Genomic DNA, 57,183 nt, shown 5'->3' on the forward strand with positions numbered 1-57,183 from the left:
CGCGCATGAAAACAAGCGCCGCGAGCGGTTGCTTGGCCGGCAACTGCCCAAACCGGAAAAGACCCGGGTCTTCACCGTCTCCAACCAGAAGGGCGGCGTCGGCAAGACGACGACAACCGTCAACATCGCCGCCGCGCTGGCAGCCGCAGGCCTGAACGTGCTCGTGATCGACATCGATCCGCAGGGCAACGCCTCCACAGCCCTGGGAATCGAGCACCACGCCGACGTCGACAGCATCTACGATGTCCTGATCAACGATGTCCCGCTGAAGGACGTTGTGGCCCCGTGCCCCGACATCGACAACCTGATCTGTGCGCCCGCCACCATCCACCTCGCCGGTGCCGAAATCGAACTCGTTAGCCTGGTGGCCCGCGAGCAGCGGCTGCGCCGCGCAATCGATGTGTACTCCAAGGAGCGCGCCAAGAATGGCGAAGAGCGGCTGGACTACATCTTCATTGACTGCCCGCCGAGCCTCGGACTGCTGACGGTCAATGCTTTCTGCGCGGCCGGCGAAGTCCTCATCCCGATCCAGTGTGAGTACTATGCCCTCGAGGGCCTGAGCCAGCTCCTGAAGAACATCGAGATGATTCAGAAGCACCTGAACGCCGATCTGGTTGTCTCCACGATTTTGCTGACCATGTATGACGGCCGCACCAACCTCGCCGCCCAGGTGGCAGCCGAGGTCCGGGAGCACTTCCCCAAGCAGGTGCTCGGCGCGGTGGTACCGAGGTCGGTACGCATTTCCGAAGCACCGAGCTACCAGCAAACTGTCATGACGTATGATCCTTCTTCCAGCGGCGCCCTGTCTTATCTGGAAGCCGCAGCGGAAATCGCGGAACGTTAGAATCTTTTCGAGAATTGCACTAACCAGAGCCAGGTGAATCCCGGCTCTTCCACTGGAGGGATTTATCCATGAGCGATAAGCGACGCGGCCTCGGCCGTGGACTTGGCGCACTCATTCCAAGTTCCGCCGCGGCCAGCGCCTCCGGAAACGGCGCTGCCCCATCCCGGCCCGTGGACCTCTTCTTTCCCGAAGCCCGAAAAAAGACTTCCGACGCCGAGGCGCTCCCCGACGTCAACACCGCGCAGGCCACGGCGCCGGAGTCCGATGCCAAGGCTGGCGATCCATCTGACGTCACTGCTGACGTAGCTGCCGCCAGCAGCGCTGCTGCCGAAGCCGACTCGGCTGCCGGCGCTGCCGGTGCGGGGTCCAAGAAGGCTCTCACCCGGAAGACGGCTGCGCCGAAATCGTCGACTGCTGCTGCCAAGCCGTCCGCGGCCGACTCCGGCGAGCAGTTGCCGGTCGAGTCCACTTCGGTGCAAGGCGACGAGCGGACTGTTGAACTCGTCGAGGTGCCCGGTGTCAGATTTGCCGAAATCCCGGTCACTGATATCCATCCAAACCGCAAACAGCCCCGCTCGGTCTTCGATGAGGACGACATGGCGGAGCTGGTGCACTCCGTGCGGGAAATCGGCGTCCTCCAGCCAATTGTGGTCCGTACCTCAACCGAAGAGGGTGGCGAACCCTACGAGCTCGTCATGGGTGAACGGCGGTGGCGTGCAGTACAGGCCGCTGGCCTGGAAACCATCCCCGCGATTGTCCGTGATACCACCGATGACGACCTCCTTCGCGATGCGCTGCTGGAGAACCTGCACCGCAGCCAGCTGAATCCGCTCGAAGAGGCTGCGGCTTACCAGCAGCTCCTCGAAGACTTTGGGACTACCCACGAGCAGCTGGCGGACCGGATCGGCCGTTCGAGGCCCCAGGTGTCCAACACGCTGCGGCTGCTGAAGCTTCCCCCGCTGGTCCAGCGACGGGTTGCCGCAAACGTTATCTCGGCAGGTCACGCCCGCGCGTTGCTGGCACTTCCGGACGCCGCGGCCATGGAACGGCTGGCGCAGAAAATTGTGTCGGAGGGTATGTCGGTGCGGGCAACCGAAGAAGCCGTCACCCTGTATCAGAGCCCCGCCTCGCCGGCCAAGAACAACATCCCGCGCCCGGGAGCCCGCCACGAACGGTTGGACTACTTGGCGTCGTCGCTGTCTGATCGTCTTGATACGAACGTCAAGATCTCTCTCGGTGCCCGTAAGGGTCGGGTCAGCATTGAGTTCGCCAGCGTCGAGGACCTGAACCGCATCATGGACGTTCTCACGCCTGGAGCGCCCAGCTAGGCCGCGGACGGCTGAGTTTCCGGGAGGGTCTGTTTCACGTGAAACAGACCCTCCTTTCTCGTTAATGCCAGCGCTCCAAATACTGGCGATGCGTGGGGCGGGCCCCGACTGTCCTTCATTCTCGCCGTAACCCTTCGCGTACGGAGGCTTCGGGCGTGGGACAGGTGCGTCGCCGTGCTTGGTGCCGGAGCTTTGTGCGCATACTCATCTCAGATGGCCCCGCGTTCGTCCCTATTGTGGGAAAAGTGAACTGAAATTTTCAGCGTAGGTGTAATCGGGACGCCTGTGTACGTCCTCCCCTTCCTGCCCGCGCGTGCGAGGCCGGTGGCAGAGCGCGGTGCTGAAGCAGCCGTCGACGCTCCAGGCAAGAACTCTTCGAACACCTGCTCCGGAGCCGTCGATCCATGTTTCACGTGAAACAGGACCGGCGAGTCGACGTCACGGCGCCCAGTCCCCTCGAAGGCCCGAGGCGGTCTAAGGGCGAGAGCTGAGGAAGGTGGAACTATCCGTTTAGTTGCTGAACGTCCGTGGTCCGCCGGTCGTCAGCGTCCGTGCGGAAGTCGGTATTCCGACTGAGCGACGGCATTGGGGGTGCCTGATTGCCAAGCGGCTGGGAACCGGCAGGATGGTTGAGCGGATGGCTCGACCGATTGCAGATGATCGATCAGATACCCACGCCTGCGTCGTGATGATTGAGCCTCCAATGAGAAAATGCTCGGCCGGCGGTTTTGCCCACGTCTGGCTCCGCGTTCCACCTAGTTCCGAGGGCCCTATTCAACGACCGCAGCAGGCAGGAACAGCACACGAAAAACTGCCAGCTCTCGGGATCGTCGGAGATCCGCGGCCGGAGCTGACCTCTTTCCAGAGCGGCTGCAATGTCCGCAGGACCAGGTCCGTGGCAGCCACAGCCTCTTGTGGGGCCCTGAAAATGCCGTCCGGCGCCGTTGCAGAGCTGCATGGGAAGCCCGATAGCCGAATGAACGCCGAGCAGGCTGGAGGGCCGCAGAAGTCCGGATCTGTCGAAATTTGCCGTGTGACGGAGTCTTTCATTCTTCGCCGGAGTGTTGCAAGAATGCCGGCAGCCCTACTTTCCCTTGTGTAGTCGTTGAGGCGCCCCTGGAAGGCAACCCCGGAGATTCTACGGCCACGGTTTTGACCAGGCTCGCCGCGCCCGGTCCGCCGCCAACGGTCCACGGCCCCAAGTCTGAGCGACGGTGCCCGTTGTGGCGGGGGCGAGATTGGCCATTGGTCTGGGTCGTCGTTGCTGGCCTGCGGGCCGAAAGGTGGACCTCGATATGGATGTTGATGTGGCGCCGACGCCGCAGAAGTACCTAGTGTCGTAGCGATGCGGCGGAGTGCCCCTCATGGGAAGCCGACTGGGCTGCTTGGTATCAGGGCGTTACGTCCCCTACAGCTCCCCCGGCCAGCTCGCTGGCCGTATCGGATTCGCCAGCTTGGTCGATACTCCTGAACGCCGGCGCGCTTCAGTTGCCGTTCGCGTCGTCCATGTCCGAGCGTGCAGGTCGGCTTGCCCCGGCCCGGGCACCCCGCTACATCCGAAGGCGTGGCTTCCCAGGACACCCTGCACGGTGGCTTCCCGACGCACCCGGCACCGCTGCTCCCCCACACAGTTTGGCCGACGGCCCCGTATGCGTCCGCTGCCACTAGAGGCTTTGCGAGAGTCCAGCAATGATCCGCCAATGGACGTCACCAGCACTCACCGCAGGGAAGCCCTGGCAGTCCGGTCCACCAGGAGCCGTGGCGAGCGGGACTCCGGATACGCAATACCGGCAAGTCGCAAGCGGAGGACGTGCCAGTGCCATGTCGATTTAGATTGGGGGTCGGTCACGCCTGCAGCAGCGTCGGCCTGGCTGGGACGGTTTTTGTGCGATGGGAACGCCAGCCGCCATCGTTGGGGATGCAGCAAGCCTCTTCACGTCCAGATGGACGAGTTGCCCTGTACGTTCGCGTTCGTACCGGTTAGCCGTGGTCCGGGTGGAACGGATCGGAACTCCAGTCAGCGAATCACAATCCGCGGACCGTGGGACCCTGTGCCGCTCCACAGTCCGGCGCTGCCTCGGCTCGGAATCTTCCGGACCCATCGGCATGCGGTCTGCCGGAATATGCTCCGCTCCGTCGCAATGCGAGCACGCGGCAGGCCGCCACGCGTTGGCCCAGCAGTCGACTTTCATGAACCGTCTTGTAGGCACCACGTGGTGCACGGGGACTTTCGATCGACGAGGGCGTGACATAGACAGCTCCACTGAGCCCGGCGGTCGGCCTCTCTTTCAAGCGCCATGTGTCAGCAACGGGCCGGCGCAGTACACCACGTCCTCTACAGGCGAACCGTGCAGCATGACACGGCGACGTGACCCCATGGCGAATGACGGAGGCTGAGAGCTTAGACGGGGACGGGCCACGCTCCCCTGCCAGCTACGGTGCTCGGCGTTTGTGAGGCTGAGGTATGGCTGCTGAACGCCGTCACTGACCGAGGTTCTCAGAGCCGTCCAGAGTTCCTGCTCCTGCCAATGCCCGGTGGACAGGGCGGTGGATAGAGCGGTGGATATTGCTGTGGATAACTTTGTGGATTAGTTTCGGACCGAAGCTCAGTACGGCAGGCGCTCTGGGACACGAACCGCGGTGATGCCGCCTGCCTCAATGCTCCGTTGAATGCTCGTACTCCGTTTCACGTGAAACATGATCGTGACCTGAAGGGTCGATGCCAGAGGCTTTCATGAGAATGTATTAAATCGCCGCTCTAGGGTTAATTTTTCGGCGTATATGACTTCCTTTCTTAGTCGAGTCATCAGGGCTCTATATGGGGCGTGGCGGCATACCACCAGCACCGCGGGCAGCCGGTCAATCGGTCGGCGCCGGAGGTCCCATCGACGCGTCCTCGGTCGGAGGACGGGGGTGTGAATAATCTCTCGGGGCCTGTGGATAACTATGTGAATAACTTCTGTGGAGAACATGGTGGATATCTTCGGCGCGACGGATCCGACCGTCGTCTGGACGTGCTGGGCGGGCATGAATGCAGGCCCTCTCTGACGTCACCCTGGCTATCCGGACGGCTGCAGCGATGAAACAAATATTGATCGGTGGGCCCTTAGGAAGGTGCCATCAAGACAGCGGTGATTTGATCAGGGACAGGGACTGCGGCAGGGACAGGGACGGATTGAGGATCTCGTTCCTAGGACGGCGGCAGTGGCTTCAATCGGTAGGTCCGCGCGAAACCGGGCGTCGATGGAGATGTTGCCGAGGTGCCGAACCTCACTGGGGTTCGACTAGTAACGCCACGGACACGAGCGTGGGGGTGAGGAGAGAGCGCACCCCTTCTCTCCCAGGCCTTCTGTCCCAGGAACGAAGACCCCTGGGTGTTCGACGGGCTCTGAACCATCGCATACCCGGTTCTCTCCTTAGGGCCAGGAGGGCCTGAGCTGCCGATGGCACGCGTAATTGGAGGGCCGCCGTGGGGTTTGAGGGGTGCTTGAGAGTGGACATGGCCGGAGACTAGCGGCCCGGCACCGCAGGCCAGATCAGCAGTGGATAGAGGAGGTGGGACCAACAAGCTCGGTTCTGAATCTGGCCACTGCTGTACGGGCACAGGACTTACGGACCAACGGCTGGGGCAGCGGGGCCTGAAGAATTGGCGGCGTGATTCGGCTGGCTCCCGGAGTCCGCCAGGCGCGGGAGCCGGATGGTGGACCTAGCGCGACGAGAAATGTTGTCGAAGGGTTCGGGTGTGGCCGGCCATAGCGCGATGGAATGGGAACTCCGTCCCCCTGCTGATCTGTCGTAGACGGCCCGCCATGCGTCATCCATTGACTGAACGAGGAGAGCTTCTTTCCATTGCCTGCTGCCGGTCGAACCGGAGTTCTCTCGCCGGTGTTCGGATTAGCCTCAAATCAGACAACATGGGCCGCCGAGATACTAGCGCGCACTCGAGCTCCTCTCGGGGTTCCCCCCAAGGACCGGGACCGCAGCCACTAGAACCACGTTAGAGGGTGCGGGGCCGGGGGTCCAGCAGCACTCCGTTTCCTTGACTGCACAGGCACGTACGCACTCGAATTGTTTGCCACCGGGCTGCGATTAAGGGAAGAGGTTCTGGTCGCCCGCTGACGGGAAGTCCGCCCGGCCAAGCCTTCTATTCAAGCCTGCCTATAGATCGCACGGCTGACGCGACCTGGAATCGCGGCGTGGAATGGGGCGCCAGTCCCCCATCAGGAGCCATGCGGTCTTTGGTGACTGCGACCCTGCAGGATGATGCCGAAGCTGCCGGCATGTTTCACGTGAAACCTGCCAGACGCTGCAGCTGGCCAAATCCCGTGCTGAGGCTGCGTGGAATCCAAGTTAGAGAGCAAATTGCGAACAGAGGGACCCACTTGATTACGCCTCCCTGGTCAAGGGAAAAGAACTGTAGTGAATGATGATCGGTGCATATCTAAGAGTCAACTTTCACTTCGCCTCGTTTGGGCGGTTGTCGATTCACGGCAGAGGTTCTGTTTCACGTGAAACATCGAGACACTGGCCTTGCCCGGCGGATCCACGAATGAGCGTCGGGTTCTGTTTCACGTGAAACATTACGACGATCGTATTGCGCGACAGGTCCATACTGGAGCAGTGGGCGTGTTTCACGTGAAACATCAGGGCGCATCAGTCACCGGCAGCGGAACGCGTGGGTGGTGGCGGCCGGCGCTGGGAACAGGCCTCGTAAGTGGGTCAGTTGATCATGTGCTCTCTGGATTTTCGTCTGAATTTGCTATCCGGTGAGTGAATACCTCGTGAATCAGGTCCCTCCAGCCTTTGCCTGGATTTGCTGGACGACGTCCGCGGAATATTGAGCGTCTCTGTCATGACGGAACGCCTCGTGCGCCGCCTGGATTTGGGGCGTTGGTCCGCAGGACGCGATTCAGATCATGTAGCTGGCCTACTTCAGTGGTAACCCATTGCTTGCGTCATCACCGGCCATCCACTATGTCGACGGTCGGCGCATTGACCATCAAGGCATCGAGTCCTACGACCGCGATTTCTTGATCCACCTCCTGGGCCTTGATTTCCGCATCGGGGTCCAATGTTTCACGTGAAACGATTCCGGGCGCGGCATGCTCAAGTCGCTACTGGGGCGAGTTCTGCACCCACGGCTACGGCCAAGGCCATGGCCCGATGACGACCGTATTTGGCACGCGGGCTAGATAGTGCCTGCAGAATGTCATGAAATGCAGAAACGTCCATGAGGCCTTGATTCCCATGTTTCACGTGAATGCGTGTTTCACGTGAAACACGGTAACACGCCAGACGGCCGACGAGCATCCCTTGAGCACTACAGCGCTCACGATGACGGACGACAGCATCCCTCAGGGGCAGGGTTTCGAGGATTCAGCGAGAATGGCCAGCGGACAGAAAATTACATCAGCAGACAACCCCCAAAGCTTGCTCTATCAGTCGGAAAAGGTGCTCGCTTCAATCCGGGCAGTCCCGCTCCCCTCTGTGGACCGTGGATCCAACAAAAAAATGGCCCCCGCCAGAAGCGGGGACCATTTTTCAATCAGCCTAGGACAGGACGTCCGCGAATTCCTTCTCAAAGAACTGCTTGGGCCGGGCGCCGATAACGGTGCTCTTGACCTCGCCGCCCTGGAACAGGTAAACGGCCGGGATGGATGTGATGCCGTACTCGGCTGCAATGGCCGGGTTGTCGTCAACATTCACTTTGACCACATCAACCTTCTCGCTGTACTCGACCGAAATCTCGTCAAGAATCGGTCCCAGCTTGCGGCAGGGGCCGCACCATTCAGCCCAGAAATCGACGATGACGGGCTTCTCGGAGGCCAGCACATCAGTGCTGAAGCTGGCGTCAGTTACGTCTTTTGCGTTGCTCATAACCTTTGTCTCTCTTCCGTTGGTTGCTGCGCGCCGTTTAGGCGTGGAAATCTGCGAGGTAGTGCTCGACGTCGAGGGCGGCCACACAACCGGAACCGGACGCGGTGATCGCCTGGCGGTAGGTCGGATCGATCACGTCGCCGGCGGCGAAAACACCCTGGACGCTGGTCTTCGACGTGCGGCCGTCGACCGCGATGGTTCCCTCTGCGGTCAGTTCGAGCTTGCCCTTGACCAGATCGGTGCGAGGATCATTGCCGATTGCAACGAACACTCCGGTCACGGCCAATTCGGTTTCCGCGCCGTCCACCAGGTTCTTCAACCGCAACCCGGTGACTTTGTCCTGTCCCAAAACGTCTTCGACGCCGGTGTTCCAGACGAAGTTGATCTTCTCGTGGGCCAAGGCGCGGTCCGCCATGATCTTTGAAGCGCGGAGGGTGTCGCGGCGGTGCACAACGGTGACGGACTTGGCGAACTTGGTGAGGAACAGCGCCTCTTCCATCGCGGAGTCGCCGCCGCCGATTACCGCGATGTCCTGATCCTTGAAGAAGAAACCGTCGCAGGTTGCACACCAGCTGACACCGTGGCCTGAAAGCCGCTTCTCGTTCGGCAGTCCGAGCTCGCGGTAGGCCGAGCCGGTGGAAAGAATGATGGAGCGGGCCTTGAAGGTCTCCCCCGTGCCGATGGTGACGGTCTTGACGTCGCCGTCGAGGTCCAGTTCGGTGACGTCCTCGAACTGGATCTCCGTGCCGAAGCGCGCGGCCTGCTTTTCGAAGTTCTCCATCAGGTCCGGGCCCATGATGCCGTCCGGGAAACCCGGGTAGTTCTCCACGTCCGTGGTGTTCATCAGTTCGCCGCCGGCCGTGACCGAGCCTGCCAGGAGCAGCGGCTTCAGGTTCGCGCGCGCCGTGTACACCGCTGCGGTGTAGCCCGCCGGGCCGGAGCCGACGATGATCACATCACGTACTTCGGAGGCAGTGTTTTCTGCGTTGCTCACTGAACGGTGAACCTCTTCCTTTGTCGATGCGCCCGCCTCGATAGGCCGGCCACATGGCACAACTAATGCCGGGCATTGAATATTCCGGCCGAAATGGGCGTCACGGAGCAACACCACTACTCAGGGTACCGGTTTGCCGCGGATGGAGCCGGTGTCGGCCCCGGATTGCAAGGCCGCGACGGATTACAGGGCCGCGACCGGATAGAGCCGCTACGGCCCAGGGTCCGCTACTGTACTGGGCCGCTACTGTACTGGGCCGCTACTGCACCTTGATCTCGGCCAGGCGCAGGCCGTACCCGTAGCGGGTCTTGGGAGCGGCCAGCTTGGGAAGCGTCTTGATGGACACGATCAAATATTGCGCTGTGACCGGTTCAGGGAGCGGCATCGTGAGGTCCGGGGACGTAAAGCTGTTGCTGCCAATGGGCTTCGCACCGTCCAGGGAGGGGCTGTTATTGGTGAACACGCTGATGCTGCCGCCGGAGGCGCCGAGCTGGCTCAGGGTGACGGAGGAGACCTTGGAAGGGCCCTTCAGCTTGACGACGAGCGGAACCTCGGAGGCAAGTCCGCCCCAGTCCTCCGTGGCGAATTCCATGTCGGACCAGAAACTCGCCCCGTTCCCGTCAAACGTCTTGACGAGGTCGGAGTCGTAATTCCCGGCGAAATCGAAGTTGCCGAGTCGTGTCACGCCCTCGATGACGGGCGGCCCGGCGGCCGGTGCCTTGCTGGCGGTCGGCGACGGTTGCCCGGTGGACTGTTGCGGCGCGCTGGACGCCGCGGGGGACGGGGCGGCGGTCTGCGGGTTGCTCTTGAAGAGGCTGCCAAGGTTGGTAACCGCGAAGATGAGCCCCACCACCAGCACGGCAGCCAGGAGGCCGCCCACCAGCCAGCGCATGGAACGCGGTTCCCGGCTGGGCTCGTCTCCGTCCTCGTACTCGTACTCGTCCTCATCGACGGCGGCACGGGCCGAGGCGGGGAAGTTGCCCGGAGCCCGATCCGCGGTGTCGAAACCGGCACCGGCCAGTCCGGCGGCCGCAGCTGCGCCGCCGTGGTGCTCTCCGGCACCGGGCTGGTCGTCGCCGGTGTAGTCGTCGTCGGACCACAAGGAAACTTTAGGTGCCGCGGCGGTGGCCGGCTGCTGCGCTGCCGAGTCGGCCTGGCGGGATGCTGTGCCGCCCTGGACGGGCTGCGGCGCCGACGAATGTGCCGCGGTCTCCTGCGGTGCGGTTGTGGGGGCTTTGGGGGCCCTAGCGGCCGCTGCCCCCGCTGCTGCTGCCGCGCCAGTCGCGGCGGCGGGCGCCGACGTGGGCCGGGACGGTACGTCTGCTGGGGATGCCGACGGGGAAACCGGGGGTTGTCCGGCTGCGGCCTGGGTCTGCCCGTAGTTGATGTACCCGGCGTCGACTTCCTCGTCGTCGTAGAGTCCGTCGTAGGTTTCGGGTTCGTGGGACCGGGCCTGCCCGAAGATTTCGCTGCCCAAGGTGTCTGTGAAGAAAGGTTCGACGTACGGCGGGCTGGACGACACCACAAGATCAAGGAGGTCCGCCGCCGAGGTGTGGTTGGTGATCAGATAAGTGGTGGACTCGCTGACGCCAAGGTCGAGGATCTGCACGCTGCCGGGACGTTCGCCCGTGGCCACTTCACGGGCGCTCTGGGCCACCTGGTCGGCGTTGCCCGGGCCGGCGACGAGGATGCTCACGGGCCGGTTGAGCACCTGGTCCACACCGTCCAGCACCAGATCCTGGTCATGTGAGGTCAGTACGGTGGCAGTGACCTTGTAGCGGCCACCGAGTACTGATCCGACATCGATCGGGTGGGACACGGGCTCCTCCTAGACTGTCCGGGACCTGCCGACGTGGCCACTCTGAGAGTGACCGTGCGCCCTCCGGTAAGCCGGTTGACCGCTGGTCCGCAACTTCCCTTGTTAGTCTTCGATCCTAGCCGATGCTCTGTCCGGGCCGCGTGAGCATGGCGTTTTGAAACGGAGCCGGGCTTATTTTTTCTTTTTCCGGCCAAACGGGAAATAGGGGTTGTGACCGGCCGGGCCCTGGTAGGTCCGGCGGCCCGGCAAGGGAACATCGCCCCGGCCCAAACCGCCCTGCGCAGTGCTGGGGAGGTCCTCGGCCGGCAGATAGCCGCCCTCCGGACCGGACGGACGCCCGTAAGGGAACGAGTCCTCTTCCCGGATGTCGGGGCCGGCGCGGAAGGACTCGGCGTCGAACCCGCCGGAAATTCGCGGAATCAGGCCTGTATCCACCGAGGTGGTGGCCCGCTCGGGCGCCCTTCGCACCTCCGGTGCGCCGCCTGCCTGCGGCTCGGTGCCCGGCTCGGCGGTGCGGCGCCGGAGTCGCCCAAGCAGCGGCTGCAGGAGGTCCTGCAGTTCGGTCACCCGGAAGAGCTTCAATAGCAGGAGGTAGGCGGCCAGCATGACGGGACCGACGACGACGATCGTCACCAGAGCGGCGATCCGGTTGCTCCAGGCGTAGCCGTCCGGGTTGTAGCTGCCCAGCAGCCACAGGGCCACGGCTCCGGCCAGGGCAGAACCCAGGGCCGCGTAGCCCATGCGGATGTAGGAACTGGCAATGCGGGGTCCGTCGAGGTGGCCCAGGAGCCGGCGCAGGAAGGTTGCGCTGACGATCACGGAGAGGATGTTGCCGGCGGTGTAGAGGATGGCTATGGCGAAGATGATCTGATCGAACGGCAGGAACTGGATTGCGAACGCGGCCACTACGTTGACCAGTGCCAGGACCAGCTGGATGAAGAACGGCGTCCGGGCGTCCTCGTTGGCGTAGAACACGCGCGACATCATGAAGTTGGCGCTCATGAAGGGGGTGCTGAGGGCCAGGATGGTGAGGGTCTGGGCCAGCATGACGCCGTCCAGGCGCACGTCGCCGGAGAAGAACATGCCCAGCGGCCCGGCCAGCGCGAAGAGCGCCAGCGCGCCGAAGACGGTGGCCACGGCCATGGTCCGCAGCCCGTGGGAGAGCGCGCTGCGCAGCGCGGCCCGGTCTCCGTCCTGCGACGCCCGGGTCATCCGGTTGAACAGCACGGTGGCCAGGGACAGGGCGATGATGGAGTGTGGCAGCAGGTACAGCTGGCTGGCCACCTCCAGCACGGCGTTGCCCGGAATGCTGGCCGCCGCGGGATCCCCCGCTTGTTGGAGGCGGGCCCGCTCCGCGCCCGGAATCGTGGCGATGCGCATGACGTAAAGGAAGGCCAACTGCCCCACGGCGGCTGTCGCCAGGGTCCAGACGCTCAGCTTTGCGGCATGGCCCAGCCCGACCCCGCGCCAGCCGAAGCGCGGCCGCAGCCCCAGCCGGAGCCTGAACACGGGAATGAGCAGGACGGCGGTCTGGGTGACGACGCCGATCGTGGAGAATCCGGCCACGAGGATGGTCTGGAAGGACCCCCAGTTCTCGATCGTGTGGGGATTGGCGGCGTTGGTGCCCATGATGGCGATGAACATGCCCAGCCCGGCGATTGCCACGATGTTATTGACGATCGGCGCCCACATCGCGGGTCCGAAGGCTCCGTGGGCGTTCAGGACCTGGGTCAGCAGGGCGTACAGGCCGTAGAAGAAAATCTGCGGAAGGCACCAGAACGCGAACGATACCGCGAGGGCCTTCTGTTGCGGCGAGTAGCCCTGGGTGGTCAGTTGAATGACCGTAGGCGCCAGCACCGTGACCAGCAGCGTGAGCACCAGCAGCACCAGGACCGCCAGCGTCAGCAGTCGGCTGATGTAATCCGCACCCTTGTCCGGCGCCTTGCTGGCCTTGATGATCTGCGGCACCAGAACAGCATTGAACACTCCGCCCGCCACCAGCAGGAAGATCAGGTTAGGGAGGTTGTTGGCATTGATGAAGGTGTCATTGACGGAGGAGCCCAGGCCAAGGGCGGTCGCCAGCATCCACGTCTTTGCGAAGCCCAGGAAACGTGAAACGAGCGTTCCGGCCGCCATGATGGCGCTGGAACGGGCTTCTCCGGACTGGACAGCTTTGGAATCGGCGGGGCCGGAGGGTACGGGGGCGGGTTTGGCAGATGACATCGTCTTCATCGTCTCACCCGCGCGGGGCATTAGTCGCTATCGGTGGCCGTGACCGGCCGCGCCTGCGGCCTTCAGCGGACTTCCGGGAGGACTTCCTTGGCCAGATCCGCGATGCGTCGCTCATTCGGGAAGGACAGTTTGCGGGCCAGCTCCTGGATGGGAATCCACGCGACGTCAACGGCTTCCTTGTCCGGATCGTTTTCGATGGTGAGTTCTCCGCCGGTGGCACGCAGGAGGTAGTGGTGCACGGTCTTATGGACGCGGTGCCCGCTAACGGTGAACCAGTAGTCGATGCTTCCCAGCGGTGCCAGGATCTTGCCTTCGATCCCGGTTTCCTCGGCGATCTCGCGGACCGCAGCTTCCTCGTTGCTTTCCTTGCCTTCCGGGTGCCCCTTCGGCAGGCACCACTCGAGACGGCCGCCGCGGTTGAGGCGCGCGATGATCGCTACCCGCAGGTCGGCGTCGGACATGTCCACCACGACGCCGCCGGCGGAGATTTCCTCCACGGTGGGCAGGGAAGCGTGGCCCGTGTGCTGGACAGGCGCGACATTGGCACCTATTGCCGATGGCAACGGTGCGTTTGTCCTCCTGCCGGGAGCGCTCGGTACGGGATGGGCCATGAGGTCCACTCTAACGACTCTTGCCCGCTGTTGATGACCTAAACGTGGCCGGAAAGTGGACGGCCGGGAAAGTCGGCCCGCGCCGATTCGTCCGCAATCGTGACGAATCGGCCGGATCCTCGAGGGTTCCGGTGTGGTGCTGGCGCGGTTTTCTGACAAGCTTAAGTAACTATGGCGCACGCACATCACAAGACTGACTCCCACACCGTTTCTTTCCAGGTGGATCCGGTGGTTCTGGAGCTCGGGCAGCGCTTCGTCGACGCCGGCCACGAGCTGTCCCTCGTGGGCGGGCCCGTCCGTGACCTGTTTCTTGGCCGGATCTCGCCCGACCTCGACTTCACCACTGACGCGACACCGGACCAGACGGTCGCCCTGATCAAAAAATGGGCGGACAACTATTGGGAGATCGGGCGCGCCTTCGGCACGATCGGGATGCGCAAGGGCGACTTCCAGATCGAAATCACCACGTACCGGGCTGACGCCTACGATCCTGAATCCCGCAAGCCTCTAGTGGCCTTCGGAACATCGCTCACGGATGACCTGCTGCGGCGGGACTTCACGATCAACGCCATGGCCCTGCGGCTGCCCATGCTTGAGCTCGTCGATCCCTTCGGAGGCGTCCGCGACCTGCACGCCTCGATCCTCAACACCCCGGGACCGCCGGAAACGTCCTTCTCCGACGACCCCTTGCGCATGATGCGCGCGGCGAGGTTCGCGGCCCAACTGGGGGTGTCGGTGCACCCCGAAGTCCGCGAGGCGATGGTCCGGATGGCGGAACGGATCAGCATCATCTCGGCCGAACGTGTGCGCGATGAACTAGTCAAGCTCATCTGCGCCGCGCAGCCGCGGGCCGGCGTGGACCTGCTGGTCGATACCGGACTCGCGGACCTGGTGCTGCCTGAAGTCTCGGCGCTGCGACTCGAATCCGATGAACACCACCGCCACAAGGACGTCTACCAGCACTCGCTCCAGGTCCTGGAACAGGCCGCCGCCCTGGAATCGAAGGCGGACGGCCCGGTTCCCGGCCCGGACTTTGTGTTGCGGTTCGCGGCGCTGATGCACGACGTCGGCAAGCCGGCCACGCGGCGCTTTGAACCGGGCGGTGCGGTGAGCTTCCGCCACCACGACATGGTGGGCGCCAAGCTGACCGCGAAGCGGATGAAGGCGCTCCGCTTCGACAACGACACCATCAAGGCGGTGGCCAGGCTTGTGGAGCTGCACATGCGCTTCTACGGTTACGGCGAGGCCGGCTGGAGCGATTCCGCGGTCCGGCGCTACATCACCGACGCCGGGCCCCTCCTGGAGCGTCTGCACCGGCTCACCCGCTCCGACGTCACCACCCGGAACCAGCGCAAGGCGGACCGGCTGTCCTTCGCCTACGATGACCTCGAGACCAGGATTGCGGCGCTGCGGGAACAGGAATCCCTCGACGCCGTCCGCCCGGACCTTGACGGTGGCCAGATCATGGCCCTGCTCGGTCTCAAGCCCGGTCCCGTGGTGGGCCGCGCCTACAAATTCCTGCTCGAAGAACGCATGGAGCACGGTCCGCTCGATCCCGCCGTCGCCGAATCCCGCTTGCGGGAGTGGTGGTCGGCCCAGCCCGAGGCGGCGCCCGCCGGCGCCGGACTTTCCACCACTGAGGAGTCCTAAGTGACTGCACCATCCAACAGCCCCCGCCCCCAACTGTGGATCCTGCGGCACGGCGAAACAGAGTGGTCCAAGAGCGGGCAGTACACCGGGCTCACCGACATGCCCCTCACGGTGGAAGGCGAGCAGCAGGCCGTGGAGGCGCGCAGGGTGCTCGAGACCGTCGACTTCGACCTCGTGCTGACCTCGCCCCTGCGCCGCGCGCGCCGGACGGCCGAACTCGCCGGCTACCCCGACGCCCAGCTCGAGCCGCTGGCAGTGGAATGGGACTACGGCGACTACGAGGGCATCAGCTCAGACCTGATCCGCAAGGACAACCCCGAATACCTGATCTGGACGCACGGCGTGCCCAACGGTGAAGCGCTCGACGACGTCGCCGCCCGGGCGGACAAGATCGTGGCCCGGGTACTGGAATCGGGTCTGGACAATGTGCTGATCGTCGCGCACGGACATTTCTCCCGCATCCTGACCGCCCGGTGGCTCGGACTCGACCCCCGCGAGGGCCGGCATTTCGTGTTGGGCACTGCCAAAGTCTGCACGCTGGGTTGGGATAAGAAGACCCCGGCAATCGTGCGCTGGGGACTCTAAACCCGTTTTTTAAAACAAAGTCCAAAAAAGTTTATGAATTCGGTAGGCAACTGCCGCATTCGTAGTGTATTTTTATTTCTGACCCCAGAGCGACTTGCCGGGGTCACGGCGCGCGTCGCCCGGCCAGTCAGCCGGAGCCACGGCAGAACAGAAAAGGAGGTTGGGAAAATGATGATTACTTTGACTAGCGGATGGATGTACTGCACCACCGCGAACCCGGCCTCGTTCGCTGAACCGCGCCCAAATGCCGGACTGACTGTTTCCTGACCGCTTTCACGTCCCAGGTAATGCAGCCTGGGGCCGGCGGCAGCTGGCTTCCTCAACGGAAAGCCTAGTGACGGCAGCCTGAACAGGCGGAACCACGCGGTTGCGCAGCTTCCCCATAGTTCGGAACCCAGCTTCTTGTTGGGGTTTCGGCGCTACCGCGTTCAGGGGCCATTCTCCATCGAATAACATTCCTATCCGAAATCCCGGCTTAATTAAAGCCCGGTAATTCCAGGCCTAATTGTCGGGCCCCGAATCGGCTATTCGAATTCAACGTATCTACGGCTCTATTTGTCGCGCCCAAAATATGCCCGCCCGTTTCATCCGGCCGTTACCCCTAAGTCGCACCGAGCCGGCCTGCAATCCCCCACCAACGAAAGGTCCCTGTGACTACCGCAACCACCGCTCCAGCCCGCCGCACCGCTCTACCCGCCACTAAGTCGTACCGGTCAAGTCTCCGAGAGGAGGTAATAACCATGATGAACAAGCTCTATACGGTCCTGTTCCGGAAGCCGTCACGCAGGGAGTCGACGCGCTTCAACGGCCAGCTCCTGGACCAAAGGCGCGACGACGCCTTCCTCGTAATGCGTCAGGCCGGCCTGTTTCGCTGAACCCCTGTCCGCAGCGAAGGAGAACCTGATGACTGACATCGGAACCGACCCCAGGGAGCCCGTGCGGCGACGCACGGGCTCCCCCCTTTTAAGCCCCCTCAGTTCCCGCCTCCGCGGCGTGGCCGGCGATCCGACGTGCCAGGAACGCCACAGCGCGGCATTGGGGCAACGGCCCCCGGTAAGCTCAAGGTCATGCAGGAGACAAAGCCGCCGGAGCGCAAACGGGTCCGATTGGTCATCCCGAGCCGCAGCGACCCTTTTCTCCGAAACTTCACGGAACTGGTAGGCGGTCCTTTAGGTCGCCTCTCGGCGCCCGGAATCGTTTCGCCAGGATTCTTCACGGTGGAGCGCGTTCTGGTGATCCTCACAGTCCTCGCCGCCCTGACCGGGATTCTGCTCAAGAACTTCTGCCGCACCAACGGCTGGGAAACCCCGGGACAGTTCTACGCCACGTGCTACTCGGACTTTCCGGAACTGTTCCGCAACCGCGGCCTCGGCGATGGCGCCTTCCCCTTCATCACCCAGGGAAGCCTCTTTGAGTACCCCGTGCTGATGGGGTTCATCGCGGGCGCCACGGCGCTTCTGGTGCCCGGCGCCGGCACCGGGGACCCCCGCGTCCTCGGCTACTTCGACGTCAACGCCACCCTGATCGCCGCCGTTTGGATCATCACGGTGCTGGCCACGGCGCGAACCAACCGGCGGCGGTCCTGGGACGCGGCGATGGTTGCCCTCGCCCCCGGCATCGTCCTTGCCGGCGTCATTAACTGGGACATGTGGGCCGTGTGCATGCTGGCTCTGGGCATGTACTTCTTTGCGCGAAACAAGCTTGTCCTCGCCGGAATCTTCATCGGCCTGGGCACGGCCACCAAGCTCTACCCCCTGTTGATCCTCGGCGCCGTCCTGCTGCTGGCGCTCCGGAGCGGGCGCATCCGCGCGCTCCTTATCACTGCCGGTGCCGCAGCCGCGGCCTGGCTGGCGGTCAACGTCCCGGTGGCCGCGGCGAATCCGGACGGCTGGAAGTACTTCTACCAGTTCACGCAGGAGCGGCCGGCGGGCTACAGCTCACCCTGGTTCGCCTACAACCTGGTGGCCGCCCGGCTGGGCTGGAATCCGCTTGAAGCCGAGGCCATCAACTCCCTCGCACTGGACCTGTTCCTCCTGGCCTGCATCCTGATTGCCGTCCTGGCCCTGACAGCACCCCGCCGGCCGAGGATCGCGCAGCTGGCGTTCCTGATCGTGGCCGCCTTCATCCTGACCAACAAGGTGTACTCCCCCCAGTTCGTGTTGTGGCTGATCCCCCTGATCGCCCTCGCCCGGCCCCGCTGGCGTGACTTCGTCATCTGGCAGGCCATCGAGGCACTGCACTGGGGCGCCATCTGGATGTACCTCGGGCAGGCGACCAGCGGAGGCTCGACCCAGCACAACATCGACATGCCCTATTACGTCCTGGCCGTGGTTGCCCACATGCTCGCCACCGCGTACCTGATGGCGCGTGTCGCCTGGGACATCTGGGATCCGTCCTACGACGTGATCCGCCGCCACCGCATCGATGACCCGCATGGCGGCCCCTTCGACGGTGCCCCGGACTGGCTGCGGATTGATCTCCGCCGGCCCGCGGCGTCCATAGTGCCTTGGCGGAAAAGTGCCGTGGCGGAAGGCCGCGGCGCATGACTGACGTCGCCGTCGTCGGTTCCGGCCCCAACGGGCTGGCCGCGGCGGTGACCATGGCGCGGGCCGGGCTCAAAGTCCACGTGTTCGAGTCGGCCGCCACCCCGGGCGGCGGACTGCGCACCGCCGAACTGATGGAACCGGGGCACTTCCACGACGTCTGTTCGGCCGTGCACCCCATGGTTCTGGCCTCACCTTTCTTCCGCAGGTTCGAGCTGTCCCGGCGCGTGCCGCTGGACGTGCCGGTGCTCTCGTACGGATCCCCGCTCGACGGCGGCCGTGCGGCGCTGGCCTACCGCTCCCTGGACCGCACTGTTGCCGAACTCGGGCGGGACGGCGCCGCGTACCGCCGGCTCATGGAGCCTCTTGTGCGGCGGGTGGAGGGCGTCGCGGACCTGACCCTGAACCAGCTGCTGCGGATTCCGGGAGATCCCGTCGCAGCGGCCGCATTCGGCCTCCGCGCGCTCGAACAAGGCTCGCCGCTGTGGAATGCGAGGTTCAGCCAGGACCTGGCTCCCGCACTGCTGAGCGGCGTTGCCGCGCATGCCGTGGCGCCGCTGCCCTCGGTCACCGCCGCCGGCGCCGGCCTGATGCTGGGCGCCCTGGGGCATGCCGGCGGCTGGCCTATTCCGCGCGGCGGGTCGGCCACGATTGCCCAGGCGCTCACCGCCGACATCGAAGCCCATGGCGGGGTGATCGAGACCGGGCGGCAGATCACTTCACTCGCGGAGCTGCCGCCGGCCCGGGCCACCCTGCTGGATGTGGCGGCCCCCGCGCTGCTGCACCTGGCGGAGGGCAGGCTCCCGGCACGCTACCGGAGCGCCCTGGCGTCCTTCCGCTTCGGGAACGCGGCCTGCAAGGTCGACTTCATCCTCGCCGGACCGGTGCCGTGGGCGGCGGAGGGCCTCGCGCATGCCGGGACAGTGCATGTGGGTGGCACCAGGGCGGAAACAGCCGAAGCGGAGCGCCTGGTTGCGGCGGGACGGCATCCGGACCGGCCCTACGTGCTGGTCTCCCAGCCCTCTCGTTTCGATGCCGGCCGCGCCCCGGCCGGCCGGCACATCCTGTGGACCTATTGCCATGTTCCGGCCGGCTCCGCTGTGGACATGAGCGAAGCGGTCATGGCGCAGCTGGAGCGCTTCGCGCCCGGGTTCCGGGACCTGGTGGTCCAGTTCAAGGTGACGACGGCCGCGGGGCTGGCGGCGTACGACGAGAACTACGTCGGCGGCGACTTCGGCGCCGGCCGCATGGACCTTTGGGGCATGCTGCGTCGGCCGGTGCTGAGCCCCGTTCCATGGCGGACGCCGCTGCCCGGCGTGTACCTGTGTTCCTCGTCCACCCCGCCTGGTCCCGGCGTCACCGGGATGCCCGGCTTCCACGCCGCCAGGTATGCCCTCAAGGACATGTTCGGGCTAGGCGTCCCGGACCTCGGCTACCGGGTCCCCTAACCCGATCGCGGGTCCCCTAACCCAACAGCGGGGTCACCGCGGCCGGCGTCGGCGCCATAGAGGACAGCCGTCCGTCGCGCATGCTCGCCACGGCGTCCGTGATCGGGACGAAGTCGGTGTCGTGGGTGACCATGACAGTTGCCACGCTGAACTCGTCCGTGACCTGCCGCAGCAACCGGACGATCGCCTCGCTGCGGTGGTGGTCGAGGGCCGCCGTCGGCTCGTCCACGAGCAGCACGGCAGGGTTCCCCATGAGGGCCCGGGCAATGTTGACGCGCTGGCGCTGCCCGCCGGAAAGCTGGTGCGGCCGCTTCGCCAGGGCGTTGCCGAGACCCACGAGGTCCAGCAGTCCTGCCGCGCGTTCCCCGGCAGCCCGGGCGCCCCCGCCGCGCAGGCGCTGGGTGATCACCAGCTGCTCCATCGCGGTGAGGGAGGGCAGGAGGTTGGGCTGCTGGAAGATGATGCCGATCTTGTCCCGGCGCAGTGCGGTGCGCCCGGCGTCGGGCAGTCCGCCGGCGTCCTGGCCGTCGATCACGACCAGACCGGCGGAGGGCCGGACGAGGGTGGCCGCGACGGCGAGCAGTGACGACTTGCCGGACCCGGAGGGGCCGATAAGGGAAACAAACTCCCCGGCGCGGACCTTGAGGTTCACGTCGTCCAGGGCCTTGAGGGTGCCGTCTCCGTCCGGGTACTCCAGTGTGACGTTGACAAGGTTGAGGGCGGACTGGTTCAGGGCGGACTGGTTCGGTGCGGAATTCACGAGATATGCCTTTCGAAGAATATAAGGGACCGGGCCTGGGGCTGGTCAGTTGCCGCCGAGGGCCATCAGCGGATCGACGCGGGCGACGCTGCGGACCGCCAGGGCTGCCCCGGCTAGGCCCAGGAGCACGATTCCGGCGATGGGCAGCAGCGTTGTCCAGGGCGTGAGGAGGAACGGCGCCGCCTGGGACGCGAGGACCCCGCCGACCACACCGGCCAGCCCACCCGCCGCGGCGCCGGCCAGCAGGACCAAGGCTGCCTGAGCCATGGCGTCCCGGAGGATGTAGCGGGCGGACCCGCCGAGTGCTTTCAGCACGGCGATGTCCCGGGTGCGCTGGACCGTCCAGACCGTCAGGAAGGCGACAATCACGAGGGCCGAGATGCCGTACAGGAATGCCTGCATGAGCAGGAGCGAGCCGTTCTCGCTCTTGTAGGAGCCGAGGGCCTGAAAGGATCCGTCCACGGTGGTGCTGACCGTTTCCGCAGCTGCATTGGCGGCAGCGGTATCCACGGCGGGTGCGGCGTCGGAGTCAAACTTCACGGCCAGCACCGTCGCGGCGCCCGTGTCCGGAATGTGGGCCAGCTGCTGCCAATCGGCCAACGTGGTCCACACGACTCCGGTGTGTGAATACCACTGCTCCGGAACGACGGCCGCCACCACGAGGTCGGTGCCGCCCACCGAGGCGCGGCTGCCGATGCTGAGCCCCAGGTCCTTGGCCAGTCCCGCTCCGACCGCGATGGTTCCCTCTGTCAGCGGGGCGGGGGCCAGGCCTGTGCCGGGCTCCGTGCCGAAGACCGCAACGCTTGCCGTGCGTGCCGGCACGCCTCCGGCGCCGAGGGCCTGGAAGCGGCTCTGGCTGATGCCTATGGCGTCGGCCCGGGCGACGCCGTCGCGTGCCGTCCACTGGGACTGTTGGGCGCGCGTGACTTCGGATTCCGTGAACGAGGCCTTGGGTGCGCTCCCGGCCGGGGCGCCGAAGACCAGCTGGTCGGCCGGGAGGGCGGCGAGGGCCGACGTCGACTGGTTTCCGAGTCCGGCCGTGAGCCCGGATAGCATGACGAGCAGGAGGGTGATGAGCGCGACGACCGCGCCCATCAGGGCGAACCGGCCCTTGGCAAAGCGGATATCGCGAATGGCGAGATACATGGTTGTCCTTTTTCGTGACGTTTGTGGCGTTGCTTCCAGCCTTCCCTCCGCCGGGCTCCGAGGCATCGGCCGCCCGGTTGGACCGCCGCCACCGAGCGGACGGCCCGGCGATCAACCAAAAGGTTGATTCCGCCGGTGGCGGGCCGTTTTCCGCAGGAGCCCGGCCCGGCCGGCACTACGCTGGAAGCATGGAGGGCAACGCCGGCAACACGGTCCACGAGGGCACACGACACGTCGGCACGCCGCACGCGGGCGCGGAACCCACCGGGGCGGCCGTCATTCTGCGCGTCCTTCGCGTCAGCCTTCACGTCGGCTTCGCGGTGCTGCTCCTGGTGGCGCTGGTCCGGCTCGTGGCCGGCGGAATCGCGGGCCAGGGCTGGGTCACGTTGCTGCTGGCCGTGCTGCTGGCCGCCTTCTACCTCGTGGGCACCGTCCTGGAGAAACGGCATGCAGCCCACCGGACCCGGTTCGATCCGCGGCCCTACTCGGCCTGGTGGCTGGGCGGCGTCAGCCTCCTGTGGCTGCTGCTGATCTGGACCAGCGCCGACTTCGTCTGGCTGGCCTTCCCCCTGTTTTTCCTGCAGTTGCACGTGCTCCGGCGCCGGCTGGCGCTGCCGGCGATCGCACTCAGCACCCTTTTTGTCATTGGGGCGCTCTGGTTCCACAACGGCGGTATTGCACCTTCGGAGCAGGCCGGTGCGGATCCGACCAGCGCGGCGCTGCAACTGCCCATGGTCCTCGGCCCGGCGTTCGGCGCAGCCTTCGCCGTGGTCACGGGACTGGCCTACCGGGCGCTGTTCCTGGAGGCGGAAAACCAGCGGCTCGCCGCCGAGGAGCTCCGCCGCACCCGTGCCGAACTCGCCCGAACCCAGCACAATGCCGGCACCTTGGCCGAGCGCACCCGGCTGGCCCGCGAAATCCATGACACCCTCGCCCAAGGCCTGTCCAGCATTGTGCTGATGGGGCGCGCGGCCGAGAAGGCTCTGGACGACGGCGAACCCGCGGTGGCACGGGAAAGGATCCGCATTGTCCGGGACACGGCCGCCGCCAATCTTGCGGAGGCCCGCAACTTCGTCCGGGCCCTCCAGTCCCCCGATCTCGAGGACGGTACCCTCGTCGCCGGCCTCCTCCGGCTGTGTGAAATGACCGAAGCGGAGACCGCCGCGCGGGGTACTGGGCTGCGCTGCCGCCTCGACGTCGAAGGTGTGCCGGTGGAACTCCCCGCCGCCCACCAGACGGTCCTGCTCCGGGCCGCACAGGCGAGCCTGGCCAATGTGCGGGTTCACGCGCAGGCGAGCACCGCCGTCGTCACCCTTTCCTTCCTGGGCCCGGAAGTGGCCATGGACATCTACGACGACGGCACCGGGTTCGACCCCGCGGCCTTGCCGGCCCGTCCGGACGGTTCCGGCTATGGGCTGACGTCGCTGCGGGAACGCGTGGCTGCCCTCCACGGCCAGCTGGACATCGAGTCTGCCCCCGGTGAGGGAACCGTGGTGGCCATCCGGCTGCCGCTGGGTCAAGCGCCCGATACGGCGTCCGGCACCGTTCCTGGTTCCAATGCCGCGTCGGCGCAATCCAGTGGGCGTCGGCAATGAACACCATCCGGGTGTTCCTGGTAGACGACCACCCGGTGGTCCGGGCCGGGCTGCGTGCGATGCTGGGTGATCTGCAGGGCATCACCGTGGTGGCCGAGGCCGCCGACGGAGGTGCCGCCCTGGCCGGACTGGCCAAGCTCCATACCCTGGGCGAGCCTGCGGACGTGGTGCTCATGGACCTGCAGATGGGCGCGGGAATGGACGGCGTCACCGCCACCGGCCGGATCAAAGCGGGAGAGGCCGGGCAGCCGGCGCCCCCAGTGCTCATCCTCACCACCTATGACTCCGACGCCGACATCCTCGCCGCCGTCGAGGCCGGCGCCAGCGGCTACATGCTCAAAGATGCCCCGCCGGAGCAGATCCGCCAGGCGGTGCTCTCCGCCGCGGCCGGCGGGACGGCGCTGGCACCCGAGGTCGCGGCCAGGCTGATGGGCCGGATCCGGAATCCGGAGCCGGCCCTGTCCGCCCGCGAGATCCAGCTGCTCGAACTGCTGGCCACCGGGATGGGAAACCGGGCGATCGCGAAGCAGCTGTACATCTCCGAGGCCACGGTCAAAACCCACCTCGTGCACATCTACGGCAAGCTCGGCGTGGACAACCGCACTGCCGCGATCGCCGTGGCCGCGCAGCGCAGGATCATCCGGCGGCCCTAGGCGTGCCCAGGCGTACCCGCCGCCTGGGTTCGTGCCGGTGTCATGCGCCGGCGGCTGTGTCATGCGCCGGTGCTTTGTGACAGGGGAGTTGTCAGTGGTCCGGGGCATAATGGCGCCATGGGGAAATCATCAAAACTTGCACTGGCCCTTGTGGGTCTTGTTCTTGGCGCCTCGCTGGTCGCCTGCGGAGACGGCCGGGACGGCGCAGAAGGCGCCGCCCAGCAGCTCGCCATTGCGGTGTCCGCGCTCGATGTCGGATCCGTCGCCTTCGAGGGGAAGGAATCGGGCGCCGCCAACGAGCAGCTCAAGGAAATATTCCAGGGACTGGACCCGGACAAACCAGACGTGCAGGCCGGCGAGCTGACCTTCGAGTCGGACACGGCCACGTTTCCGCTGAACTACACCTGGAAAGTCGGCGCGGAGGAATGGAAATACACCGTTTCCGCGCAGCTGAAGAAGTCCGGCGACAAGTGGCTCACGGTGTGGAAGCCGGCCATGCTGGTTCCCGACCTCGCTGACGGGGAGATCCTCACCCGCGCCACCCAGACGCCGCAGCGGGCGTCTATCCTGGGCGCCGGCGGCGCTCCGCTGGTGATGTACCGGCCGGTGGTCAACGTTGGTATCGACAAGCCGGCACTCGGCGACGCGGACCCCGCCGGCTCCGCCACCAAGCTTGCCCAACTGGTCGGCGTGGACCCGGCAGCCTACGCCCGGCAGGTCGCGGCGGCCGGTCCGGACGCCTTCGTCCCGGCCATCACCTTCCGCGAGGACGGTTCCCGGACCATCACCGACGAGCAGATCTCCGCCATCCCCGGCGCCCGCGCCATCCAGGACAGCCTGCCGCTGGCACCCACCCGCACGTTTGCGCGGGCACTTCTGGGTACAGTCTCCGAGGCGAACGCGGAGCAAATCGAGAAATCCGGCGGCGCGCTCAAGCCCGGGGACACCACGGGCGCCGGGGGCCTGCAGCAGCAGTATGACGCGCAGCTGCGCGGAACCGACGGCATCGTGATCCGGGCACAGAAAGCCGGACTCACGGCCGCGGAAATCCAGGCGGCCAACCCCGATCCGAGACGCGTGCTGTTCCAGACTCAGATAAAAGCAGGAACCCCGCTGAAAACCACCCTGGACCCGAAGCTGCAGCAGCTGGCGGAAGACGTGCTCGGCAAGGTCGGCCCCGCGTCGGCCATCGTGGCGCTCCGGCCCTCCAGCGGCGCCGTACTGGCGGCCGCTTCCGGGCCCGGCAGCAACGGCTACGACACCGCGATGCTGGGACAGTACGCCCCCGGATCGATCTTCAAGATGGTCGATTCCCTGGCCATGTTCCGCAAGGGGATGACCCCCGATTCCAAGGTGGACTGCCCGGCGACCCTCACGGTGGACGGCCGCACCTTCAAGAACGCGGAGGGATACCCCGAATCCTCCCTGGGTTCCGTGACGCTGCGCGACGCCTTTGCGCACTCCTGCAACACAGCCTTCATCAACGCCCGCGACACCGTCAGCCAGGCGCAGCTCGAATCCGCCGCGACCTCGCTGGGCGTGGCAGTCGAAGCGCCCGCGCTCGGCGCCGCCGCGTTCCTCGGCTCGGTCCCCGGGGAAGCTGCAGAAACCGAACACGCCGCCTCCATGATCGGCCAGGGCAAAGTGCTCCTGTCCCCGCTGGCCGCCGCCATCATGGCCGGCTCCGTCGCCAAGGGAGCCCCGGTGGCCGCCCAGCTGGTATTGAATCCGAATGCGGGCGTCACGTCCCCGGGTGCCGAGGGCACGCCCACTGCCGGCACCGGAACAGGCACGGCGCCGGCAGCGGCACCGGCCACGGCCGCCAAGACGCCGGTAACGGCAGCGGAAGCCGCGGCGTTGGCTGACATGATGCGGGCCGTCGTGACCAGCGGGCATGCCGGGTTCCTGGCCTCCGTCCCGGGCGAGCCCGTCGGCGCGAAGACCGGAACGGCTGAGTTCGGCAAGGACACCCCGCCCAAGACCCACGCCTGGATCGTGGCTGTGCACGGTGACCTGGCCGTCGCCGTCTTCGTGGAGGACGGCGGCCTTGGAGCCACCACGTCCGGGCCGCTGCTCAAGGAGTTCCTCACCCGAGCCAGCTGACCGGAAAAGTCCCGCGCCACCCGGGCGTGGGAAGACCGTGGGAAGATTGAACGCGTGGCTCATATTGACGTTTCCGGCATCGACTACTTCCTCTCCGACGGCACCCAGCTGCTCAACGGGGTGACCTTCAAGGTCCCGGACGGCACCAAGACGGCGCTGATCGGGCCCAACGGAACCGGCAAGACCACGCTGTTCCGGATCATCTCCGGCGACCTCGTTGCGGATGAAGGCGTGATCGGCCGGTCCGGCAACATGGGGATCATGCGCCAGTTCGTGGGCCAGGTCCGGGATGACTCCACGGTCCGCGACCTGCTGGTCTCCGCCGCCCCGCCCGCGCTGGCCGCCGCCGCGCGTACCGTCGACGAGGCAGAACTCGCCATGCTGGAGCACGACGACGAGCCCACCCAGATGGCCTATGCCCAGGCCATCGTGGACTGGGGAGACGCCGGCGGCTACGACGTCGAGACCGTCTGGGACGAGGTCTGCATGACCGCCCTCGGGCTGCCGTTCGACCGGGCGCAGCACCGCCCGGCGTCGAGTCTCTCCGGCGGCGAACAGAAGCGGCTGGTCCTCGAGGCCCTCTTCGCCGGCCCCGACGAACTGCTGCTCCTGGACGAGCCGGACAACTACCTCGACGTGCCGGGCAAGCGCTGGCTCGAGGCCAAGCTGAACGAGTCGAAGAAGACCGTGTTCTTCATCAGCCACGACCGTGAACTGCTCAACAACGCCGCCGGCCGCATCGTCACGCTGGAACCGGGCATCAACGGCGCCGGCGCCTGGATCCACGGCGGCGGCTTCGGCTCCTACGTGGATGCCCGGGCCGACCGGAACGCGCGCTTCGAGGAGCTGCGCAAGCGCTGGGACGAGGAGCACGTAAAGCTCAAGGAACTCGTCAACATGTACAAGAACAAGGCCGCGTTCCGTTCCGACATGGCCAACCGCTATCACGCGGCGCAGACCCGGCTCGCGAAGTTCCTCGAGGCCGGTCCGCCCGAGGCCCTGCCGATCGAACAAAACGTGCAGATGCGGCTCAAGGGCGGCCGCACCGCCAAGCGCGCCGTCGTGGCGGAGAAGCTTGAACTGACGGGGCTGATGAAGCCGTTCTCCACCGAGATCTGGTTCGGCGACCGGGTGGGCGTCCTGGGTTCCAACGGTTCGGGCAAGAGCCACTTCCTGCGCCTGCTCGCCACCGGCGGCACGGATCCGGAACGGGAGCACCTGCCGGTGTCCGACGTCGAGATCGCGGAGGTGCCGCATGAGGGCACCGTGAAACTCGGCGCCCGGATCCGGCCCGGCTTCTTCGCCCAGACCCACGTCAGGCCCGACCTGCTGGGTAAGACCCTGCTCGAAATCCTCCACCGGGGCGATGAACACCGCTCCGGAATGGGCCGCGAAGCCGCTGCCGGGGCGCTGGACGGCTACGGCCTGGCGGCGCAGTCCGAGCAGAAGTACGAGTCCCTCTCCGGTGGCCAGCAGGCGCGGTTCCAGATCCTGCTGCTGCAGCTCTCGGGCGCCACGCTGCTGTTGCTCGACGAGCCCACCGACAACCTGGACCTGCACTCGGCCGAGGCCCTGGAACGGGCGATCGACCACTTCGAGGGCACCGTCCTGGCGGTCACCCACGACCGCTGGTTCGCCCGCACTTTCGACCGCTTCCTGGTCTTCGGCTCCGACGGCAGGGTCTACGAGTCCGCCGAACCGGTCTGGGACGAAAAACGCGTCGAGCGCGCCCGCTAAGCCGCACGACGGAGTCCACAAAGCAACGCGGGGTCAGGTACGGCCCATGCCGGGGGCGGTTATGGGCGCTAAGTGACCCCGCGTTGCCCTGTATGTCGCGCAACAAATGATTAAATAATCACAAACCGTTAGCATTTGATCATGAACACTGATGAGCGGCACCGCCTGATCGGCGGACTGCTTCGCAACCGCGAACAGGTGACGGTGGACGATCTGAAGGCCGCCTGCGGCGCCTCCGGTGCCACCATCCGGCGCGACCTCGACGTCCTGGCCCTGCACGGCGTGCTGCGGAGGGTCCACGGCGGCGCCAGGAGCCTGGTTTTCGGCGGCGAGAACCCGCAATACGGGCAGCGCGAGCTGGAGGACCACTCCGCCAAAGTGCGGATCGCCGCCGGTGTGGCGGCCATGCTCCAGGGCCGGGGACACGTCTGGCTGGACAGCGGCACCACGGCCACGGAGATCGCCCGCCAGTTGCGCCAACGCGAGATGACGATCATGCCGATGTCGTTGCGAGCCGTCACCGCGCTGTCCCGGGACGATGTGCCTGCCGGGCGCCGCCCCGAGCTCCTGATGCCGGGCGGCGCCCTCGTCCCCGGTGAACTGTCCTTCCGCGGGCCCATGACCGAAGCCAACATCCGCTCGCTGCGGTTTGACGCCGCCGTGGTCACGCCGTGCGCCCTGAACCTTAAGGACGGGCTGTTGGCCCACGATCTCGACGACGCCGCAGTCAAGCGCGCTGGCTTGGAATCCGCGGCCCGGGTGATCGTCGCCTGTGCCGGAGCCAAATGGAACGCCAGCGCCGTCGCCCTCGTGGCTTCCCTGGATGCCGTGGATGTCATCGTGACCGACCGGCAGTTCAGCCCTGAAGAACTTGACCAACTCGCACAGCACTCGGTGGAAGCAGTGATCGTATGACCGGTACCGCAACCGTCCCGCAACTGAAGGCTGCCACCGGGGCAACTTTCCTTGTCTTCGGGATCAACGGATTAGTTTTCGCCAGTTGGGCCGCCCGCATCCCCGCGGTGACGGAGATCTTGCACATCACCGCAGGCCAGATGGGAACCCTGTTGCTGTGCCTGGCGGTCGGCTCGCTGATCGCCCTGCCCACGGCCGGGTTCGTCGTCGGCCGGATCGGCACCGCCAACACCGTCCGGAGTGCCGGACTTGTGGCCGCGGCGGCCGGCGTCGGCGTCGCGCTGTCCCTGATGGCGGCCTCCGTCCCGGGGACGGCGATCGCCCTGTTCTTCTTCGGGATCGGCGTCGGGCTCTGGGACGTTTCGCAGAACATTGAGGGTGCCGACGTCGAGCACCGGCTCGGGTGCACCATCATGCCGCAGTTCCACGCGGCCTTCAGCGGCGGCGCGTTCGTCGGCGCCCTGATCGGGGCCGGACTGTCCACCCTGGGGGTCGGGCTCCCGGAACACCTGCTGGTCATCGCCGCCGTCGTCGCCGTTCTGACCACGGTGGCCCCGCGGTACTTCCTGCCCCATCTGCCCGCCGAGGCGCCCGCCGCCGGGGACACGGACCACGGCAAGGCCGGGCGGGCCTGGCGGGACGGCCGCACGCTGCTGATCGGCGTCGTCGTTCTCGGCGCCACCTTGACTGAAGGCGCCGGCAACGACTGGATTGCCAAGGCCGCCGTTGACGGCCTGGGCGCTCACCAATCCACCGGGGCGCTGCTGTTCGCCGCCTTTGTCCTCGCCATGACCGCCATGCGCTTCTTCGGCGGCCGCGCCATCGACGCCTACGGCCGCGTGGCCGTGCTCCGCGCCAGCATGGCCGCGGCAGCTGCGGGCCTCTGCCTCTTCGTGTTCGCGGGAACCATCTGGCTGGCCGCTGCCGGCGCCGTGCTCTGGGGCGTGGGCGCCGCCCTCGCATTTCCGATCGGGATGTCCGCAGCGGCGGATGACCCCAGGAAGGCGGCCGCCCGGGTGTCGGTCGTGTCCACGCTGGGCTATGTTGCCTTCCTGGCCGGGCCGCCGCTGCTGGGCTACCTGGGCGATGTCACCGGTATCAGGACCGCCCTGCTGGCGATCGGGATTCCGATTCTGGTGGCCCTGGTGCTCGCTGGAGCCGCGAAGCCCTTGCCCGCGAGGTAAGTGCCCCGCTGCGTGCTCATTACATCCTCGCCGCGCTCCCGCCCCCGGCGGGCCGTATCCGGCAGTATGGTGGTCAAATGCGATCCATGCTGAGGAAGGCCCCCGGCCGCCTGTCCAAATTCGACCGCAAACTGGTGCGCGCAGTCTCCAATCTGCCGGGCGGAGGCCATGACGAGTTCTTCCGCCGTCTGTCCGCCGCCGCCAACCAGGGCAAACTCTGGTTCGGCGTTGCCGGAGCCATGGCCCTTGTGCCCGGCAAGACGCGGCGGGCAGCGGTGCACGGGCTCATCGCGCAAGGGGTGGCATCGGTAGTCACGAACGTCGTGTTTAAGACCCTCCTGCCCCGGACGCGCCCCCTGCCCGAACACCTTCCAGTCTTCCGCTTCGTCAACCCGCAGCCGACGAGTTCGTCGATGCCGTCGGGCCATTCGGCCTCCGCCGTGGCCTTCGCGCTGGGAGTCGGCATGGTCCGCCCGGCGCTGGGTGCGGCGCTGGCCCCCGTCGCGGCCGGGGTGGCCTACTCCCGGGTCCACACCGGGGCCCACTGGCCCTCCGATGTGCTGTTCGGTTCCGCGATCGGCGCCGGCGCGGCCATGGTGACGCGGAAGTGGTGGCCCGTCCGGCCGCCGTTCCCGGAAACCCGCCGAGCTGCCCTCGGGGCCGCGGAACTCCCGGAGGGACAGGGGCTCTGCATCGCAGTCAACACCCTCGGCGGGTCCTATGCTGACGAGACAGTTGACGCCCTGCAGGAAACATTCCCCAAAGCGTATATAAAGAAAATCGGGCACGACGAAGCCGTCGACGCAGGCATCGCCCAGGTCGCAACACGGCCGGGCATTGCGGCCCTGGGCGTCTGGGGCGGCGACGGAACCGTGGGCGCCGCGGCGGCCGCCGCCGTCGAGCGTTCCCTCCCGCTGCTGGTGCTCCCCGGCGGAACGCTCAACCACTTCGCCCGCGACGCGGGGACGCCCACCTTGGCGGCGGCGGTGCAGGCGGCCTCGCACGGCGAGGCCGCAGTGGCCGACGTCGGGCACGTGAGCGTCGAACGCGGGCTCCCCGACAGCCCGGAGCACCTCGAACTGATCATGCTCAACACGGCCAGCATCGGTCTCTACCCGAACCTGGTCCGCCGGCGCGAACAGCTCCAGCCGGCACTGGGGAAACCCCTGGCCGGAGTGGTGGCCATGTTCCGGACCTTTGCGGCCGGCACCCCCACCACCCTGATCGTCAACGGGGAGCGGCACCGGCTGTGGATCCTGTACATCGGCCGCGGCCGCTACTACCCCCGCGACCACGCCCCGCTGGTGCGCCCCGTCCTCGCGGACGGGGTCCTGGACCTGCGGATGATCACCGCCGATGAGCCGCTTTCCCGGCTGCGGCTGCTCTGGGCCGTGCTCACGGGCACCGTGGCCACGTCCGGGATCACCCATCTCACCGAAACGGACCGCATCACGGTGGAACCCGGGAACGGGCCCATGGTCCTCGCCGTCGACGGGGAGGTCATGCCCGGGGTGCGGAGCGTGGAGTTCACGGTCCGCCGCGACGCCCTGACGTATTACTCGCCGCTCCCCTGAGCCTGTCATCCTCCCGGACTACCCTGATTCGCCCCTGAATCATCCCTGAGACCGGCGAAATACGCCGCCGGCCTCGGTAGCGTGGTGTGCAGACGGGCCCGTGAGTGCGGTGCCCCGGACCATCTCCCGCTACGCAAAGGAACGCTTCCATGATCGAAGCACGAGGCCTGACCAAGGTTTACGGCGACAAGACCGCCGTCGCCGGCGTCAACTTCACCGTCGAAGCCGGCCGGGTCACCGGCTTCCTGGGTCCGAACGGGGCCGGAAAATCAACCACCATGCGCATGATCATGGGACTGGACCGGCCGACGTCGGGCTCCGTGACCGTCAACGGGTCACCGCTGACCGGGCACGCCGCCCCGCTGCGCGACGTTGGCGCGCTGCTCGACGCCAAGGCCGTCCACACGAGCCGCTCCGCCTACAACCACCTGCTGGCCATGGCCGCGACCCACAGCATCCCCAAGAAACGGGTCCACGAAGTCATTGAGATGACCGGGCTGGCCGAGGTGGCCAGGAAGAAGGTCGGCGGCTTCTCGCTCGGCATGGGCCAGCGGCTCGGCATCGCCGCGGCCCTCCTGGGCAACCCGCAGACCGTCATCCTGGACGAGCCCGTCAACGGTCTTGACCCGGAGGGAGTGGTGTGGGTTCGCAACCTGGTGAAGTATCTGGCCTCCGAGGGCCGCACGGTCTTCCTCTCCAGCCACCTCATGAGCGAAATGGCCGTCACGGCGGACCACCTGATCGTGATCGGCCGCGGGAAGATCATCGCGGACGCCCCGATCCAGGAAATCATCACCGGCAAGGGCCAGGGCCGCACCCGGGTCCGCACAGACCAGCCGGACCGGCTCATGCAGCTGCTGGCCGGAACCGGCATCTCGGTGGAGGTTCGGGAGCGCGAGCTCCTCGAGGTCACGGGCCTGGACCCGCGGCAGATCGCTACCGCAGCGCTGGAGAACCACGTCATGATCTACGAACTCACCCCGCTGCAGGCCAGCCTCGAGGAGGCCTATATGGAGCTGACCAAGGATGAGGTCGAATACCACTCGCTGATCACCACGGGCGCCGTGCCCGTCGAAGCCGGAGGCAACTAAGCCATGAGCTCCACAACCGTTGAGTCCACGCCCTCGCCCCGCGGCGCCGGAAACCGCGCACAGCGGTCCGGAAACGGCAGCAGTTCCGGCCCGGGCCCCAGCTTCCCGCGGGTCCTCAACTCCGAATTCATCAAGTTCCGCACCCTGCTCTCCATGCTGATCCTGCTCGGCTCCACCGTGGTGGTCATGGTGGGGTTCGGGGCGCTTTCGGCCTGGGGGACGGGACAGTTCTCCCAAGCCGCGGCCCAGGACCCGGAGGCGGGCGCCAGGTTTGCGGCGCAGGGCGGTGACCTCGCCGTCGGCGTACCCACCTCCGGCATCGCCTTTGCCCAGCTGATCCTGGGCTCGCTCGGCGTGCTGCTGATGAGCTCGGAGTTCACCACGGGCATGGCCCGCTCCACGTTCGCGGCAGTGCCCAAACGCCTTCCGGCGTTCGCGGCCAAGCTCGTGGTGGTGGTGCTGAGCTCCTTCGTCATCACCGCCGCCTCCACCCTGCTGGCCGGGTTCGTGTCGGTGCCGATCCTGGACAACTACGGACTCGGCCTGGACCTGGGCAGCTCGCAGTCGGTCAAGCTGCTGGTTGTCAACAGCATCTACGTGGCAGCGGTCGCGGCGATCGGCATGGCGCTGGGCACCCTGATCCGCAACTCGGCGGGCGGCATCATGAGCCTGGTTGGCCTGTTCTTCGTGGCGCCCATCGCGTTCCAGCTGATTCCGGGCGACTTCTTCGTGGAGGCCCGCAAGTACCTGCCCGGCAACACCGTGGAGCCGCTGACCGCCGTTGAGCACGTCCCGAACACCCTGGAAGTCTGGCAGGCGGGCCTGGTGCTGGGCGCCTGGGTTGTGGTCCCGTTGCTCCTTGCCGCCATCCTGCTCAAGAAGCGGGACGTCTAGGCCAGGCCCACAAGCCGAGCGTCTAGGCTCAGAGCATGATCGATGCAGTACCTGTGAGGGTCGCGTCGGCCGGTCCGGCCGACGCGTCCCTCGCCGAACTCACGGCCCGGCGCCGCGGCCGGCTCCGGCGCTACCTGCTGGCCCATCCGCGGGTCATGGATGTACTGGTGGCGCTCTGCTACCTGGTCCTGGTCACGCCGACGGCGGTCGAGTCGATCATGCACGGCGACTGGCCGGTGGCCGTACTGCTCGCCGCGGCCGCGCCCGTCCTGCTCTTCCGGCGGGCCTATCCCGTGCAGGTGGCGGTGGCCGTGGGGGCACTGGAACTGGCCGTCACCTTCCTTCACCCTTGGGGATCCAATGTCTCCGCCGGGCTCTGGTTTTCGCTGTACGCCGTCGCCGTCGTCCGCACGCGGCGGTTCGCCCTTGCAACGCTGGCCCTGACAACCGCCCCGCTCCTGCTCGTGTACTTCCTGCTGGCCGTCGGACCGCTGGACGGCCGGCTCCCGGACATGGCGGTCCGCACGCCGGAGAACTTCCAGCTGCTCACGAGCATCGCGGCGGGCATCGGCATCACGCTCTCCAACGTGATCGCCACGGGGATCGGGATCTCGGTGCGGCAGCGGCGCGAGCACGAACATGAGATTGCGGCCTGGGCCGCCCGGGCCCAGCAGCTGGGCTCGGTCACGGAACGGAACCGGATCGCGCGCGAAATGCACGACGTCGTGGCGCACTCGCTGACGGTCATGATCAGCCTGTCGGACGGCGCCGCCGTCGTGGTCAAGAAGGATCCGGCGCGCGCCGCCGGCGTCCTGGCCGAACTCTCCCGGACGGGACGCACCGCGCTGGCCGACATGCGGCGCGTCCTCGGCGTGCTGCGCGAGGACACCGCCACGGGACACGCCCCGCGCGAGCCGCTGGTGGCCGGAAACAGCCTGGCCACACTCCTCGAGGGCTTCCGCACCGCGGGACTGCCGGTGCATTACACGCACACCGGCCCGTCCCTGCCCGGCGACGCGGCCTTCCAGCTGACCGTTTACAGGATTGTGCAGGAGTCGCTGACCAATGTGCTGCGCTACGGCCGTGCGCTCAGCCGCGTGGACGTCAGCATTGTCCGCAACGGCTCCCGCGTCACCATTGAAGTGGTCGACGACGGCAGGGGCACCGTTGATTCCGGCAGTGCCGGGGCCGGGGCGCAGGCGAAGCCCGACTCACTGGATAGCTTCGGCACCGGGCACGGAATTGCCGGGATGCGGGAGCGGGCCAGGATCTACGCGGGCACCGTGCACGCCGGGCGCACGGGTGAACGCGGCTGGCGCGTGCACGCGGAACTGAACTGCAATGGCGAGAATGCCACGGATACAGAGAATGCCACGGAACCAGGGGGGAACAATGCTCGACAAAGGACCGGTACGCGTCTTGCTGGTGGATGACCAGCCGCTGCTTCGGATGGGCTTCCGGCTCATCCTGGAGGGTGAAGACGACTTGTGCATCGTGGGCGAGGCGTCCAACGGTGCCGAAGCGGTCCGCCACGTCCGGGAGCTGGCGCCCGACGTCGTCCTGATGGATGTGCGGATGCCGATGCTGGACGGGATCGAGGCGACCCGGGCCATCGCGGCCTCGGGTTCGGACGCCAAGATCATTATCCTGACCACCTTTGACCTCGATGAATACGCCTTTGCCGGGCTGCGGGCCGGGGCGTCGGCCTTTCTGCTCAAGGACGTGGCGCCGGCGGAACTGATCAGCGCGGTGCGGGTGGTGGCCAGCGGCGACGCCGTCGTGGCCCCGCGCGTCACGCAGCGGCTGCTGGAGACCTATGTCCGCGGCGCCGGCATGGATCCTGCCGGGGCGGACGGCGACGGCGGACAGCGCGACGGGGCGGACGGCGGCGGCCAGCCGGCCGGCAGCCCGGCACGCCCGGCGAGGGATCCGTTGCTGGAGGACCTGACACCGCGCGAAAACGAGATGCTCGGGGCGCTGGCGGAGGGGCTCTCGAATGCCGAAATCGCGCACAGGTACTTCCTGTCCGAGGCCACCGTCAAGACGCATGTGCGCCGGATCCTGACCAAGCTCCACCTCCGCGACCGCGTCCAGGCCGTGGTGTACGCGTACGAGACCGGGCTCGTGGTGCCGAGCAACGCGGACTACTGACGCCGGCCCGCCGACCGTGCGTGCCGGGTACCGGCGGGTAGGCCTGAAGCAGTGGTTTCAGGCACATTGCTGAATTGCCTATGGAGCAACTTAAGTTGCCCTGGAGGCCTCCTTGTTGGGGGATGGCCCGGTTCTGTCGGTCGTCATTTGTGGGACTGCACAAGACGGAGCCCAGGCCGCGCGGTCTAGTGTGAACTGACATTGTGGTCCGCCGCACAGCATGGATTCGATTCTGTGCCGGCAAAGAGCGGGCCAAAACCCCCCACGAAGGACGGCGCTTGCATGCCCGCTGACCAGCAGCTCTCAAAATCCCTGAAACCCAGGCATCTATCCATGATTGCCATCGCCGGCGTGATCGGCGCCGGACTGTTTGTCGGTTCGGGTGCGGCCATCCAGCAGGCCGGCCCGGGCATCCTGGTTGCCTACGCCGCGGCGGGACTCGTCGTCATCCTCGTCATGCGGATGCTGGGCGAGATGGCCGCGGCCAACCCGGAAACCGGCTCGTTCTCCACCTACGCGGACAAGGCCCTGGGCCGCTGGGCAGGATTCAGCATCGGCTGGCTCTACGCATGGTTCTGGATCATTGTCCTCGGCATCGAGGCCACGGCCGGGGCCGCGATCATGCACCGCTGGGTCCCCGGCATTGACCAGTGGGTGTGGGCGCTTGTCCTGATGGTGCTGCTGACGCTGACCAACCTCGGGTCCGTGAAGTCGTACGGCGAGTTCGAGTTCTGGTTCGCTTCCATCAAGGTGGCGGCAATCGTGCTCTTCCTGCTCTTCGGCGCTGCCGCGATCCTGGGCCTCATCCCCGGCGTTCCGGCGCCCGGCCTGGACAACCTGATCGGTAACGGCGGGTTCATGCCCAACGGCCCCGGCGCCGTCCTGGCCGGCATCCTCGTGGTCGTGTTCTCCTTCTTCGGCGCCGAAATTGCCACCATCGCCGCCGGCGAATCCGAGAACCCGGTCGACGCCGTCAAGAAGGCCGTGAAGTCCACCGTCTGGCGCATCCTCGTCTTCTACATCGGCTCCATCGCCATTGTGGTCACCCTGCTGCCCTGGAACTCCGCCTCCGTCGCCAAGAGCCCCTACGTGGCCGTCATCGAGCTGTTCGGCATCCCCGGCGCCGGAACCATCATGGACATCGTGGTGCTGACCTCGGTGCTCTCCTGCCTGAACTCGGGCCTCTACACCGCCAGCCGCATGCTGTTCTCGCTGTCCCGCCGCGGCGACGCCCCCAAGTCATGGATGCGGATTTCCAAGCGCGGCGTGCCTGCCGCCGCGGTACTGGCCTCCACGGTGGTCGGCTTCGTCACCGTCGGCCTGAACTACATCGCCCCGGACACGGTCTTCCTGTTCCTGGTCAACACTTCCGGCGCCATCGCGCTGTTCGTGTGGCTCGTGATCGCCGGCTCCCAGCTGATCCTGCGCCGCCGCATGGGCGCCGCCGCCAAGGACCTCCAGCTGAAAATGTGGCTCTTCCCGTACCTGACCTGGGTGTCGATCGTCAGCATCGTGGCCCTGCTGATCGGCATGGTGATCCTGGAATCCACCCGGGAATCGCTTCTGCTCTCGCTGGCCCTCGCCGCCGTCGTGGTGGGGATCGGGGTCTTCCGCTACCGCAAGAACGGCTCCAAGGCCACCGTTCCCGCAGCAGGTGACGCCGATGCTCCTGCCTACGCCGCGGTGGGCGATGCCGAGGCTCCTGCCGACGCGGTGGGCGCCCGCCCGGGGGCATAGGTCCGGTGTCGTAGGTCCCGGGACTCGCTCAGCGACCCCGGACCACCGCACATGCCCTCCCCCAGCGCCCAGCAGTGGACATAATGCCATCATGTCCATTCGTTGCCGCGAGGGGAGGGCACGCCCATGCCTGCCGCGGGACATGTCCATTCCCCGGGCGGAGGGCTGGGCATGTCCAGCCGAAGCAAGAAGGGACATGTCTCGTGTTCGCCCAGCACGAACGCATTCTCCGCGGAGCGAAGTCCGGACTTGCCCTCCCCCAGCGCCCAGCAGTGGACATAATGCCATTATGTCCATTCTTTGCTGCGAGGGGAGGGCATGCCCATGCCTGCCGCGGGACATGTCCATTCCCCGGGCAGAGGGCTGAGCATGTCCAGCCGAACCACAGCCGCTACACAGGAACGCACTAGCCAGCCCATAGCGCTGCCGGGTTCGATGGGATCATGACAAAAAGGCCCCAGCCCCCGCACGAGCCGCACCCCCACCATGACCGCGGCCTGGAATTCGATCTCTCCACGCTCATGAGCCGCCGTTCGCTGGGCATGTTCCTCGGCGCGGGAACGGCCGCCGCGCTGGCGGCCTGCAGCCCCGGCGGCACTGGCAGCAGTTCGACGTCGGACCCAGCCGCAGCGACTTCGGCGGCAACGGCGCCCGCGACTTCGGCGGCGACGGCGCCCACGACGTCGGCTGCGGCGGCGGCCGCGTCGGCCTCGACATCGGCCACGCCGACGCTGACCCGTGCGATCGCCGAGTGCGGCGTTGAAATCCCGCAGGAAACCGCCGGCCCCTACCCCGGTGACGGTTCCAACGGGCCCAACGTCCTCGAGGCAACAGGTGTGGTCCGCCAGGACATCACGTCCAGCTTCGGGACCTCCACCAGCACGGCGCAGGGCGTGCCGCTGACCGTCACGCTCACCCTGCTCGACAACGCCAACGGCTGCACCCCGCTGGCCGGTGCCGCCGTCTACGCCTGGCACTGTGACCGCGAAGGCAGATACTCCATGTACGATTCCGGACTCCAGAACGAGAACTACCTCCGCGGCGTCCAGGAGGCCGACGCCAACGGGCAGGTCACGTTCAAGACCGTCTACCCCGGCGCCTACAGCGGCCGCTGGCCGCACATCCACTTCGAAGTGTTCGAGTCCATGAGCAATGCGACGGCGGCCGGCCAGGTTCTGGCGGTGTCCCAGATCGCGCTGACCGAGGCGGCGTGCAAGGAGGTCTATGCGTCGGCCGGCTACGAATCCAGTGCGCAGAATTTCCCTCGCACCACGCTGAAATCCGACAACGTCTTCGGCAACGACGGCGGCATCTACCAGCTGGCCACCATGAGCGGCTCGGTAGCCGCGGGCTACTCCGCCGGCCTCAACGTCACCGTTTAGGCAAGGCGGGCGGGCACCCGTTCTCCACGTACCGCGACCTGGCAAGGCGGCGCCCGGCCTGACCCGGGGCCCCGTGCGTGCCGGGCTAGACTCGGAGCCATGCCAACACCGAGCACTGCCGAAGAGCACATCCAGGACCTCGGCGCGTATGTCAGCGCGTCGCCGTCGAGCTTCCACGCCGCCCACGAAGCCGGGCGCCGGCTGGACGCGGCGGGCTTCACGAGCCTGGACGAGCTGCAGCCCTGGCCGGAGCCCGAGGCCGCCACCGCCGGCAAGTTCTACGTGATCCGCGACGGCGCCCTCATCGCCTGGGTGGTGCCGGCAGGTGCGGGACCGACCACGGGCTTCAACATCCTCGGCGCCCACACCGACTCGCCGTCCTTCAAACTCAAGCCGAAGCCCACCACGGGCAAGCTCGGCTGGCTGCAGGCCGGCGTCGAGGTCTACGGCGGACCGCTCCTGAACTCCTGGCTGGACCGCGAGCTCCAGCTCGCCGGCCGGCTCGTCATGCGCGACGGCACACAGCACCTCACGGCCACAGGTCCGCTGCTGCGCTTCCCGCAGCTCGCCATCCACCTGGACCGGGCCGTAAATGAAGGCCTGACCCTGGACAAGCAGCAGCACATGAACCCGGTCTTTGGCCTGGGCGATCCCGCCGGCGAGGACCTGCTCGGGCTCCTCGCGGACAGGGTTACCGATGCCGCGGTGGATCCGGCGCAGATCGGCGGGTACGACGTCGTTATCGCGGACACCCAGGCCCCGACGGTGTTCGGCGCGCGGGGCGAATTCTTCGCCTCCGGCCGGCTCGACAACCTCTCCGCGACCCATGCCGGGCTCACGGCGCTGATCGCCCACGCCGACAAGCCGCTGCCGGAAGGTGCACCGATCGCCGTGCTGGCCGCCTTCGACCACGAGGAAATCGGCTCAGCGTCCCGATCCGGCGCGTGCGGGCCCATCCTCGAAGACGTCCTCGTGCGGATTTCCGACGGGCTCGGCGCGTCGGCAAGCCAGCGGCGGCAGGCCTTCGCGGCGTCGTTCTGCGTCTCTGCGGACGCGGGCCACGCCGTGCACCCGAACTATCCCGAGCGGCACGATCCCGCCAACCGGCCGGTCCTCAACGGGGGGCCGCTGCTGAAGATCAATGCCAACCAGCGCTACGCGACCGACGCCGCCGGGGCCGCCCTTTGGGCGCGGCTGTGCACCGACGCCGGGATTCCGTACCAGGAATTCGTCTCCAACAACGTGATGCCGTGCGGCTCGACGATCGGTCCGCTGACCGCCACCCGGCTGGGAATCCGGACGGTCGACGTCGGGGTCGCCCTGCTGTCGATGCACTCGGCGCGCGAGCTCTGCGGAGTTCAGGACCCGCACCGGCTGGCCACGGTCACCCGGACGTTCTTCCGGACGGCGGCGTAAGGTCCCCGGGCTAAGGGCCCAGGGCGCCATAGCCGGCCCTTAAACGGCCCTAGACGGTCAACCCGACCACGAGGTTGAGTGTGGCGGCCAGGATGACGGTGCCGAAAACATACGACAACAGGCTGTGCTTGAGGGCCTCGGCCCGCACGCCGTGGTTTTCCAGGGCGGTATCCGAGACCTGGTAAGTCATTCCCAGGCTCGTGGCGAGGTAGGCGAAATCCGTGTACTGCGGGGGGCCGGCCTGGTTGAAGTTGATCCCGCCAACCGCCGCCCCCGCATGGGCGTCGGTGCTGTAGTACAGCTCGGCATAACGCAGCGTGAACAGGGTCTGGACCAGCAGCCAGGACAGCGCCACCGAGGACAGCACCAAAAGCCCGCCGCCGAAGCGCGCCCAGGTGTCGGAGCTGTGCGAATCGATGATGACGGCGGCCACCGCGACGAGGCTCGCCGTGTTCGTGGCCAGGATCAGCAGGTCGGTGACGCTGCGGGACGGGTCCTCCGCCGTGGCGTGAGCCATGGTTTGGGTGGGGTCCAGCCGGCCGATCACGAGCCAGACCCAGATCACGTAGCATGCCGCGGCGCAGGACCAGCCAGCCGCCGGGGCCTCCACCCAGTACCCTGCCAGCCCGGTGACCGTTGCGGCGAGCACCCCGACCAGCATCATGACGGCGAAGCGCAGCCGGCTGCGGCGGACCGGTGGGGGCACGGCGGTGGCATCGGTGTTGGTGTCCATTTTCAGATCATGGCACAGTCTCCGTGCCCTTCCCTGACCGCCAGTCGCGCGGCGGTTTTCCACATGAGCGGCCTGTCCGGTTCCGCCGCCGGCCGGCCGGGGCTAGCGTGGCCCCATCAGGAATCGCAGAAACCGGTCCGGATGCACTAAGCTATTGAAGTCTGTGCTGCGCCCTGCCTCCGTTCCGGCGGCCGGGCATTGCATGACACCGCAAATGAACCTCCTGTTACGGAAATGCCGTAACCGCTTAGCCCAAAGGAGGTGGGTTCACATATGCGTCCTTACGAATTGATGGTAATCATCGACCCCGAGGTCGAAGAGCGTGCCGTTGAGCCGTCGCTTCAGAAGTTCCTGAACGTCATCACCAACGATGGTGGAACCATCGAAAAGGTTGACATCTGGGGCCGTCGTCGCCTGGCTTACGAAATCCAGAAGAAGTCCGAAGGTATCTACGCCGTGGTGAACTTCACCTCTGAGCCGGCTACCGCCAAAGAACTTGACCGCCAGCTGAGTCTCAACGAGACCATCATGCGCACCAAGATCACCCGCCCCGAAGAGCAGAAAGTTGTTGCTGAGTAATTCAGCGGCCAACCTTCAATCTTCATCCCCGCAGGAACGCACAAGGAGGCAGTAGATGGCAGGCGAAACCACTATCACGGTTATCGGTAACCTCACCAATGACCCCGAACTCAGGTTCACACCGTCCGGTTCGGCCGTAGCGAATTTCACCATCGCTTCTACTCCCCGCACCTTCGACCGGCAGTCCAATGAGTGGAAGGACGGGGAAACCCTGTTCCTCCGCGCGTCGGTCTGGCGCGAAGCAGCCGAAAACGTCGCCGAATCCCTGACCAAGGGCATGCGCGTGATCGTCTCCGGTCGCCTGAAGAGCCGTTCCTACGAAACAAAAGAAGGCGAGAAGCGCACCGTTATCGAGCTCGAGGTCGACGAAATCGGCCCGAGCCTGCGCTACGCCAACGCCAAGGTCAACCGCACCCAGCGCTCCGGCGGTCAGGGTGGACAGGGTGGCTTCGGCGGCGGCAACAGCGGCGGTGGCTTCGGTGGCGGCCAGGGTGCAAGCCAGGGCGGCAACACCGGTGGAACATGGGGCGGCAACCAGCCCGCCGCGCAGGAAGACCCGTGGGCCACGCCCGGGGTCAGCAATGCGGGCGGCGGCTGGGGCAACGGCCCGGATTCCGAACCTCCCTTCTAAACAACATCTAAGGTCCGGCAACGAAAACCGCCTGGACGCCGCAAGGCGGCCGGGTGCAGACCGCGCCGGATCACCACCATCCCGTGGATCAATATCCACGGGCTCCATCGAATAGGAGCTCCACGATGGCTAAGGCTGAACTCCGTAAGCCCAAACCAAAGTCCAACCCCTTGAAGGCCGCTGACATCACTGTCATCGACTACAAGGACGTAGCATTGCTGCGCAAGTTCATCTCCGACCGCGGAAAGATCCGCGCCCGTCGCGTCACTGGCGTCACGGTGCAGGAACAGCGCAAGATCGCCCAGGCAATCAAGAACGCCCGCGAAGTTGCTCTGCTGCCTTACTCCGGCGCTGGCCGCGGCTAAGGAAGGGATTAACTAACATGGCAAAGCTCATTCTGACCCACGAAGTAACCGGTCTCGGTGCTGCTGGCGATGTTGTCGAGGTCAAGGACGGTTACGCACGTAACTACCTGCTGCCCCGCAACTTCGCCCTGACCTGGTCCAAGGGTGGCGAGAAGCAGGTTGAGTCCATCAAGGCTGCTCGCGTTGCCCGCGAGCACGCTTCCCTGGAAGACGCTCAGAAGCAGGCCGCTGCACTCTCCTCCAAGCCGGTCAAGCTGATCGTCAAGGCTGGCGCAACCGGTCGCCTGTTCGGCACCGTCAAGCAGGGCGACGTGGCCGACGCTGTTGAGGCCGCTGGCCTGGGCCGCATCGACAAGCGCAAGGTTGAACTGCCGGCACACATCAAGTCGACCGGTTCATACCAGGCAAACGTCCGTCTGCACGACGACGTTTCCGCTGTGATCGAACTCGACGTAGTCGCAGGCAAGTAGCCCTCACCGGCTGCAGTCCTGAACTGCTGGAAGGCCCCCGCCTCCGGACCTCTCTGAGGGACCGAAGTCGGGGGCCTTCCGCTTTAACCGCGTAAGCCGGCCAGTAAGACCCTGCGCGGGGTGGGCTGTACTTGGCCGGCTGCAATTAGGCGTGGTGCGGCATCGTGGTGACATGCCGGTAGCCGAGCCGGACCAGTTCCGCCAGCACGGCCTCGTCGACGTCGTCGAGCTTGTTGACGTACAGGCAGCCGGCACCGAGCTTGTGCTTGCCCAGCTTGACGAGCAGTTCGGCGGCCTCTGGCCCGTACGTGAGGCCATAGAGTGACAGGCTGGATTTCCGGGGGGAGAATCCGACCGCCGCGGCATCGCCCTCCCGGCCGCTTGCGTATTTGTAGTGGTAACGGCCGAACCCCACAATCGTCGGGCCCCACATTTGCGCTGGCTCCCCCGTGATTTCGGACATCAGCGCCAGTAGACGGAACCCGTCGCCGCGCCGGACCGGATGCTCGACGGCTGCCAGGAACTCCTCCACCGACGCGCCGGTTGCGTGCGTTTTGTTTTCAGCCATGAGGGCAGTTTGGCAGAGCGCGGCGCTCCTGTCAGGCAAGGCGTGTGTCCGGGAATAAATCCTTGCACCCGCCGCTTTGTAGAGGTAGATGCAAACGCATGTAATGGCGTTGCTGACCTGGATTCAACTGAGGAGCATTCCGTGGAAACCCGCCGTATCACCGTTATCTCCGCCGGACTCGGCGTCCCCTCGTCGAGCCGCCTGCTGGCGGACCAGCTGGCGGCCTCGGCCGAACGGCAGCTCGCCGCGGCCGGTTACGCCGTGGACGTCGAGGTCGTGGAGCTGCGGGACCTCGCCGTGGACATCGCCAACAACTTCGTGACCGGCTATGCGGCTCCGCGGCTGGCCGGGGTGATCGCCGGCGTCGAGGCCTCTGACGGCTTGATCGCCGTCAGCCCCGTGTTCAGCGCATCCTACAGCGGGCTTTTCAAGTCCTTCATCGACGTGCTCGACCCCAAGGCGCTGGAAGGCAAGGCGGTCCTGCTCGGGGCCACCGCCGGCACCGACCGGCACCAGATGGTGCTGGACTTCGCGATGCGGCCGCTCTTCACCTACCTGCGCACCCGGATCGCCGCCACCGCGGTCTTCGCCGGACCGCAGGACTGGGGAAACAACGACGACGACGGCGGCTCGCCGCTCTCGGTGCGCGTGGACCGGGCGGCGGGGGAGTTTGTCCGCCTGCTGCAGGACTCAGGGCCGCAGCAGAAGCCGGCAGCGCTGGAGTCCCTGCCGTTTGAGCAGCTGCTCGCCGGGATCTCAGCCCAGCGGTAGGGACTGCCGCGCGGAACGGACCGGGCTGGCCCCGGACTTTGTGTGCTCAGTCACCGAGCAGTGCGATGAATTCCCTGGCCTGCTTCATGGAAATATCCGAATGGCGGGTCAGGGCTGTCGCGGCGGCCTCGGTGTCGCCGCTCTTGGCCAGGGTGCGGATCCGCCCGTAGATCTCATCATTGAGCATGTTGCTGCTCACCTCGCGCGTGACATCACCCTTGCTGGCGATCGCGCGGTAGCGGTATGCGAAACGCTGCGGCGCGTCGTCCTCGTCCGGAATGGCCTCCGGCGCGGCCTCCGGGGCGCGGAACGGCTGAGGGTGCGCCGCCAGTGCCGCGACGGCGTCGCGGGACGCACGCAGGCCCTCGCCTGTGGCCTCGAGGTATACCTTGATGGCGGTCATCGCCTGCCCCTGCGCGATCAGCGCGTATAGCCGCCGGTGCTGGTCCTGGGTGAGCCTGGCGGCCGCCGCACGCGCCAGCTCCGCCGAATCGGGGCCCGGCTGTGGCATGGGTGCCGGCCTGGAGCGTTCGCCGCGGCGGCTCCAGACGCGGACCGCCAGCAACACGCCAGCGGCCACGAGCACCAGGATCAGTACGGGAATGAGCAGGGAATCCATGTGCTAGAGCCGATCTACGTAATTCTTTGCGGTCTTGAAGTCCGTGTGGGTCGACTGCCGCAGCAGCCGGGCTGCCTTCGTCTTCTGGCCGTCGCGGGCCAGTGACTGGAGCTGTAGGAGGAGTTGGGGACTCAGGTGTCCGACGGCGAGCAGGGCGTCCTCGTGGCCGTGGCGGGTCCGTGAGGGGGCGGAGCCGATCTTGGCCAGCAGCGCGGAGCGGGTGTTGTCGGCCTGCTGCGACTTCTGCTGGGAGTTCTGGCTGGGGCGTGTGGTCGCTTCAACCCGGGCGCGGGCGGCCTCGGCAGCCTGGACCTGCGCCGCGTAGTGGGCCAGGGACTTTACCGCCAGTTCCCGCTGGTAGCGCTCGGCGTCGGAGATGCCGAAATTCCGCGGCTTCAGGGCTGCGGTCACCGCCCACAGCACCGCCGTCAGAATGAGGGCAGGCAACATGACTACCAGTACATCGCCCATATTTAGAGCTTATGCCAGATTGCGGTTATCCACAGCATGTTCGCCACCACGCCTACAGTGCGCCGTGGCCGGCGTCAATTCGGCGCGGTGGCATGAGTCCGATCACAAAATGCGCATATCCGGCGACAAATGTGGCCTCCGGGGCCGCAGTGTATCCCCAGCCGCAAGGTGCAGGCTGTGGATGAAGCTTGGCGGAAAATGTTTTGTGTCCACAAGATGAATCCAATGTTTCCGCAGGTCAACAACGGATTGCTGGCTTAACTTTTCTTCTATCCACAGCTCTACCCACAGACTGTGCACAAGCATCAGGCACTAGTGCACAGGTTATCCACAGGAGGGCGGGGCTGCCGGGTTGGTGCCTGACCGATCGGCGGATAACGTTGCAGGGTATCGGGCCTGGGAAGCGGAAATCTTGCGGTCGCCGGGTGATGCCAACCAGCACCCCGCCCCGGATCCCGGTGCCACGCGGCCGCTCCAACGCTGTGGACAACGGCGGTGCGCCGGACCGGCGCGAACTGTCGGAGCTGACTGATACGAATTGAGCGGCCGGCATGTGCCGGGTTGGCCGCTGGGCATCACGGCAGTTGGGCAGCACGGCACTGGGTACTAAGGCACTGGGTATTAACGCACAGGGCATTACGGCACTGGGCATACGCGCCGTGGCGAACGGATAGCCGCCACGGCACACAATGAAGGACGGCAGTTTTGTCAGTTACGCATCTGGACTCAGTCGAGGGTACGCGGGGAGGCGAGGGCAGCCGCAAGCCCCCGCAGGACATCCCCGCGGAGCAGTCAGTCCTGGGCGGCATGATGCTGTCCAAGGACGCCATCGCCGACGTCGTCGAGATCCTGCGTGGCCAGGACTTCTACCGTCCGGCGCACGAAACCATCTACGAGGCCATCATCGACCTCTACGGCCGGGGCGAACCCGCGGACGCCGTGACGGTCTCGGACGAGCTGACCAAGCGCGGCGAAATCAACAGGATCGGCGGCCCCGCCTACCTGCACGAACTCATCCAGACCGTCCCCACGGCCGCTAACGCCGGTTATTACGCCGAAATCGTGGGCGAACGCGCGGTCCTGCGCCGCCTTGTCAACGCCGGCACCAAGATTGTCCAGCTCGGCTACGGGCAGGACGGCGAGGTCGAAGACCTCGTCAACCAGGCCCAGGCCGAGGTCTACGCCGTCGCCGAACGCCGGACCGCGGAGGACTATGTGGTCCTCAAGGACGTCATGGAATCCACTGTTGACGAGATCGAGGCCTCGGGCCACCGCGGCGAGGGCATGGTGGGCGTGCCCACCGGCTTCTATGAGCTCGATGAACTGACCCACGGCCTGCACCCGGGCCAGATGATCGTCATCGCCGCCCGCCCGGCCGTCGGCAAGTCCACGTTCGCGCTGGACTTCGCCCGCTCGGCCGCCATCAAGAACAACCTCGCGACCGTCATGTTTTCCCTCGAAATGGGCCGCAACGAGATCGCCATGCGCCTGCTGTCCGCCGAGGCCACCATCGGTCTCCAGGACCTCCGCAAGGGCACCATCAAGGACGAGCAGTGGTCCAAGATCGCCACCACCATGGGCCGCATGAACGATGCCCCGCTGTTCATCGATGACAGCCCCAACATGTCGCTGATGGAAATCCGTGCCAAGTGCCGGCGCCTGAAGCAGCAGCATGACCTCAAGCTGGTGATCCTGGACTACCTGCAGCTCATGAGCTCGGGCAAGAAGGTGGAATCCCGCCAGCAGGAAGTCTCCGAGTTCTCCCGCGCCCTGAAGCTCCTGGCCAAGGAACTCCAGGTGCCGGTGATCGCGCTGTCGCAGCTGAACCGTGGCTCCGAGCAGCGCCAGGACAAGCGCCCCATGGTCTCGGACCTGCGCGAATCCGGCTCCATCGAGCAGGATGCCGACATGGTGATCCTGTTGCACCGCGAGGACGTCTATGACAAGGAGTCCCCGCGCGCCGGCGAGGCGGACATCCTGATCGCCAAGCACCGTAACGGCCCCACAAAGGACATTGTGGTGGCCTTCCAGGGCCACTACTCGCGGTTTGCCAATATGGCGGCCGACGCCGGTGGTGGTGGCGGCGGCTTCTAGCCGGCCCTAGCCCTCGCCTGCCGCCAGCAGGTGGTTGGGCAGCCGGTTCCCCGGCGCCCGGCCGCGGATTTCCAGCAGCTCGCGGGCGTGAGCGTGGAGCCGGTTGTCTTCCCCGGAGACCGGCACCCACTGCGGAATCGGGACCGAGGTGCCGGTCTCGTCGCGGGCTACCATGACCGTCAGGCAGTAGGTGGTGAGGTTCAGCTCGCGCCCCTTGGGGTCCCCGGACCGGACGTGGACGGCGATGTGCATGCCCTTGGTCCCCGTATAGACCAGCCGGGCCTCCACCTCCACGACGTGGCCGATCAGCAGCGGCCGGTAGAACCGCACGCCGCCGGAGAACACGGCCACGGTGTCCTTCCCGCAGTACCGGGAGGCGCAGACGTAGGCGGCCTCGTCGATCCACTTCATGACGATGCCGCCATGGACCTTGCCGCCCCAGTTCACGTCCGTGGGCGCCGCCATGAACCGCAGCACCACGCGCTCTGCCGTGCCGGCATCGGTGTATTCCTGTCCGCTCATGGCCTGGACGATGTCCTCGCGGACCTTGATCCGGGCCAGCGCGTCGTCCCGCTGTCCGATTTCTTCCGGCGTCAGGGGTTCAAACTGCGGCACCGGGATGGGCTTGCCGTCCGCGCCGACGGCCACGAAGATCACGATGCACTGGCTGCGCATGGTGGCAGGTCCGCCCTTGGGATCGCCTGAGGACACGACGGTGCGGATATGCATCGAGGAGCGCCCGGTGTACACGATCGTGGCCTCGACCTCCACCATGTCGCCGCTGTTGACCGGGTCCGCGAAGTGGATGTTCCCCACGTAGGCCGTGACGCAGTAGGACTTTGCCCAGCCGACGGCGGCGGCATAGGCCGCCTTGTCCACCCACTCGAGCACGGTGCCGGCGTCGACCGAGCCGCTGTGGCCGACATCGGTGGGGGCCGCCAGGAAGCGCAGGGTCACGGAATTGGGCGCGTTCTCGCTCATGCTGCGAGTTTACTGAAAGGGCAGGCAGGAGCCGCTGGCCGGCGACACAATCGCTGTCCGGCACGCCATAACCCCGCCATACCCGGAGACAAGCGACGGCGGGCGGCCACCAGAAGGTGACCGCCCGCCGTCGCGCGCTATATGTCGTGAGCGCGCTCTATGCCGTCAATGCCTTAGGCGAGGACGCGGAGCTTCGAGTTGGCGCGGCCGAACAGCACCTTGTCCACGGAGACTTTGCCCGCGCCGACCAGGGCCACAGCCAGGGCGGCGGCGGCAAGGATCAGGACGAGTTCGTAGCCGCCGGTAGCGGCGAACACTCCAGCGGAGGCGTGGACCAGGAACAGGGCGCCGAGCATGTCCACGGCGAGCAGCACGGCGAACACGCGGGTCAGGACGCCCAGGATCAGGGCGATGCCGCCGACCAGTTCCAGGGTCGCGATCACCGGGGCGGCAACTTGCGCCGCTGGAACGCCCATCTGGGTGAAGGCGGCCTGCGTGCCGGGGATGGTGAACTCGTAGAACTTCTGCCAGCCGTGGGCGGCGAACAGGAAGCCTGCGATGACGCGCAGGACGGTTCGGGCGGAGGTGGTCAGGGCGGGCTGATTCATGGAAATACCGTTTCGTAATTAGGAGGCGTCGCGGCTGTCTTGCCGCCGCGGCTTCGGTTGCGGTCAAGATCAAGTCTTCCCGACATTTAGTTGAAATGTCAACTAAAAGTCGCGCGGCGTCGCTGCATGGGCCCGGCTAGGGTTAAGCTGTGCATCCTTCCCCTCCGCTGTCCACGACCCTGCCGCCGTCTACAGGGCACCGGCGGGAGATCCTGCGCCTGGCCGTGCCGGCCTTCGGTGCGCTGATCGCGGAGCCGCTGTTTCTGCTCGCGGATTCGGCAATTGTGGGCCATCTCGGCGTGGCCGAGCTGGCCGGGGTGGGGCTGGCCTCGGCGGTCCTTCACACGGCAGTCGGACTCATGGTGTTCCTCGCCTACTCCACGACGCCGGCAGTGGCGCGGGCCATCGGCAACGGCCAGCTGGCAAAGGCCCTCGCCGCCGGGCGCGACGGCCTGTGGCTGGCGCTCCTGCTGGGACTCGGCCTGGCGGCCGCCGGGTTCCTGGCCGCCGGGCCGGTCCTGGAGCTGATGGGCGCCCGCGGTGAGGTGCACGGGTTTGCCGTGGACTACCTGCGAGGGTCTATGCCCGGCCTCGTGGCGATGCTGCTCATCTTCGCGGGCACCGGAGTGCTGCGCGGACTCCAGGACACCCGGACCCCGCTGATCGTCGCCGCCGCCGGGTTCACGCTGAACATCGTGCTGAACCTGGTCCTCGTCTACGGGCTGGGCTGGTCAGTGACCGGCTCGGCCGTTGGCACGAGCATCGCGCAGTGGGCCATGGCGGCGGTGTATGTGCTGATGGTCCGGCGCAACGCCCGCAACAACGGGGTGCCCCTGCGGCCGGACTGGCGCGGCGTCCGGGCTCTGACCAAGGTGGGCTCCTGGCTGATGCTGCGCACGCTGAGCCTTCGCATCGCGATTCTTGCCACAGTGGTGGTGGTCACCGCCCAAGGTCCCGTCAATCTGGCCGCACACCAGCTGGCCATGACCATCTTCACGTTCTTCGCCTTCGCGCTGGACGCCCTGGCGATCGCGGCCCAGGCCTTGATCGGCAAGGAACTCGGCGCGGCCCGGCCGGTCGCGGCACGCGCGCTGACGCGCACCATGACGCGGTGGGGGCTCGGCTTCGGCGTCCTGACCGGGATCCTCCTGGCTGCGGCGGCGCCGTGGGCGGGCGCCCTCTTCACGTCCGACGCCGAAGTCCGGGGGGCGCTGACGCTCGCCCTTTGGGTGCTCGCCGCCGGGCAGCCGCTGCCCGGTTACGTCTTCGTCCTCGACGGCGTCCTCATCGGGGCGGGCGACGCCCGCTATCTGGCGATCGCCGGCGTCGTCAATCTTGCGGCCTACCTGCCGCTGCTGCTGGCTGTGGGGTATTCCGGCGCCGGTGCCGGCGCGGGGTTGCTCTGGCTGTGGGCCGCCTTCTCCCTGGGCTACATGGCCGCGCGCGCGCTGACGCTGGGCCTCCGGGCCCGGACGGACCGCTGGATGGTCCTGGGCGTGCGGTGACGCTGGGCCGGAAGTGCCGGCAGGCACGCACTGAGCCGGCCTGGCTGGCAGGCACGTGCAGCGGCGGCTTCGCACTAAACTGGACGGGTGACTCTTCCCGCAGCCCCTGACGCGACCCCTGCCATCCGCGCGGCGGCCGACCTCTGGAAGCCCGTGCTTGTCAGGGCGGCCGTTGCGCTCGTGTTTGGCGCGGTAACCGTGTTCTGGGCCGCGCCGTCCGAGGCCGGCATGGGCTGGGCCGGCGGCCTCTACCTGCTGGCCACCGGCGTGGTCATGATCTGGACCGTGTCCAAGACCGGGTTCCGCCCGCGGGAGGGCGCCGGCAGGATCCTCTCCGCCGGCGGAGCAGCCCTGGCCGGAGCCGGCGCGGCCGTAGCCCTGATCCCCGCCCCCCTCGTCTTCGGAACGATCGCGGCCGTGGGCCTGGGCGTGGCCGGCGCTGCGGAGCTGTCCGCGGGTGTTATCGCCCGTGGCCGGTCAGTGCTGGCCCGCGACTGGATCGCCTCCGGCGTGATCGGGCTGGGCACTGCGATCGCGCTTCCGTTCTTCATCGGCCTCGGCGCGCACGCACTCCTCGGCGTTGCGGGCGGCGGGGCCATCATCAGCGGCGTCCTGTGGATGCTGTCCGGCCTGACCCTGCGCCATGATGCTCCGGGCGATTCCGCGGAGGCCGTAAACTAGTACGGACAGGTTCTACCCGGCGTAGAACAATTGCGGTAACAAGACAGCCACGCTTCCCCGCGGGGGCTGCAGGAGGAAAACACGTTGGCACAGCAGAAACCCGGAGCGCCCCGCAGCCTGCGGACCTCGGTCAAGGGACCGCTCATGTTCTCCGCGTTCTGGGCCGTGGTGGTGTTCTTCGGCGTCCTGATCTTCGCCTCGGGCGGCAGCGCCCGCTCACCCCGGTTCGACCTCGCGTTGATCGGCGCCGGGATCGCCTTCATCGTGATCCTGGTGGTGGCCGCCATGCTCGCGATGAGCCACAAGGACAACCCCGAGGACCTGGGCAAGGGCTCCGGCGTTAACCTCAGTTCCAAGCGCACGCCCTCCGGCCACGGCGGCCCGTCAGCGCAGCCCCGCCCCGAGGCCGGCCCCGGCGATTCCCGTGACGGCGGCCCGCAGGCCTAATACCGCAGGCCTAATACCGCAGGCCTAATACCGCAGGCCTAATACCGCAGACCTAATACCGCGGACCTAATACCGCAGGCCTAATACCGCAGGCCTAGCACCGCAGGCCTCAGCCCGGGGCCGTCGCCGTCAGGACGCGGCTTTACGGGCCCGGTACGCGGCCACGTGTGCGCGGTTGGCACAGTTGCCCGTGTCGCAGTAGCGCTTCGAGCGGTTGCGGCTCAGATCCAGCACGACGGCGTCGCAGTCGTCCGCGGCGCACACCAGCAGGCGGTCCATTTCCTTGCTGCGGATCACGTCAACGATCGCCATGGCCGCCTCCGTACTCATCCGGTCGGCCAGCGGGGCCTCCGGGGTGGTGGCGTGCAAGTGCCAGTCCCAGGGATCATGCTTGACCAGCTGGGGCAGCGCACGGGCCTCCCGGAGCAGCCGGTTCACGGTCTCCGCGGCAGCGGCCTCGTCCGCCAGCCAGAGCTCGCCGAGCTCGCTGCGCAGGCGCCGCACGCTTGCCAGCTCGGCCTCGTCCCGGGTCCGGGAGCCGGTGAAACCCTCGGCCGCCAGGAAGTCGTCCAGATCCTTGCCGGTGGCCAACTGTTCCTCGCCGTTGGCCGCGGTGTTGATGAGGTTGACCACAGAACGCAGGGCAACTTCCGTGTCAGGGGCAAAAACCATCTTGACTCCTTACCTCGTCCGGGCGTAATGTCATGAGCATAACCCTATTTTACTCCTGACAGGAGATTGCTGTGTCTGCCCCCCAACGCCCCGTCGCCGCCCCGGTACGAGACCTTGCCGCCCAGCGGCCTGCCTCCGAACCGGGCAGCGCCACGCAGGGCGCGAGGCCCGGTGCCACGCAGGCGGCCAAGAGGGCCGGCGCGGCATCGGGCTTCATGGCCTCGGGCCTGGGCGTCGCCCTGTTTTCGTCAGCGGTGTTCGGGCTCTCCGGCTCATTCGCCAAGGCGCTCCTGGAAACCGGCTGGACACCCGGCGCGGCCGTCACGGCCCGGCTTACGGGCGCGGCCCTGATTCTGGCCATCCCCGCAATAGCCGCCCTGCGCGGGCGGTGGCACCAGCTCCGCGACAATTGGCTGACCGTCATGCTGTTCGGATTCATCGGCGTCGCCGCCTGCCAGCTCTTCTACTTCAACGCCGTGTCCCGGCTCTCCGTCGGCGTCGCCCTGCTGCTGGAGTACCTCGCGCCGGTCTTGATCGTGCTCTGGCTGTGGGCCGTCAGCCGGAAACGGCCCCGGCCACTGACCATTGCCGGCACTCTCCTCTCCCTCGGCGGGCTGGTCCTGGTCCTGGACCTCACGGGAGCCGTGAAGGTCGACTTCATCGGCGTGCTGTGGGGGATCGCGGCCGCCGTCTGCCTCGCCATCTACTTCTTCATCACCGCCAAGGAAAACGACACCCTCCCTCCCATCGTCTTGGCCTCCGGCGGGCTCATGGTGGGCGCGATCGTCATGTGGCTGACCGCGGCAACCGGGCTGCTGCCGATGGCCTTCAGCACCGCCGACACCCGCCTGGGCCCCTGGGTTACGCCGTGGTGGGTGGCGCTGGGCGGCCTCGTGGTCTTGGCCACTGTGGTGGCGTACGTGTCCGGAATTGTCGCCGCGCGGGCTCTTGGCTCGAAAGTCGCGTCCTTTGTCTCGCTCACCGAGGTGCTGTTCGCCGTCATCTGGGCGTGGCTGCTGCTCGGCGAACTGCCCGGGCCCATCCAGCTCCTTGGCGGGCTGCTGATCGTCGGCGGGGTGGTGCTGGTCCGGCTGGACGAGCTCCGGGCCCCGTCCGGCACCGGTGCGGCAGCGCTGGACCATGCGAACGACTGCGAGCCCGTGCCGTAAGCCGCCGCGAGCCTTACTTCGCAGCGTGCCTGCCAGGTGCAAGCTTTCACACCGTGGGCCCTCGTTCCCGGGCCCGAAGGCACCTAGCATGGAGATATGTGCCGAAACATCCGGACCCTCCACAATTTTGAGCCCCACGCGACCACCGCCGAGGTGGAGGCCGCGGCGCTGCAATACGTGCGCAAGATCAGTGGCAGCACCAAGCCGTCCAAGGCCAACGAAGAGGCCTTCAACCGGGCTGTGCATGAGATTGCCCACGCCACGCAGCATCTGCTCGACTCCCTGGTGACCCACGCTCCGGCAAAGGACCGCGGGGAGGAAGCCGCCAAGGCCAAAGCCCGGTCTGCCGTCCGCTTTGGCGCAGCCTGAGGCAAGGGCGCCCGGCGAAGCTGCGGCTTAGCTGCCGAAGCTGCGCAGCCGCAGCGAGTTGGCCACCACCAGCACCGAGCTGGCGGCCATCGCGGCGCCGGCAATCATCGGGTTGAGCAGGCCCAGGGCTGCCACCGGGATGCCCACGGCGTTGTAGAAGAACGCCCAGAATAGGTTCGTCTTGATGGTGCTCAGCGTCCGGCGGGAGAGCTCGATCGCCTGCGCTACCTGCCCGAGGTCGTTACCCATCACCGTCAGATCGGCAGCCTCGATTGCGACGTCGGTGCCGGAGCCCATGGCGATGCCCAGGTCCGCCTGCGCCAGCGCCGCGGCGTCGTTGACCCCGTCCCCGGCCATCGCCACAGTGGCGCCCGCCGCCTGCAGCCTCCGGACGGCCTCGACCTTGCCCTCCGGGAGCACACCCGCGAAGACGTCGTCCGGGCTGATCCCGACGGCGGCCGCCACCTGCGCGGCCACCGCGGCGTTGTCGCCGGTCAGCAGGATCGGCCGGAGCCCGAGTTCCCGGAGCCGGGTGACCGCGGCTGCGGAGCCGGGCTTGACGGTGTCCCGCAGCCGGATGATGCCGGCGGTTACGCCGTCCACGGCAACCCAGATGGCCGTGGCGCCCGAGTCTTCGGCAGCGCCCAGCGCCTCCCGCTGTGCCGGGGCCGGGGCGATGCCGAGCTCCTGCAGCCAGCCGGTGCGCCCCGCGGCTACGAGCCGGCCGTCCACGGTGCCCTGGACGCCGCCGCCGGGCGCGGAACGGAAGCCGGCGACGGCGGGGAGACCGGCGACGTCGTTGTTCAAGCGCTCCGCAGCCAATGCCGCAGTGGCGATGGCCCGGGCGATCGGGTGCTCGGAGGCATTTTCCACCGCCCCCGCGAGGCGCAGGACCTCGGCATCGCGGTGCGGTCCGAAGCTCTGGAGGCCGTCCACGGCAAGGTGGCCGGTGGTGACGGTTCCGGTCTTGTCCAGCAGGATCGTGTCCACCATGCGGGTGTCTTCAAGGATCTGCGGCCCCTTGATCAGGATGCCGAGCTGGGCGCCGCGGCCGGTTCCGGTGAGGAGCCCGACCGGCGTGGCCAGCCCCAGGGCGCAGGGGCACGCGATGACCAGTACGGCGACGGCGGCGGTGAAGGCGGCCCGGACCTCGTCGGGGCCCATGGCCGGTCCGGCCGCCATCAGCCAGGCCCCGAAGGTGAGGGCGGCGATGGCCAGGACGACCGGCACGAAGACGGCGCTGATGCGGTCTGCGAGCCGGGCGATGGGTGCTTTCCCCGTCTGCGCCGCAGAGACGAGGCGGCCCATCTGGGCCAGGGTGGTTTCGGACCCGACGCGGGTGGCACGGACCAGGAGCCAGCCGGAGGTGTTGATGGTGGCCCCGGTGACCTGGCTGTCCGGGCCAACTTCCACCGGCACGGATTCGCCGGTCACGAGGGAGGCGTCCACGGCAGAGGAGCCGTCGATGACCACGCCGTCGGTGGCGATCTTCTCGCCGGGGCGGACCACGATCACATCTCCGACGGCCAGCTGATCGGCCGGGATCTTATGCTCAGTGCCGCCGCGCAGGACCGTCGCGTCTTTTGCCCCCAGGTCCAGCAGTGCCCTGAGGGCGTCGCCTGCCTTCCGTTTGGCGCTGGCCTCCAGGTAGCGGCCGAGCAGGAGAAACGTGGTGACCACGGATGCGACCTCGAAGTACAGGGCGCCGGAGCCCATGCCCTCCGCTGCCGGGTGTTCGGTCATACGCGGGTCGGCAAGGAGCTGGCCGGCAGAGAACGCGTAGGCAGCAATCACGCCGATTGAGACCAGGGTGTCCATGGTCGAAGCCAGGTGCCGGGCGTTGGCGGCCGCGGCGCGGTGAAACGGCCAGGCCGCCCAAGCGACCACCGGAAGGGCAAGGACGGCGGCCGCCCAGCCCCAGTTCGGGAACTGCAGCGCCGGGATCATCGAGATCGCGAACACCGGCACGGTGAGGGTGGCTGCCACGACGAGCCGCGGGCGGAGCGAGGGTGCAGCTGAACTGGTCGGAACCCCGGTGCTGGACGGGATTTCTGCGGGCTCAACCGGTGTGCTCGGGTGCCGGGGGGACCGGATCGTGGCCTTGTAGCCCGCGGCCGCGACCGTGGCGGTGATCTGGTCGTCGGTAATGTCCGCCGGGACGCTGACACGGGCGGTCTCGAGGGGGAGGTTGACGCTCGCTTCGACGCCGTCGAGCTTTCCGAGCCTGCGCTCGACCCGGTTGACGCAGGAGGCGCAGGTCATGCCCTCGATATCGAGGTCAATGAGGCGGCTTCCGGCCTGGTCCAACAACTGCTCGCTGCTCACGGCGCCCTTCTTTTCCCGGTCGATTCGCTTTGTGCCGTCCCACGGCGTCTGCCGTCCGACGGTGCGACCCTCACTCAGGCTTCGCTGGCGACCACGAGGTAGCCGGCCTCGGCGACTGCCTCGCCGATCTCGGAGGACGACAGTGTTTCGCTGGAGGTGATCGTGACGGTGGAGATGCCGCCGGCCTTGAGATCGACGTCGATCTTTTCGACGCCGGAGAGCGCCTCAAGTTCTTCACTGACGGAGGACACGCAGTGGCCGCAGGTCATGCCGGAAACGTTGACGGTGGTGGAAACGGTGGCCATGGCGTGCTCCTTGTCGCTGGGCAGGGGGTGGTTCCCCGGCCCGGTGGTGTGGTGGGTGATGCAGGTCCTAGCGCAGGAGGCGTCCGATGGCATCGGTGGCTTCCTTGACTTTGAAATCGATGGCCTCGGCCCGAAGCTCCGGATCCGGCTCGGCGGCGGCGCCGACAACGCAGTGGCCGATGTGCTCCTCGACGAGCCCCAGGCTCACCGCATGCAGGGCCTTGGTGACGGCGGCGACCTGGGTGAGGATGTCGATGCAGTATTTGTCCTCGTCAACCATCCGGGCGATGCCGCGGACCTGCCCTTCGATCCGCTTGAGCCGGCGAAGGTAGGCATCCTTGTTGGCGGTGTAGCCGTGCTGCTCGTGGGGCGCTGTGTCCAGGCTCGACGGGTCAGTGCGCGCCGTGCCGGAAACTTCTGACTCGCTCATGCCCCCAACATATACCCCCTAGGGGTATGTTTCAAGCCTCGATGCGGGCTGGCGCTCAATGCGGAACGTCGCGCACATTAAAGAGCTCCGGAGTGCGTTATTGGGGGATACGCACTCCGGA

At 66.9% G+C, this 57,183-nt stretch carries 49 protein-coding genes and 1 pseudogene (1 of these 50 cut by a window edge); 32 read left to right on the top strand and 18 right to left on the bottom strand.

Annotated features, from left to right (window positions below; genetic code table 11):
* Both BLS42_RS13795 and BLS42_RS13800 read left to right on the top strand, forming a co-directional pair.
* Window positions 1-844: the 3' portion of a ParA family protein gene (locus BLS42_RS13795; RefSeq protein ID WP_090582082.1), read on the top strand. 224 nt of this gene lie to the left of the window's left edge; the window shows 844 of its 1,068 coding nt (coding positions 225-1,068); its start codon lies off the left edge, out of view; its stop codon occupies window positions 842-844.
* Between the two features lie 68 nt (window positions 845-912).
* Window positions 913-2,172 carry a ParB/RepB/Spo0J family partition protein gene (locus BLS42_RS13800; RefSeq protein WP_090582084.1) on the top strand — a complete coding sequence of 420 codons (1,260 nt, stop codon included), beginning with the start codon at window positions 913-915 and terminating at the stop codon, window positions 2,170-2,172.
* 1,890 nt (window positions 2,173-4,062) lie between these two features.
* Here the strand turns inward: BLS42_RS13800 and BLS42_RS20630 are convergent.
* The 6 genes and pseudogenes from BLS42_RS20630 to BLS42_RS13825 all read right to left on the bottom strand — a co-directional run.
* A pseudogene (locus BLS42_RS20630) lies at window positions 4,063-4,211 on the bottom strand (IS481 family transposase); the annotation flags it as partial.
* A 3,511-nt stretch (window positions 4,212-7,722) separates the two neighbouring features.
* Complete coding sequence (gene trxA / locus BLS42_RS13805; protein ID WP_018775302.1) at window positions 7,723-8,049, bottom strand: thioredoxin; 327 nt, start codon at window positions 8,047-8,049, stop codon at window positions 7,723-7,725.
* 37 nt (window positions 8,050-8,086) lie between these two features.
* Window positions 8,087-9,043 (bottom strand): thioredoxin-disulfide reductase, encoded by a 957-nt coding sequence (trxB, locus tag BLS42_RS13810; protein WP_090582086.1) that lies wholly within the window; start codon window positions 9,041-9,043, stop codon window positions 8,087-8,089.
* Window positions 9,044-9,302: 259 nt separating this feature from the next.
* Window positions 9,303-10,862, bottom strand: a complete 1,560-nt coding sequence (locus BLS42_RS13815; RefSeq protein ID WP_090582088.1) for a protein kinase family protein — start codon at window positions 10,860-10,862, stop codon at window positions 9,303-9,305.
* 171 nt (window positions 10,863-11,033) lie between these two features.
* Entirely contained in the window at window positions 11,034-13,094 is a 2,061-nt protein-coding gene (murJ, locus tag BLS42_RS13820) for a murein biosynthesis integral membrane protein MurJ (RefSeq protein ID WP_090582266.1), read from the bottom strand.
* A gap of 62 nt (window positions 13,095-13,156) precedes the next feature.
* Window positions 13,157-13,657 carry an NUDIX hydrolase gene (locus tag BLS42_RS13825; protein WP_090582090.1) on the bottom strand — a complete coding sequence of 167 codons (501 nt, stop codon included), beginning with the start codon at window positions 13,655-13,657 and terminating at the stop codon, window positions 13,157-13,159.
* 219 nt (window positions 13,658-13,876) lie between these two features.
* Between BLS42_RS13825 and BLS42_RS13830 the strand changes: the two genes are divergently transcribed.
* The 5 genes from BLS42_RS13830 to BLS42_RS13845 all read left to right on the top strand — a co-directional run bounded on the left by BLS42_RS13830 (window position 13,877) and on the right by BLS42_RS13845 (window position 19,931).
* Window positions 13,877-15,355, top strand: a complete 1,479-nt coding sequence (locus BLS42_RS13830; protein WP_090582092.1) for a CCA tRNA nucleotidyltransferase — start codon at window positions 13,877-13,879, stop codon at window positions 15,353-15,355.
* Complete coding sequence (locus tag BLS42_RS13835) at window positions 15,356-15,940, top strand: histidine phosphatase family protein (RefSeq protein WP_090582093.1); 585 nt, start codon at window positions 15,356-15,358, stop codon at window positions 15,938-15,940.
* 740 nt (window positions 15,941-16,680) lie between these two features.
* A complete protein-coding gene (locus tag BLS42_RS20635; protein ID WP_256336470.1) occupies window positions 16,681-16,815 on the top strand; it encodes a hypothetical protein in 135 nt (44 codons plus the stop codon).
* A 192-nt stretch (window positions 16,816-17,007) separates the two neighbouring features.
* A complete protein-coding gene (locus BLS42_RS13840; protein ID WP_090582095.1) occupies window positions 17,008-18,486 on the top strand; it encodes a glycosyltransferase family 87 protein in 1,479 nt (492 codons plus the stop codon).
* Complete coding sequence (locus BLS42_RS13845) at window positions 18,483-19,931, top strand: phytoene desaturase family protein (RefSeq protein ID WP_090582097.1); 1,449 nt, start codon at window positions 18,483-18,485, stop codon at window positions 19,929-19,931. Before BLS42_RS13840 ends, BLS42_RS13845 begins: the two co-directional genes overlap by 4 nt.
* A gap of 16 nt (window positions 19,932-19,947) precedes the next feature.
* Here the strand turns inward: BLS42_RS13845 and BLS42_RS13850 are convergent, their stop codons facing one another.
* Together BLS42_RS13850 and BLS42_RS13855 are read right to left on the bottom strand one after the other, a co-directional pair.
* The gene (locus BLS42_RS13850) at window positions 19,948-20,691 is read right to left on the bottom strand and encodes an ABC transporter ATP-binding protein (protein WP_256336471.1); all 744 of its coding nucleotides are present in this window, start codon (window positions 20,689-20,691) and stop codon (window positions 19,948-19,950) included.
* Window positions 20,692-20,736: 45 nt separating this feature from the next.
* Window positions 20,737-21,837 (bottom strand): ABC transporter permease, encoded by a 1,101-nt coding sequence (locus BLS42_RS13855; RefSeq protein ID WP_090582099.1) that lies wholly within the window; start codon window positions 21,835-21,837, stop codon window positions 20,737-20,739.
* Between the two features lie 188 nt (window positions 21,838-22,025).
* Between BLS42_RS13855 and BLS42_RS13860 the strand changes: the two genes are divergently transcribed.
* From BLS42_RS13860 to BLS42_RS13925, 14 genes are all read left to right on the top strand, one after another.
* A complete protein-coding gene (locus BLS42_RS13860; RefSeq protein WP_090582270.1) occupies window positions 22,026-23,432 on the top strand; it encodes a sensor histidine kinase in 1,407 nt (468 codons plus the stop codon).
* Window positions 23,429-24,085, top strand: a complete 657-nt coding sequence (locus BLS42_RS13865; protein WP_090582101.1) for a response regulator — start codon at window positions 23,429-23,431, stop codon at window positions 24,083-24,085. Before BLS42_RS13860 ends, BLS42_RS13865 begins: the two co-directional genes overlap by 4 nt.
* 117 nt (window positions 24,086-24,202) lie before the next feature.
* Window positions 24,203-26,188, top strand: coding sequence for a penicillin-binding transpeptidase domain-containing protein (locus tag BLS42_RS13870; RefSeq protein WP_090582103.1), 1,986 nt, complete (start codon window positions 24,203-24,205; stop codon window positions 26,186-26,188).
* 54 nt (window positions 26,189-26,242) lie between these two features.
* Window positions 26,243-27,925 (top strand): ABC-F family ATP-binding cassette domain-containing protein, encoded by a 1,683-nt coding sequence (locus BLS42_RS13875; RefSeq protein ID WP_090582104.1) that lies wholly within the window; start codon window positions 26,243-26,245, stop codon window positions 27,923-27,925.
* Window positions 27,926-28,066: 141 nt separating this feature from the next.
* Window positions 28,067-28,840 carry a DeoR/GlpR family DNA-binding transcription regulator gene (locus BLS42_RS13880; RefSeq protein ID WP_090582272.1) on the top strand — a complete coding sequence of 258 codons (774 nt, stop codon included), beginning with the start codon at window positions 28,067-28,069 and terminating at the stop codon, window positions 28,838-28,840.
* Window positions 28,837-30,024: an MFS transporter gene (locus BLS42_RS13885; RefSeq protein ID WP_090582106.1), complete on the top strand. Its 1,188-nt coding sequence runs from the start codon at window positions 28,837-28,839 to the stop codon at window positions 30,022-30,024. Before BLS42_RS13880 ends, BLS42_RS13885 begins: the two co-directional genes overlap by 4 nt.
* Before the next feature lie 77 nt (window positions 30,025-30,101).
* Window positions 30,102-31,598, top strand: coding sequence for a bifunctional phosphatase PAP2/diacylglycerol kinase family protein (locus BLS42_RS13890; protein ID WP_090582107.1), 1,497 nt, complete (start codon window positions 30,102-30,104; stop codon window positions 31,596-31,598).
* Between the two features lie 149 nt (window positions 31,599-31,747).
* On the top strand, window positions 31,748-32,689 hold the full coding sequence (locus BLS42_RS13895; RefSeq protein WP_090582109.1) for an ABC transporter ATP-binding protein: 942 nt from the start codon (window positions 31,748-31,750) through the stop codon (window positions 32,687-32,689).
* 3 nt (window positions 32,690-32,692) lie between these two features.
* Window positions 32,693-33,583: an ABC transporter gene (locus tag BLS42_RS13900; protein ID WP_090582111.1), complete on the top strand. Its 891-nt coding sequence runs from the start codon at window positions 32,693-32,695 to the stop codon at window positions 33,581-33,583.
* A 35-nt stretch (window positions 33,584-33,618) separates the two neighbouring features.
* Window positions 33,619-35,016, top strand: coding sequence for a sensor histidine kinase (locus BLS42_RS13905; protein ID WP_256336472.1), 1,398 nt, complete (start codon window positions 33,619-33,621; stop codon window positions 35,014-35,016).
* Window positions 34,976-35,734 carry a response regulator gene (locus BLS42_RS13910; protein ID WP_090582113.1) on the top strand — a complete coding sequence of 253 codons (759 nt, stop codon included), beginning with the start codon at window positions 34,976-34,978 and terminating at the stop codon, window positions 35,732-35,734. Before BLS42_RS13905 ends, BLS42_RS13910 begins: the two co-directional genes overlap by 41 nt.
* Window positions 35,735-36,016: 282 nt before the next feature.
* The gene (locus tag BLS42_RS13915) at window positions 36,017-37,471 is read left to right on the top strand and encodes an amino acid permease (RefSeq protein ID WP_090582115.1); all 1,455 of its coding nucleotides are present in this window, start codon (window positions 36,017-36,019) and stop codon (window positions 37,469-37,471) included.
* Between the two features lie 443 nt (window positions 37,472-37,914).
* Window positions 37,915-38,853 (top strand): intradiol ring-cleavage dioxygenase, encoded by a 939-nt coding sequence (locus BLS42_RS13920; RefSeq protein ID WP_090582117.1) that lies wholly within the window; start codon window positions 37,915-37,917, stop codon window positions 38,851-38,853.
* Between the two features lie 99 nt (window positions 38,854-38,952).
* The gene (locus BLS42_RS13925) at window positions 38,953-40,269 is read left to right on the top strand and encodes a M18 family aminopeptidase (protein WP_090582118.1); all 1,317 of its coding nucleotides are present in this window, start codon (window positions 38,953-38,955) and stop codon (window positions 40,267-40,269) included.
* 49 nt (window positions 40,270-40,318) lie between these two features.
* On the opposite strand, the gene BLS42_RS13930 is transcribed toward BLS42_RS13925, so the two are convergent.
* On the bottom strand, window positions 40,319-41,002 hold the full coding sequence (locus BLS42_RS13930; protein WP_090582121.1) for a DUF1345 domain-containing protein: 684 nt from the start codon (window positions 41,000-41,002) through the stop codon (window positions 40,319-40,321).
* Window positions 41,003-41,275: 273 nt separating this feature from the next.
* Between BLS42_RS13930 and rpsF the strand changes: the two genes are divergently transcribed.
* The 4 genes from rpsF (at window position 41,276) to rplI (ending at window position 43,047) form a co-directional block, all read left to right on the top strand.
* Entirely contained in the window at window positions 41,276-41,581 is a 306-nt protein-coding gene (gene rpsF / locus BLS42_RS13935; protein WP_090582123.1) for a 30S ribosomal protein S6, read from the top strand.
* 55 nt (window positions 41,582-41,636) lie between these two features.
* Complete coding sequence (locus BLS42_RS13940) at window positions 41,637-42,212, top strand: single-stranded DNA-binding protein (RefSeq protein WP_090582125.1); 576 nt, start codon at window positions 41,637-41,639, stop codon at window positions 42,210-42,212.
* Between the two features lie 125 nt (window positions 42,213-42,337).
* Entirely contained in the window at window positions 42,338-42,577 is a 240-nt protein-coding gene (gene rpsR / locus BLS42_RS13945) for a 30S ribosomal protein S18 (RefSeq protein ID WP_003800144.1), read from the top strand.
* 17 nt (window positions 42,578-42,594) lie between these two features.
* The gene (rplI, locus tag BLS42_RS13950; RefSeq protein ID WP_090582127.1) at window positions 42,595-43,047 is read left to right on the top strand and encodes a 50S ribosomal protein L9; all 453 of its coding nucleotides are present in this window, start codon (window positions 42,595-42,597) and stop codon (window positions 43,045-43,047) included.
* A gap of 145 nt (window positions 43,048-43,192) precedes the next feature.
* Here the strand turns inward: rplI and BLS42_RS13955 are convergent, their stop codons facing one another.
* Window positions 43,193-43,615 carry a DUF1801 domain-containing protein gene (locus tag BLS42_RS13955; RefSeq protein ID WP_090582129.1) on the bottom strand — a complete coding sequence of 141 codons (423 nt, stop codon included), beginning with the start codon at window positions 43,613-43,615 and terminating at the stop codon, window positions 43,193-43,195.
* 141 nt (window positions 43,616-43,756) lie between these two features.
* Here BLS42_RS13955 and BLS42_RS13960 point away from each other — a divergent pair, with 141 nt between their 5' ends.
* The gene (locus BLS42_RS13960; RefSeq protein ID WP_090582131.1) at window positions 43,757-44,386 is read left to right on the top strand and encodes an FMN reductase; all 630 of its coding nucleotides are present in this window, start codon (window positions 43,757-43,759) and stop codon (window positions 44,384-44,386) included.
* Window positions 44,387-44,432: 46 nt separating this feature from the next.
* Here the strand turns inward: BLS42_RS13960 and BLS42_RS13965 are convergent, their stop codons facing one another.
* Both BLS42_RS13965 and BLS42_RS13970 read right to left on the bottom strand, forming a co-directional pair.
* A complete protein-coding gene (locus BLS42_RS13965; protein WP_090582133.1) occupies window positions 44,433-45,005 on the bottom strand; it encodes a hypothetical protein in 573 nt (190 codons plus the stop codon).
* A gap of 3 nt (window positions 45,006-45,008) precedes the next feature.
* Window positions 45,009-45,476 (bottom strand): hypothetical protein, encoded by a 468-nt coding sequence (locus tag BLS42_RS13970; protein ID WP_090582135.1) that lies wholly within the window; start codon window positions 45,474-45,476, stop codon window positions 45,009-45,011.
* 705 nt (window positions 45,477-46,181) lie between these two features.
* Between BLS42_RS13970 and dnaB the strand changes: the two genes are divergently transcribed.
* On the top strand, window positions 46,182-47,570 hold the full coding sequence (gene dnaB / locus BLS42_RS13975; protein ID WP_090582137.1) for a replicative DNA helicase: 1,389 nt from the start codon (window positions 46,182-46,184) through the stop codon (window positions 47,568-47,570).
* A gap of 6 nt (window positions 47,571-47,576) precedes the next feature.
* Here the strand turns inward: dnaB and BLS42_RS13980 are convergent, their stop codons facing one another.
* Both BLS42_RS13980 and BLS42_RS13985 read right to left on the bottom strand, forming a co-directional pair.
* On the bottom strand, window positions 47,577-48,551 hold the full coding sequence (locus BLS42_RS13980; RefSeq protein WP_090582139.1) for an acyl-CoA thioesterase: 975 nt from the start codon (window positions 48,549-48,551) through the stop codon (window positions 47,577-47,579).
* A 173-nt stretch (window positions 48,552-48,724) separates the two neighbouring features.
* Entirely contained in the window at window positions 48,725-49,159 is a 435-nt protein-coding gene (locus tag BLS42_RS13985; RefSeq protein WP_090582141.1) for a DoxX family protein, read from the bottom strand.
* 149 nt (window positions 49,160-49,308) lie between these two features.
* Here BLS42_RS13985 and BLS42_RS13990 point away from each other — a divergent pair, with 149 nt between their 5' ends.
* From BLS42_RS13990 to BLS42_RS14000, 3 genes are all read left to right on the top strand, one after another.
* Complete coding sequence (locus BLS42_RS13990; protein ID WP_176803434.1) at window positions 49,309-50,664, top strand: MATE family efflux transporter; 1,356 nt, start codon at window positions 49,309-49,311, stop codon at window positions 50,662-50,664.
* Between the two features lie 87 nt (window positions 50,665-50,751).
* Window positions 50,752-51,345: a hypothetical protein gene (locus BLS42_RS13995; protein WP_090582142.1), complete on the top strand. Its 594-nt coding sequence runs from the start codon at window positions 50,752-50,754 to the stop codon at window positions 51,343-51,345.
* A gap of 84 nt (window positions 51,346-51,429) precedes the next feature.
* Window positions 51,430-51,792 carry a hypothetical protein gene (locus BLS42_RS14000; RefSeq protein WP_090582144.1) on the top strand — a complete coding sequence of 121 codons (363 nt, stop codon included), beginning with the start codon at window positions 51,430-51,432 and terminating at the stop codon, window positions 51,790-51,792.
* A gap of 129 nt (window positions 51,793-51,921) precedes the next feature.
* Here BLS42_RS14000 and BLS42_RS14005 read toward each other — a convergent pair whose 3' ends face one another.
* A complete protein-coding gene (locus BLS42_RS14005) occupies window positions 51,922-52,464 on the bottom strand; it encodes a CGNR zinc finger domain-containing protein (protein ID WP_090582146.1) in 543 nt (180 codons plus the stop codon).
* A gap of 215 nt (window positions 52,465-52,679) precedes the next feature.
* On the opposite strand from BLS42_RS14005, the gene BLS42_RS14010 reads away from it, so the two are divergent.
* Both BLS42_RS14010 and BLS42_RS14015 read left to right on the top strand, forming a co-directional pair.
* Window positions 52,680-53,633 (top strand): EamA family transporter, encoded by a 954-nt coding sequence (locus BLS42_RS14010; protein ID WP_090582276.1) that lies wholly within the window; start codon window positions 52,680-52,682, stop codon window positions 53,631-53,633.
* 96 nt (window positions 53,634-53,729) lie between these two features.
* On the top strand, window positions 53,730-54,002 hold the full coding sequence (locus BLS42_RS14015) for a DUF2277 domain-containing protein (RefSeq protein WP_069950057.1): 273 nt from the start codon (window positions 53,730-53,732) through the stop codon (window positions 54,000-54,002).
* Window positions 54,003-54,029: 27 nt separating this feature from the next.
* Here BLS42_RS14015 and BLS42_RS14020 read toward each other — a convergent pair whose 3' ends face one another.
* The 3 genes from BLS42_RS14020 to BLS42_RS14030 form a co-directional block, all read right to left on the bottom strand.
* The gene (locus BLS42_RS14020; protein WP_090582148.1) at window positions 54,030-56,327 is read right to left on the bottom strand and encodes a heavy metal translocating P-type ATPase; all 2,298 of its coding nucleotides are present in this window, start codon (window positions 56,325-56,327) and stop codon (window positions 54,030-54,032) included.
* 74 nt (window positions 56,328-56,401) lie between these two features.
* The gene (locus BLS42_RS14025) at window positions 56,402-56,632 is read right to left on the bottom strand and encodes a cation transporter (protein ID WP_090582149.1); all 231 of its coding nucleotides are present in this window, start codon (window positions 56,630-56,632) and stop codon (window positions 56,402-56,404) included.
* 67 nt (window positions 56,633-56,699) lie between these two features.
* Entirely contained in the window at window positions 56,700-57,062 is a 363-nt protein-coding gene (locus tag BLS42_RS14030; RefSeq protein ID WP_090582151.1) for a metal-sensitive transcriptional regulator, read from the bottom strand.
* Between the last annotated feature and the right edge of the window lie 121 nt (window positions 57,063-57,183).

The organism is Arthrobacter sp. ov407 (assembly GCF_900102895.1).
Taxonomy (GTDB): Bacteria; Actinomycetota; Actinomycetes; order Actinomycetales; family Micrococcaceae; genus Arthrobacter.

What these genes read in the sequence shown, in the direction of transcription:
- BLS42_RS13800 (WP_090582084.1), top strand. Translation starts at nt 913, where the DNA reads ATGAGCGATAAGCGACGCGGCCTCGGCCGTGGACTTGGCGCACTCATT.
- trxA (WP_018775302.1), bottom strand. Translation starts at nt 8,049, where the DNA reads ATGAGCAACGCAAAAGACGTAACTGACGCCAGCTTCAGCACTGATGTG.
- murJ (WP_090582266.1), bottom strand. Translation starts at nt 13,094, where the DNA reads ATGAAGACGATGTCATCTGCCAAACCCGCCCCCGTACCCTCCGGCCCC.
- BLS42_RS13830 (WP_090582092.1), top strand. Translation starts at nt 13,877, where the DNA reads ATGGCGCACGCACATCACAAGACTGACTCCCACACCGTTTCTTTCCAG.
- BLS42_RS20635 (WP_256336470.1), top strand. Translation starts at nt 16,681, where the DNA reads ATGATGAACAAGCTCTATACGGTCCTGTTCCGGAAGCCGTCACGCAGG.
- BLS42_RS13840 (WP_090582095.1), top strand. Translation starts at nt 17,008, where the DNA reads ATGCAGGAGACAAAGCCGCCGGAGCGCAAACGGGTCCGATTGGTCATC.
- BLS42_RS13845 (WP_090582097.1), top strand. Translation starts at nt 18,483, where the DNA reads ATGACTGACGTCGCCGTCGTCGGTTCCGGCCCCAACGGGCTGGCCGCG.
- BLS42_RS13855 (WP_090582099.1), bottom strand. Translation starts at nt 21,837, where the DNA reads ATGTATCTCGCCATTCGCGATATCCGCTTTGCCAAGGGCCGGTTCGCC.
- BLS42_RS13860 (WP_090582270.1), top strand. Translation starts at nt 22,026, where the DNA reads ATGGAGGGCAACGCCGGCAACACGGTCCACGAGGGCACACGACACGTC.
- BLS42_RS13865 (WP_090582101.1), top strand. Translation starts at nt 23,429, where the DNA reads ATGAACACCATCCGGGTGTTCCTGGTAGACGACCACCCGGTGGTCCGG.
- BLS42_RS13870 (WP_090582103.1), top strand. Translation starts at nt 24,203, where the DNA reads ATGGGGAAATCATCAAAACTTGCACTGGCCCTTGTGGGTCTTGTTCTT.
- BLS42_RS13880 (WP_090582272.1), top strand. Translation starts at nt 28,067, where the DNA reads ATGAACACTGATGAGCGGCACCGCCTGATCGGCGGACTGCTTCGCAAC.
- BLS42_RS13885 (WP_090582106.1), top strand. Translation starts at nt 28,837, where the DNA reads ATGACCGGTACCGCAACCGTCCCGCAACTGAAGGCTGCCACCGGGGCA.
- BLS42_RS13890 (WP_090582107.1), top strand. Translation starts at nt 30,102, where the DNA reads ATGCGATCCATGCTGAGGAAGGCCCCCGGCCGCCTGTCCAAATTCGAC.
- BLS42_RS13895 (WP_090582109.1), top strand. Translation starts at nt 31,748, where the DNA reads ATGATCGAAGCACGAGGCCTGACCAAGGTTTACGGCGACAAGACCGCC.
- BLS42_RS13900 (WP_090582111.1), top strand. Translation starts at nt 32,693, where the DNA reads ATGAGCTCCACAACCGTTGAGTCCACGCCCTCGCCCCGCGGCGCCGGA.
- BLS42_RS13905 (WP_256336472.1), top strand. Translation starts at nt 33,619, where the DNA reads ATGATCGATGCAGTACCTGTGAGGGTCGCGTCGGCCGGTCCGGCCGAC.
- BLS42_RS13910 (WP_090582113.1), top strand. Translation starts at nt 34,976, where the DNA reads ATGCTCGACAAAGGACCGGTACGCGTCTTGCTGGTGGATGACCAGCCG.
- BLS42_RS13915 (WP_090582115.1), top strand. Translation starts at nt 36,017, where the DNA reads ATGCCCGCTGACCAGCAGCTCTCAAAATCCCTGAAACCCAGGCATCTA.
- BLS42_RS13920 (WP_090582117.1), top strand. Translation starts at nt 37,915, where the DNA reads ATGACAAAAAGGCCCCAGCCCCCGCACGAGCCGCACCCCCACCATGAC.
- BLS42_RS13925 (WP_090582118.1), top strand. Translation starts at nt 38,953, where the DNA reads ATGCCAACACCGAGCACTGCCGAAGAGCACATCCAGGACCTCGGCGCG.
- BLS42_RS13930 (WP_090582121.1), bottom strand. Translation starts at nt 41,002, where the DNA reads ATGGACACCAACACCGATGCCACCGCCGTGCCCCCACCGGTCCGCCGC.
- rpsF (WP_090582123.1), top strand. Translation starts at nt 41,276, where the DNA reads ATGCGTCCTTACGAATTGATGGTAATCATCGACCCCGAGGTCGAAGAG.
- BLS42_RS13940 (WP_090582125.1), top strand. Translation starts at nt 41,637, where the DNA reads ATGGCAGGCGAAACCACTATCACGGTTATCGGTAACCTCACCAATGAC.
- rpsR (WP_003800144.1), top strand. Translation starts at nt 42,338, where the DNA reads ATGGCTAAGGCTGAACTCCGTAAGCCCAAACCAAAGTCCAACCCCTTG.
- rplI (WP_090582127.1), top strand. Translation starts at nt 42,595, where the DNA reads ATGGCAAAGCTCATTCTGACCCACGAAGTAACCGGTCTCGGTGCTGCT.
- BLS42_RS13955 (WP_090582129.1), bottom strand. Translation starts at nt 43,615, where the DNA reads ATGGCTGAAAACAAAACGCACGCAACCGGCGCGTCGGTGGAGGAGTTC.
- BLS42_RS13965 (WP_090582133.1), bottom strand. Translation starts at nt 45,005, where the DNA reads ATGGATTCCCTGCTCATTCCCGTACTGATCCTGGTGCTCGTGGCCGCT.
- BLS42_RS13970 (WP_090582135.1), bottom strand. Translation starts at nt 45,476, where the DNA reads ATGGGCGATGTACTGGTAGTCATGTTGCCTGCCCTCATTCTGACGGCG.
- BLS42_RS13980 (WP_090582139.1), bottom strand. Translation starts at nt 48,551, where the DNA reads ATGAGCGAGAACGCGCCCAATTCCGTGACCCTGCGCTTCCTGGCGGCC.
- BLS42_RS13985 (WP_090582141.1), bottom strand. Translation starts at nt 49,159, where the DNA reads ATGAATCAGCCCGCCCTGACCACCTCCGCCCGAACCGTCCTGCGCGTC.
- BLS42_RS14005 (WP_090582146.1), bottom strand. Translation starts at nt 52,464, where the DNA reads ATGGTTTTTGCCCCTGACACGGAAGTTGCCCTGCGTTCTGTGGTCAAC.
- BLS42_RS14010 (WP_090582276.1), top strand. Translation starts at nt 52,680, where the DNA reads ATGGCCTCGGGCCTGGGCGTCGCCCTGTTTTCGTCAGCGGTGTTCGGG.
- BLS42_RS14015 (WP_069950057.1), top strand. Translation starts at nt 53,730, where the DNA reads ATGTGCCGAAACATCCGGACCCTCCACAATTTTGAGCCCCACGCGACC.
- BLS42_RS14025 (WP_090582149.1), bottom strand. Translation starts at nt 56,632, where the DNA reads ATGGCCACCGTTTCCACCACCGTCAACGTTTCCGGCATGACCTGCGGC.
- BLS42_RS14030 (WP_090582151.1), bottom strand. Translation starts at nt 57,062, where the DNA reads ATGAGCGAGTCAGAAGTTTCCGGCACGGCGCGCACTGACCCGTCGAGC.